Annotated in this window: 51 protein-coding genes (1 of these 51 cut by a window edge); 26 read left to right on the top strand and 25 right to left on the bottom strand. The window is 63.9% G+C overall.

The window, feature by feature from the left end; genetic code table 11:
• Positions 1-235 precede the first annotated feature (235 nt).
• Positions 236-739 carry a type II toxin-antitoxin system antitoxin DNA ADP-ribosyl glycohydrolase DarG gene (gene darG, locus ACOOHB_RS12675; RefSeq protein ID WP_420445204.1) on the top strand — a complete coding sequence of 168 codons (504 nt, stop codon included), beginning with the start codon at positions 236-238 and terminating at the stop codon, positions 737-739.
• A gap of 533 nt (positions 740-1,272) precedes the next feature.
• On the opposite strand, the gene ACOOHB_RS12670 is transcribed toward darG, so the two are convergent.
• The 4 genes from ACOOHB_RS12670 to ACOOHB_RS12655 form a co-directional block, all read right to left on the bottom strand.
• Positions 1,273-2,622 carry an IS1380 family transposase gene (locus ACOOHB_RS12670; RefSeq protein ID WP_420445203.1) on the bottom strand — a complete coding sequence of 450 codons (1,350 nt, stop codon included), beginning with the start codon at positions 2,620-2,622 and terminating at the stop codon, positions 1,273-1,275.
• Positions 2,623-2,742: 120 nt separating this feature from the next.
• Positions 2,743-2,946, bottom strand: coding sequence for a hypothetical protein (locus ACOOHB_RS12665; protein WP_420445202.1), 204 nt, complete (start codon positions 2,944-2,946; stop codon positions 2,743-2,745).
• Positions 2,947-3,113: 167 nt separating this feature from the next.
• On the bottom strand, positions 3,114-3,341 hold the full coding sequence (locus ACOOHB_RS12660; protein WP_420445201.1) for a hypothetical protein: 228 nt from the start codon (positions 3,339-3,341) through the stop codon (positions 3,114-3,116).
• A 209-nt stretch (positions 3,342-3,550) separates the two neighbouring features.
• Positions 3,551-4,765 carry an IS110 family transposase gene (locus ACOOHB_RS12655; protein WP_420445200.1) on the bottom strand — a complete coding sequence of 405 codons (1,215 nt, stop codon included), beginning with the start codon at positions 4,763-4,765 and terminating at the stop codon, positions 3,551-3,553.
• Between the two features lie 289 nt (positions 4,766-5,054).
• Between ACOOHB_RS12655 and ACOOHB_RS12650 the strand changes: the two genes are divergently transcribed.
• The 8 genes from ACOOHB_RS12650 to ACOOHB_RS12615 all read left to right on the top strand — a co-directional run bounded on the left by ACOOHB_RS12650 (position 5,055) and on the right by ACOOHB_RS12615 (position 19,110).
• Positions 5,055-6,260, top strand: a complete 1,206-nt coding sequence (locus ACOOHB_RS12650) for a helix-turn-helix domain-containing protein (protein WP_420445199.1) — start codon at positions 5,055-5,057, stop codon at positions 6,258-6,260.
• A 267-nt stretch (positions 6,261-6,527) separates the two neighbouring features.
• Positions 6,528-7,619 carry a DNA cytosine methyltransferase gene (locus tag ACOOHB_RS12645; RefSeq protein ID WP_420445198.1) on the top strand — a complete coding sequence of 364 codons (1,092 nt, stop codon included), beginning with the start codon at positions 6,528-6,530 and terminating at the stop codon, positions 7,617-7,619.
• Positions 7,616-10,546, top strand: coding sequence for an ATP-dependent helicase (locus tag ACOOHB_RS12640; protein ID WP_420445197.1), 2,931 nt, complete (start codon positions 7,616-7,618; stop codon positions 10,544-10,546). Before ACOOHB_RS12645 ends, ACOOHB_RS12640 begins: the two co-directional genes overlap by 4 nt.
• A gap of 173 nt (positions 10,547-10,719) precedes the next feature.
• A complete protein-coding gene (locus tag ACOOHB_RS12635; RefSeq protein WP_420445196.1) occupies positions 10,720-13,107 on the top strand; it encodes an N-6 DNA methylase in 2,388 nt (795 codons plus the stop codon).
• The gene (locus tag ACOOHB_RS12630; protein WP_420446906.1) at positions 13,100-14,374 is read left to right on the top strand and encodes a restriction endonuclease subunit S; all 1,275 of its coding nucleotides are present in this window, start codon (positions 13,100-13,102) and stop codon (positions 14,372-14,374) included. The genes ACOOHB_RS12635 and ACOOHB_RS12630 overlap by 8 nt, the downstream gene beginning before the upstream one ends.
• A complete protein-coding gene (locus tag ACOOHB_RS12625) occupies positions 14,371-17,619 on the top strand; it encodes a type I restriction endonuclease subunit R (protein WP_420445195.1) in 3,249 nt (1,082 codons plus the stop codon). The genes ACOOHB_RS12630 and ACOOHB_RS12625 overlap by 4 nt, the downstream gene beginning before the upstream one ends.
• A complete protein-coding gene (locus ACOOHB_RS12620; protein WP_420445194.1) occupies positions 17,616-18,368 on the top strand; it encodes a M48 family metallopeptidase in 753 nt (250 codons plus the stop codon). Before ACOOHB_RS12625 ends, ACOOHB_RS12620 begins: the two co-directional genes overlap by 4 nt.
• A 229-nt stretch (positions 18,369-18,597) precedes the next feature.
• Entirely contained in the window at positions 18,598-19,110 is a 513-nt protein-coding gene (locus ACOOHB_RS12615) for a RipA family octameric membrane protein (protein ID WP_420445193.1), read from the top strand.
• Positions 19,111-19,126: 16 nt separating this feature from the next.
• Here ACOOHB_RS12615 and ACOOHB_RS12610 read toward each other — a convergent pair whose 3' ends face one another.
• From ACOOHB_RS12610 to ACOOHB_RS12590, 5 genes are all read right to left on the bottom strand, one after another.
• Positions 19,127-19,543: a TIR domain-containing protein gene (locus ACOOHB_RS12610; RefSeq protein ID WP_420445192.1), complete on the bottom strand. Its 417-nt coding sequence runs from the start codon at positions 19,541-19,543 to the stop codon at positions 19,127-19,129.
• Positions 19,537-19,941 (bottom strand): hypothetical protein, encoded by a 405-nt coding sequence (locus ACOOHB_RS12605; RefSeq protein WP_420445191.1) that lies wholly within the window; start codon positions 19,939-19,941, stop codon positions 19,537-19,539. The genes ACOOHB_RS12610 and ACOOHB_RS12605 overlap by 7 nt, the downstream gene beginning before the upstream one ends.
• 11 nt (positions 19,942-19,952) lie before the next feature.
• Entirely contained in the window at positions 19,953-21,707 is a 1,755-nt protein-coding gene (locus ACOOHB_RS12600; protein WP_420445190.1) for an AAA family ATPase, read from the bottom strand.
• The gene (locus tag ACOOHB_RS12595; RefSeq protein WP_420445189.1) at positions 21,704-23,038 is read right to left on the bottom strand and encodes a hypothetical protein; all 1,335 of its coding nucleotides are present in this window, start codon (positions 23,036-23,038) and stop codon (positions 21,704-21,706) included. The genes ACOOHB_RS12600 and ACOOHB_RS12595 overlap by 4 nt, the downstream gene beginning before the upstream one ends.
• 634 nt (positions 23,039-23,672) lie before the next feature.
• A complete protein-coding gene (locus ACOOHB_RS12590; RefSeq protein ID WP_420445188.1) occupies positions 23,673-23,936 on the bottom strand; it encodes a hypothetical protein in 264 nt (87 codons plus the stop codon).
• A gap of 158 nt (positions 23,937-24,094) precedes the next feature.
• On the opposite strand from ACOOHB_RS12590, the gene ACOOHB_RS12585 reads away from it, so the two are divergent.
• The 11 genes from ACOOHB_RS12585 to ACOOHB_RS12535 all read left to right on the top strand — a co-directional run bounded on the left by ACOOHB_RS12585 (position 24,095) and on the right by ACOOHB_RS12535 (position 32,331).
• Positions 24,095-24,331 (top strand): hypothetical protein, encoded by a 237-nt coding sequence (locus ACOOHB_RS12585; protein ID WP_420445187.1) that lies wholly within the window; start codon positions 24,095-24,097, stop codon positions 24,329-24,331.
• A 148-nt stretch (positions 24,332-24,479) separates the two neighbouring features.
• Positions 24,480-24,719, top strand: a complete 240-nt coding sequence (locus tag ACOOHB_RS12580; protein WP_420445186.1) for a hypothetical protein — start codon at positions 24,480-24,482, stop codon at positions 24,717-24,719.
• Between the two features lie 192 nt (positions 24,720-24,911).
• Entirely contained in the window at positions 24,912-25,886 is a 975-nt protein-coding gene (locus ACOOHB_RS12575; protein ID WP_420445185.1) for an AAA family ATPase, read from the top strand.
• 29 nt (positions 25,887-25,915) lie between these two features.
• Positions 25,916-26,944 (top strand): hypothetical protein, encoded by a 1,029-nt coding sequence (locus ACOOHB_RS12570; protein WP_420445184.1) that lies wholly within the window; start codon positions 25,916-25,918, stop codon positions 26,942-26,944.
• Positions 26,865-28,433 carry a S8 family peptidase gene (locus tag ACOOHB_RS12565; protein WP_420445183.1) on the top strand — a complete coding sequence of 523 codons (1,569 nt, stop codon included), beginning with the start codon at positions 26,865-26,867 and terminating at the stop codon, positions 28,431-28,433. The genes ACOOHB_RS12570 and ACOOHB_RS12565 overlap by 80 nt, the downstream gene beginning before the upstream one ends.
• 69 nt (positions 28,434-28,502) lie before the next feature.
• Positions 28,503-29,279, top strand: a complete 777-nt coding sequence (locus tag ACOOHB_RS12560) for an SRPBCC family protein (protein ID WP_420445182.1) — start codon at positions 28,503-28,505, stop codon at positions 29,277-29,279.
• A 107-nt stretch (positions 29,280-29,386) separates the two neighbouring features.
• Positions 29,387-30,733 carry an ATP-binding protein gene (locus ACOOHB_RS12555; RefSeq protein WP_420445181.1) on the top strand — a complete coding sequence of 449 codons (1,347 nt, stop codon included), beginning with the start codon at positions 29,387-29,389 and terminating at the stop codon, positions 30,731-30,733.
• A gap of 127 nt (positions 30,734-30,860) precedes the next feature.
• Complete coding sequence (locus ACOOHB_RS12550) at positions 30,861-31,130, top strand: type II toxin-antitoxin system Phd/YefM family antitoxin (protein ID WP_420445180.1); 270 nt, start codon at positions 30,861-30,863, stop codon at positions 31,128-31,130.
• Positions 31,127-31,402: a type II toxin-antitoxin system RelE family toxin gene (locus ACOOHB_RS12545; RefSeq protein ID WP_420445179.1), complete on the top strand. Its 276-nt coding sequence runs from the start codon at positions 31,127-31,129 to the stop codon at positions 31,400-31,402. The genes ACOOHB_RS12550 and ACOOHB_RS12545 overlap by 4 nt, the downstream gene beginning before the upstream one ends.
• Positions 31,403-31,473: 71 nt before the next feature.
• A complete protein-coding gene (locus tag ACOOHB_RS12540) occupies positions 31,474-31,824 on the top strand; it encodes a hypothetical protein (protein WP_420445178.1) in 351 nt (116 codons plus the stop codon).
• Positions 31,825-32,097: 273 nt separating this feature from the next.
• On the top strand, positions 32,098-32,331 hold the full coding sequence (locus ACOOHB_RS12535) for a hypothetical protein (RefSeq protein WP_420445177.1): 234 nt from the start codon (positions 32,098-32,100) through the stop codon (positions 32,329-32,331).
• Between the two features lie 108 nt (positions 32,332-32,439).
• Here the strand turns inward: ACOOHB_RS12535 and ACOOHB_RS12530 are convergent, their stop codons facing one another.
• Positions 32,440-32,832: a nuclear transport factor 2 family protein gene (locus ACOOHB_RS12530; RefSeq protein WP_420445176.1), complete on the bottom strand. Its 393-nt coding sequence runs from the start codon at positions 32,830-32,832 to the stop codon at positions 32,440-32,442.
• A gap of 90 nt (positions 32,833-32,922) precedes the next feature.
• Complete coding sequence (locus tag ACOOHB_RS12525) at positions 32,923-33,792, bottom strand: phytanoyl-CoA dioxygenase family protein (protein WP_420445175.1); 870 nt, start codon at positions 33,790-33,792, stop codon at positions 32,923-32,925.
• 155 nt (positions 33,793-33,947) lie between these two features.
• Between ACOOHB_RS12525 and nagA the strand changes: the two genes are divergently transcribed.
• A complete protein-coding gene (gene nagA, locus ACOOHB_RS12520) occupies positions 33,948-35,168 on the top strand; it encodes an N-acetylglucosamine-6-phosphate deacetylase (protein ID WP_420445174.1) in 1,221 nt (406 codons plus the stop codon).
• Complete coding sequence (locus ACOOHB_RS12515) at positions 35,165-36,316, top strand: aminotransferase class V-fold PLP-dependent enzyme (RefSeq protein ID WP_420445173.1); 1,152 nt, start codon at positions 35,165-35,167, stop codon at positions 36,314-36,316. Before nagA ends, ACOOHB_RS12515 begins: the two co-directional genes overlap by 4 nt.
• A 1-nt stretch (position 36,317) precedes the next feature.
• On the opposite strand, the gene ACOOHB_RS12510 is transcribed toward ACOOHB_RS12515, so the two are convergent.
• Positions 36,318-37,055: an acetoacetate decarboxylase family protein gene (locus tag ACOOHB_RS12510; RefSeq protein WP_420445172.1), complete on the bottom strand. Its 738-nt coding sequence runs from the start codon at positions 37,053-37,055 to the stop codon at positions 36,318-36,320.
• A 345-nt stretch (positions 37,056-37,400) separates the two neighbouring features.
• On the opposite strand from ACOOHB_RS12510, the gene ACOOHB_RS12505 reads away from it, so the two are divergent.
• On the top strand, positions 37,401-38,489 hold the full coding sequence (locus ACOOHB_RS12505; protein ID WP_420445171.1) for a pyridoxal-phosphate dependent enzyme: 1,089 nt from the start codon (positions 37,401-37,403) through the stop codon (positions 38,487-38,489).
• Positions 38,486-39,442 carry a succinylglutamate desuccinylase/aspartoacylase family protein gene (locus ACOOHB_RS12500; protein ID WP_420445170.1) on the top strand — a complete coding sequence of 319 codons (957 nt, stop codon included), beginning with the start codon at positions 38,486-38,488 and terminating at the stop codon, positions 39,440-39,442. Before ACOOHB_RS12505 ends, ACOOHB_RS12500 begins: the two co-directional genes overlap by 4 nt.
• Positions 39,443-39,616: 174 nt before the next feature.
• Here ACOOHB_RS12500 and ACOOHB_RS12495 read toward each other — a convergent pair whose 3' ends face one another.
• Positions 39,617-40,909, bottom strand: a complete 1,293-nt coding sequence (locus ACOOHB_RS12495) for an ISL3 family transposase (protein WP_420445169.1) — start codon at positions 40,907-40,909, stop codon at positions 39,617-39,619.
• A 79-nt stretch (positions 40,910-40,988) separates the two neighbouring features.
• Positions 40,989-41,126 carry a hypothetical protein gene (locus ACOOHB_RS12490; protein WP_420445168.1) on the bottom strand — a complete coding sequence of 46 codons (138 nt, stop codon included), beginning with the start codon at positions 41,124-41,126 and terminating at the stop codon, positions 40,989-40,991.
• Between the two features lie 414 nt (positions 41,127-41,540).
• Between ACOOHB_RS12490 and ACOOHB_RS12485 the strand changes: the two genes are divergently transcribed.
• Together ACOOHB_RS12485 and ACOOHB_RS12480 are read left to right on the top strand one after the other, a co-directional pair.
• Entirely contained in the window at positions 41,541-42,182 is a 642-nt protein-coding gene (locus tag ACOOHB_RS12485) for a hypothetical protein (RefSeq protein ID WP_420445167.1), read from the top strand.
• Between the two features lie 250 nt (positions 42,183-42,432).
• Positions 42,433-45,099 (top strand): fibronectin type III domain-containing protein, encoded by a 2,667-nt coding sequence (locus ACOOHB_RS12480; protein ID WP_420445166.1) that lies wholly within the window; start codon positions 42,433-42,435, stop codon positions 45,097-45,099.
• A gap of 171 nt (positions 45,100-45,270) precedes the next feature.
• On the opposite strand, the gene ACOOHB_RS12475 is transcribed toward ACOOHB_RS12480, so the two are convergent.
• The 11 genes from ACOOHB_RS12475 to ACOOHB_RS12425 all read right to left on the bottom strand — a co-directional run.
• The gene (locus tag ACOOHB_RS12475; RefSeq protein WP_420445165.1) at positions 45,271-46,845 is read right to left on the bottom strand and encodes a fibronectin type III domain-containing protein; all 1,575 of its coding nucleotides are present in this window, start codon (positions 46,843-46,845) and stop codon (positions 45,271-45,273) included.
• Between the two features lie 466 nt (positions 46,846-47,311).
• Positions 47,312-47,737 (bottom strand): hypothetical protein, encoded by a 426-nt coding sequence (locus ACOOHB_RS12470; RefSeq protein ID WP_420445164.1) that lies wholly within the window; start codon positions 47,735-47,737, stop codon positions 47,312-47,314.
• A gap of 243 nt (positions 47,738-47,980) precedes the next feature.
• Positions 47,981-48,751: an SDR family NAD(P)-dependent oxidoreductase gene (locus ACOOHB_RS12465; RefSeq protein ID WP_420445163.1), complete on the bottom strand. Its 771-nt coding sequence runs from the start codon at positions 48,749-48,751 to the stop codon at positions 47,981-47,983.
• Between the two features lie 9 nt (positions 48,752-48,760).
• Positions 48,761-49,549 (bottom strand): ABC transporter ATP-binding protein, encoded by a 789-nt coding sequence (locus ACOOHB_RS12460; protein WP_420445162.1) that lies wholly within the window; start codon positions 49,547-49,549, stop codon positions 48,761-48,763.
• On the bottom strand, positions 49,546-50,550 hold the full coding sequence (locus ACOOHB_RS12455; protein ID WP_420445161.1) for an ABC transporter ATP-binding protein: 1,005 nt from the start codon (positions 50,548-50,550) through the stop codon (positions 49,546-49,548). The genes ACOOHB_RS12460 and ACOOHB_RS12455 overlap by 4 nt, the downstream gene beginning before the upstream one ends.
• The gene (locus ACOOHB_RS12450; RefSeq protein WP_420445160.1) at positions 50,550-51,509 is read right to left on the bottom strand and encodes an ABC transporter permease; all 960 of its coding nucleotides are present in this window, start codon (positions 51,507-51,509) and stop codon (positions 50,550-50,552) included. Before ACOOHB_RS12450 ends, ACOOHB_RS12455 begins: the two co-directional genes overlap by 1 nt.
• Positions 51,506-52,471, bottom strand: coding sequence for an ABC transporter permease (locus tag ACOOHB_RS12445; protein ID WP_420445159.1), 966 nt, complete (start codon positions 52,469-52,471; stop codon positions 51,506-51,508). Before ACOOHB_RS12445 ends, ACOOHB_RS12450 begins: the two co-directional genes overlap by 4 nt.
• 35 nt (positions 52,472-52,506) lie before the next feature.
• Positions 52,507-54,090 carry an ABC transporter substrate-binding protein gene (locus tag ACOOHB_RS12440; RefSeq protein WP_420445158.1) on the bottom strand — a complete coding sequence of 528 codons (1,584 nt, stop codon included), beginning with the start codon at positions 54,088-54,090 and terminating at the stop codon, positions 52,507-52,509.
• Between the two features lie 260 nt (positions 54,091-54,350).
• Positions 54,351-55,172 carry a phytanoyl-CoA dioxygenase family protein gene (locus ACOOHB_RS12435; protein WP_420445157.1) on the bottom strand — a complete coding sequence of 274 codons (822 nt, stop codon included), beginning with the start codon at positions 55,170-55,172 and terminating at the stop codon, positions 54,351-54,353.
• Between the two features lie 43 nt (positions 55,173-55,215).
• A complete protein-coding gene (locus tag ACOOHB_RS12430) occupies positions 55,216-56,508 on the bottom strand; it encodes an aspartate aminotransferase family protein (protein ID WP_420445156.1) in 1,293 nt (430 codons plus the stop codon).
• Positions 56,509-56,774: 266 nt separating this feature from the next.
• Positions 56,775-57,671: the 3' portion of a M81 family metallopeptidase gene (locus ACOOHB_RS12425; protein WP_420445155.1), read on the bottom strand. Its footprint extends 579 nt past the window's final position; 897 of the gene's 1,476 nt are visible here — the last part of the coding sequence; its start codon lies off the right edge, out of view; it ends in the stop codon at positions 56,775-56,777.

Below are 57,671 nucleotides of genomic sequence, written 5' to 3'. Positions count from 1 at the left end.
TCAGCGTGGTGCGCAAGGGGTGGTGACCGCAGAGCTTGGAGGACACGACGCCGGCTGCTGTGCCGGGTGTGAGCGCGTGTTGTCCTGCGGAGAGGTTCGTGGACTGCCGGCGCCGAACGCCAAAGCGCCACCTGCGCCCCTACTGGCGGAAGAGAGCAACAGGTAGCGACGCCCCAGCGCTGACTACCGTCGGGGCCATAGCGGAGTTGGCTGTCTGGCGCGGGTGGTACTTCTGATGACGCACTTCACCGAAGCAAGCGGCAATCTGCTTGATGCCGACGTAGATGCGCTCGTGAACACCGTCAACACGGTCGGCGTGATGGGCAAAGGCATTGCGCTGCAGTTCAAGAAGGCGTTCCCGGCCAACTTCAAGGCCTACGAGCAGGCTTGCAAGCGCAAGGAAGTCGTCCTCGGGAAGATGTTCGTGTTCGACAACGGCCAGCTCACCCGGCCCTGCTGGATCGTCAACTTTCCAACGAAGGGCCACTGGCGCTCCCGTTCACGCATCAGTGATCTGGAAGCCGGCCTCGACGATCTGCGGGCCGTCATCGCCGAACTCAGGATCACCTCGATTGCCCTGCCCCCGCTCGGCTGCGGCAACGGTGGGCTGGACTGGGCCGACGTGCGACCGCTGATCGAGGACAAGCTCCAAGGCCTTGAGGCAGCGGTGCACGTCTACGCCCCCGCCGACGCTCCGGCTGCTGCCGACATGAGGGTTGCCACTCCGCGGCGAGCCTGACGTCGGGCAAGGGGGCCGCGCTCGCCGCGTTCAACCGAGATCAGAACACCGGCATCGAGGATTACAGGCCGTAGCGCTTGGCCATCGCAGAGACCTCTTCCTCGGTGAGGGGTCCGTCCTCGGCTTCCCATGCCTCGAGGAATGCGCTGAGCGCCTCCTTGCGATCCTGATCGGCTGCGAGGCGCTGCAGCGCCTCGTGGACCGTTGCCGCCCGCGGCGGAAGTGTTCACCGGGTTCGCCGTGCCCGACATCGCGCAGCCCCGTCGGTCAGCCTCTCGGCAATCAGGCCGTGGGCTCCACGATCCGCCAGTGTGTTGCTCTAGCCCTGATTATTCATGAGAATTCTGCTGGTCGTCTTTTTGGCGTGTTGTGGGCCTTGTTTGGCGGTGTGGGGCTGTTTGGGTGTCGGCGGGGTTGTGGGAGGGGAGCGGTTGGGCTCGGTTTTGGTGCGCGGGCGGGACCGGGTGGGGGTGCGGGCGTGGTGGGGCTGTCCCGCTGCGGCGGGCGTGGCGCGGAACTGGTCGGCTGGGGGTTCAGCGGGGGTGGGCGATGGCGAGCAGTGCTCGGGCGCCGGGGTGCTGTTCGGGCAGCCGCAATAGGACGCGCCGTGCGCTGTGGCACACCAGGGCGGGAAGGTGCCATAGCTGCCAGCGGAGCCGTTTGGGGGCCGCTTTGGCGAGCGCGCCGGTGAGGCAGGCTGTTTGGAACCATCCCACGAGCGCGAGGCCGGTCATGCACATGGCGGCCCAGGTGCTGTTCGCGTGCCAGTCGGTGAACGGCATGCGCGCAAGGCCGCTGTCTTTGAGCCGGCGCACGGCGTCCTCGATGTCGGCGTGTGAGCGCATCAGCTTGTCCAGCTGTGCGGGGTGGCCGGTCTGGTCGGTGCAGGACCCCCAGTAGCGGAAGTTCTCGCTGGGGAACAGGCTGCGCTGCGCTCCGGGGTGCAGCGGCTCGCGGCGCACCACGAGCCGGGTGCGCTCGGGCCAGCCCGACAGGTCCGCCAGATCGGTGAGCTCCGCGACCTGAGCGCCGCGCCGTTTGCGCTGATCGGGGCGCTTTGGGGCGTTGTGCCAGCGGCCCGGCTCGCCCAAGGCGCCGCGGATCGCGGCTTGGATGGCTGGGGCGGACCGCGCCGAGATCGCATAGCCGATGCTGCGGTCCCGCAGCCCTTCGGCGAGTTTCGCTGAGCATCCCCCGGTGTCGATGCGCACCACCAGCGGACGCTCCACGAGGTCGGGGTCGTCGCCTTCGCGGTGCCCTGCGGCGTCAGGCGCGGGCAGCATCGCCACCGCGGCGTCGAGCACTTCGAGATGATCGCCGATGTGGTTCGCGGCGGCGTTGCCCGGCCGCTGCTTTAGCCACAGCGGCTCCCCCTGCGCGGTGGAGCAGATCATCGGATGGAACCCGAACCCGCCCTTGTAATGCGGCGCAGCTCCGGCCTTGTTCTCCGAGTGGACCTCCACCAATGTCGAGTCGATGTCGACCACCAGCGGCCTGCTGCGGTCGGCGGAGGCCCACAACGGCTCGCGCACCGCTGCGGCCGCGCCCAAAAGCGCCGCGGCGCCGCTCGCGCCCAGGCCCGTGAGGGTGCGGTACAGCGTCGAGTCCGACGCGACGTCGCCGAACAGCTCCCGCTGAGCACGCAGATGCTCGATGTCGGTGCACGCCTCACCGCCGCCGGCCAGCATCAACAACGCATGGACCAGCACCCGGCCCCGGTCATGAACCGGGGCGCGCTCGCCGCGTGGGGGAACCGCGGCCGACAGCGCCTCGGTCAGCCCGACACGGTCCGCGAACCCGCCCAGAGCGAACAACCCCGCGCCCCACACGACACGGTCCCCGCCGCCTGCCAGACGCGCGTTTGTGACACTGCTAAGTTTCACCTCGGAGATGCCCCCCTGAACTCGCGGATGCGTTCATTGCAGACACGTATCGTCGCAGGTCAGAGGGGCTTTTCCGCGGACCCAGACAAACCAGTCCGCCCGACTCGTGAATAATCAGGGCTAGCGGGGCCAAGGGTGAATGAGTGGGCCGGTGGCTCCGAGTGTGCTGCTGATGCCTGTGAGATCGTCGGCGTCCCCCGTCAGTACATCTTCCTTGAGGCGCACGGCCAGCACGACGAGATGTGCGTCCACGACATCGGACGTTCGAGATCGAGCCAGCAATCGGCCAACTGCTGGACCGTCGTCGAGTGCGTGAATCGTCACATGCTTGAGGAAGGCAGCTAATCGTGCTTGGGTAGCGCCGTCTCGCCAGACCTGTGCGACGACAGGGTGGCTCGTGTGCAAGGAGCGCGGAGCGTTCTCGCTGTGGAAGACAGCGCGCGTCTCGTGATCTCCACGATCTATCGAGATGAGGAAGCCGGCGTCGAGAATCACAGGCCGCAGCGCTGGGCCACGGCGGAGATCTCCTCGTTGCTGAGGGGGCCGTCCTCCTCGTCCCACGCTTTCAGGAAGGCGTCGAAGGCCACCTTGCGGTCGTGTTCGGCCCCAAGTCGCTGCAGCGCCTCGCGCACGGTCGCCGTCTTGCCACCGAATTCCGGAGCGAGCCGTTCGAGGAGTTGACGGTCTTCGTCGGTGAGCCGCACGGTCGCCTTCGCCATGCCATCGACTGTATGGGACGCCCGTCCGTCCAAGGAAGCGAATTCTCCGAAGAGCTGGGCCGCACGGGTCGTCGGCACCCGCGCAGCGTCATTGGGTGTTGACGGCTACCACGCCAGGTTTGGCCTGTACCCAGCGTTGTGGGGATCGAAGTCTCGATTGCGAAACGGGGCGCAAGCAGAGGTAGTTACGATGGATGCTCCTATGTTTGTCAACTCCCGGTCTGTGCGAGGTGTCGCTGGTAGCGTTCGGCGAGGTCGCGGTTGTGGATGATGCCTCTTTCGAGTTCGGATATCCGGTTGGGTGCGGCTCCGAGGGCTCGGGCTGTCTGGTGGATGGTGAGCCCTCGTTGGGTGCGGTGGCGGCGCAGGTCCGCTCCGTGGGCGACGTCGGGCGGGTCGATGATCAGCTTGTAGACCTCGCGTGCGATGTGGCGTTTGAGGCAGCGGAGTATCTCGCGTCGGGTCTTGCCCTCGGCGGTGAGGCGGGCGGCGTAGGCGATGCTGCGCTCGTCGACGCGCAGGCGGACCATCGCGATGCGCCACAGTGCGTTGTTGGCCTGGCGGTTGCCGCCGCGGTTGAGCCGGTGGCGCACCGTTCGGCCTGAGGACGCCTCGATGGGGCTGGTGCCGCACAGGGCGGCGAAGGACGCCTCGCTGCGCAGCCGCTCGGGGTTGTCGCCGGCGGCGACGAGCAGCGCGGCCGCGGTCTCCGCGCCGACGCCGCAAGCGCCCAGCAGCGCCGGGTTGGCTCGTTCGCACAGGCGGCGCAGCTCGGCGTCGAGGTGCTTGATCTCCGCGGTGAGAGCCTGGTGGCGGCGGGCCAGGGAGCGCAGCGCCCGCTTGGCCGCAGCGCGGACGAGATCACCGTCTGTGTCGGGCCGCATCCGGGCGCAGGCCTCGACGGTGCGGGCCGTGTTCAGTGCCCGCAGGCGGTCTTTGACGGGCTCGGGGGCGGTCACGACGACAGCGTCGATCTGGTTGGCGGCGACGGTGCGGGCCTTGACCGCGGAGCGGCGCGCCACACGCAGGGTCCTGATCGCCTCGACGCACCCGTCGGCGCTCTTGGGCACCACTGCGGCACAGCCGTTGAGCGCGGCCCGCGCCGCTGCCTCCGCGTCGACGGTGTCGGTCTTGCCGCGGCGGCGGCGCATCTGGCGGTTCGGGCGGTTCACATCGACGACGTCGACGCCGGCAGCCGCGAGGTGCCGGGCGAGGCCCGCGCCGTAGGAGCCGGTTCCCTCCACGCCGACGCGCTCGACGCTGCCGTGGCCGCCGAGCCATCCCAGCAGCGCCGTGTAGCCGGCGGTGTCCGCGTCGAACGCGGCGCTGCCCAAGACCCGTCCGGCGCCGTCGAGGACGGCGGCGACATGGGTGTGCTTGTGGGTGTCGACCCCGCCGAATACGCCGGGGTGGTCCTGTGTCATGATGGTGATGCCTCCTTGTGGTCATCTCACTGTCGGGGGCGCCACCGGCCGCGACGGCGGACAGAACACTCACGGTGTGGCTTACAAGGCTCCTATCGGGTCACATCCGTCGGGCCGGTCGGTGCGCGCCCCGCCGACCAGAGAAAGCCGACAGATCCACCGCAGGGCACCACGAGGGGCCGGTTGCAACTCGGGTCAGACCCGCTCCTGCCGACAAGGCCCAACCATTATGAGTATTGCAACTCTATGGAGAATTGCGTAACACATTCGGCTGGAGGGGGACGATGAGGTGAGCCTGCTCCACGAGGTTCTCACACGCTCTCGCAGACGAACGCGGTACTCCCAAGACGATGTGGGAGCCGCTTTGGGTGTCAGCCGCGTGATGGTGTCGTACTGGGAAACCGGTGCGCGCGTCCCCAACGACCGCCAGCTGAGCGCGCTGGCGCGGCTCTACGGCATCGAACCCGTCGATCTCCTGGAGGGTTGCGACGTCGAACCGGCAACTGACGGCTTGGTCGGCATGCTGCTGCGCGCCGACGATGCGGTCGATCCTGTCGCTGCTCTGGGTGTCGGCGAGTTCGTCCAATTCCTGGACCGATTCGCTGAGTTGGTCGGAATCCTGAACGAACCCATCCGGAGCCTCACCCAGAGCCCGTTCGTGCATCGGCAGAAGTATTCCCAGAAGGACGACATCCGCCGCAAGGCGGAGGAGGTTCGCGCCCACCTCGGCCTGGGCTCTGCCCCGATCTTGGATCTTGACCCGATATGCGGGTCGCTGGGCATTGCGATTTATCGCGCGCCACTCGGTGCCGATCTGCGTCGAGCACCCTCAGGGGCGTTCCTCAAGCACCCCGAGATGGGCTTCGGAATCTTGGTCAATCTCGACATGACGCCGGGTCGGCAGCGATTTGCGGTCGCCCATGAGCTGGCGCATGCGCTGTTCCACAGCGTCGAGACGAACCGGGTCCTGTGCCATGGTGCCGGTCCGCGCGAGAGCTTCGCTGATGGGTTCGCCGGCGAGTTTCTGATGCCCAGCGCGGGTGTTCGACGGTTTGCGGAGGAGCTCGGTTTGCCGCCTCGCATCGTCGAATCCGTCGACGTCATCGAAATCCAGCGGTACTTCAACGTGTCATGGCCGACGGCGCTGGTGAGGCTGCGCCAGATGAATGCGATCACGCAAGACACCTACGCCGAGTTCAGGGCGACGGTTCGTCCGGGGTCGCTTGCGCGAGCGCTCGGGTACGCGATCCATCCCGAAGAGGATGTGCGTAACGCCAAGCTGGGGAGGATTCAGCGCTTCCCCAGGTCGTTCTTGCGGATGCTGCGCCGAGCGGTCGTGACCGAAGTCATGTCACCGCCGACCGCGGCTGCGTTCGCCGGCCTCGCACTACCCGACATCGTGCAGATCCTCGGCCAGCCGTTGTGCGACGATCAGCAAGAGTCGCCACAGCTCGAGACGGAGTTCCGTGAATTCGAGGTAACCGGCGTCATCTGACCCGTCGACGTTCCGGGCGGCTTGGCCGTTCCCGCCGGGTCAGTGGCGCTTGTGACACGGGGGATATACCCTGCGGCCATATCCCCCCAGCCGCTTCGGTGGCTGGGGGGAGGGCCCGCTTCGGCGGGTCCTTGCGGCTTACCAGCGTCTCTCGCAGCGCCCTCAGCGTCGGTCGCGAGGTACTCCAGCCCCGGCCGTCTCTAATCCCCGCAGAATCGGTAACACTGTGACTATGCGAACGGCTCAGTTGGCAATGAGGAAAATGTCATGACGGCTCACAAGCGGCCAAGCGACAGCTCTGGCCCCCGTTGGCCTACGGCGATCGACGTCTTTTGCGGTGCCGGCGGTCTCAGTCTCGGCTTGAGGAAGGCTCGATTCCGCGTCGTGGCGGCCCTCGATGTCTCTGCCCTAGCAATTGAGAGCTACCGCATGAACTTTCCCCGCGTGCCCCTCATCTGCGGCGATGTCCGTGAAGCCAGCGGGGCGGAACTGATGCGTCGCGCCGGATTGGGTGACGGTGAGTTGGACCTGCTTGCAGGTTGCCCGCCGTGCCAAGGGTTCTCGGAGCTCCGCACCAAGAGACGGCAATCCGCCGTCGATGATCACCGCAACGACTTGGCCTTCGAGTTCTTGCGACTGGTGGGTGAAGTTCAACCGAGGTTCGTGTTGATGGAAAACGTTCCCGGCCTTATCCGCGACGACCGCTTTCGGCAAATCGTCAGCGGCCTTGAGACAAAGGGGTATGGCGTGACCAGCGGCGTATTGAATAGCGTCGACTTTGGAACACCGCAGCGGCGCCGACGCCTGGTGCTCGCAGCGGCGCGCGGGGACCAACCCCAACTGAGATCCGGGGACACGACACGACTAACTGTGCGCGACGCCATCGGCAGCCTCGCCTGTACCGCGGGGCGTTCGGGCGATCCTTTGCACGACCATGGCGAGCGGCGGGCGGATCGGGTCCAGTCCGTCATCGCCAAGATTCCGCACGACGGCGGCAGTCGCGCCGATCTCGGCTCGAGCGCGCAACTCGAATGCCACCGCAAGGCAGCGGCCCGGGGAGACGGATGGGGCCGCGACTCGTATGGACGGATGGCGTGGGACAAGCCTGCCCCGACGATCACCGGCGGTTGCGTCAACCCTGCCAAAGGCCGATTTCTGCACCCTGACGAAGATCGAGCGATCACTCTCCGCGAAGCGTTGACGCTGCAGGGGTTTCCGCTCAACTATCGGCTCTCGCTACGACGCGGCAAGTACGCAGCGGCTGAACTTGTGGGCAATGCAATTCCCCCGCCCTTCGTAACGGCGCAGGCGCTAACGCTTCGTCAACTGTTCGCCCGCGCCGAAGGGTCGGTCGCGTGAACGGACCCACAGCCAGTATTGCTGACATTCTGGAGCGAGAACTCACCGCCGAGCAGCGGGCGGCAGCGATGGATGATGGTGCAGATGTTCTCGTGATCGCCTGCGCTGGATCAGGCAAGTCACGGACGCTCGCCTATCGAATCGCCTGGTTGATTTCGCAGGGTGCTGGCCCAGGGTCGATCGTCGCGTTTACCTTCACGAGGAACGCCGCAGAATCAATTCAACGGCGTGTGGCGACTGCGCTCAGCAAAATCGGCCGGCCACCCACCGAAGTAGGCAAGATCCGTATCGGCACTATTCACAGCTTCTGCGAAGAGTTGCTGACTCAGATTGACGCTCGGTATCGCCAGTTCGACATACTCGACCAGAACGGCCTAAACCTCTTCCTGATGTCGCGCTATCCCCAATTGGGCATCAACGAACTTGGGGATAGAGCGAAGAAGTATTTTGACCGGATCAAAGGCCTCGCCGAAGCTTGGACGATCCTTCACGATGAAGTGCTAGAGCTAGAAGACGTAATCGATCTTGATCCGGAACTGGGTCAAAAGTTAGAGCAACTCAAGCGTCTACTTGATGAGTCGAACTACATTGATTTCTCACTGATGATCCGATTGATCGTGGACCGACTCAGTGCCGATGAACCTCATACACTACAGGTCACCAATTCAATCCAGCACCTCTTGGTGGATGAATATCAAGACACCAACCCACTTCAGGAGCGACTGATCCAGTTACTCCGGCGCGGATGCCAGACTCTCACAGTGGTGGGCGACGATGACCAGAGCATCTATGGATGGCGCGGCGCGGACGTGCAAAATATCCTCGATTTCAAAGCCCGTAATCCGAGTGCTCGAGAACACACGTTGGCGCACAATTTCCGCAGCACTCCTGTCATAGTTGACAGTGCGGACACTTTCGTCCGCGCTGAACTTGGTGCGAACCGCCTTCCAAAACAGCCCACAGCCAATCAAGGTGACGGTCCCGATCAGGTCGGCGCCTTCGGATTCGCTGACCGTCAGTCGGAAGCCGAATGGGTGGCAGCGCGGATTACAGCGTTGCTGGGCAACTCTTATGAGGACGAAGGCGGGACGCGCGGCCTAACTCCAGCGGATTTTGCCATCCTGATGCGGTCAACTGGCAGCGACGAGCAAGATGGCTCCGCTAGATCTTCGGCCTTCACTGAGGAACTTGAGAAACGCAACATTCCGTATACGTTGGAGGCTGGTGGGAGTGTCTTCAGCCGGCCGCGCGTCGCGGCGCTGCGCGATGCAATGGAACTTCTGCGCTCGGAATCACCGGATCGTGCCACCGTGCTTGGTTTTGTCAATGCGACAATTCGGCCTCTGTACCCGAATGTGCATGAGCGTGCAGTGACGGATGTTTACGCGCGGTGGGGCAGGCAGATCCACACACCGATCGAGGTCGAGCGGCGGCGCGTCTACCCCCAGCAACTGCTTCACGATCTGCTCGCAGCGTTTGGTGTCCGCGAGTCAGAGCTCGACGATGGCGCGATGGCGGACATCGGAGTGCTGAGCCGGATGCTCCAAGATGTCGAGACAGTGTATGTGAGCATCGATACGTTTCAACGATTCCAACAGATCCTGAACTTCATGCAAAATATTGCCGAGAGCGGATATCAGTCAGCATCGGATGCAGCGGTGCGCAGACCCGACGCGGTAACGGTCTCGACCGTTCATAAGGCCAAGGGTTTGGAGTACCCCGTTGTGTTCATCGTTGATGCAGAGGGTCAACGCTTCCCGGGCCGAAATAGTGTGTATTCGGGATGGCTACCAACCGAGATCATGGATGATGCGACGAATCCACCGCGCGGTGCGTATGGCAATGATCGAGAGCAAGAAGCGCGACTCTTCTATACCGCGTTAACCAGAGCGGAGCGATTCCTCTATACGACGCACGCAACTCAGTTACCGGGAGGAAAACGTGCGCGCAAGGAATCTCCATTTTCGGCAAGGCTCACAAATGATGCTGTGCTCCGAGATGCTCCGCCAGCAGACGTGCTGCCCACAAACGAGTTGCCCATCGCGCCTCAGCGTCGCCGTGTCGACGAGACAGTCTTGCCGACGACGTACTCAGAGATCCGCTACTTCCTCCGTTGTCCACGCGACTACAAGTACCGACATATCTGGGGTTTCAGCCCACCCATCCCTGAACTGTTCGGATTTGGTCGAACCGTGCATGCAGCAGTTGGCAAGGTTCATGAGCGCCACCCGGAGTGTGCACCGACAGCCGATGAGGCCGAGGCGGTCGCCCGCGAGATCTTCCACCTAAAACATGTACCGCCGAGCAATGATCCAGAGCAGCGGCCGGGCGCCTATGAACGTGCTGCCGATGCATCGGCGAGAATACTCCGCAGGTATGCCGATGACTATGGCCAAGACTTCGAGCATCGTCGCCAACTCGAGGTTCCATTCGAGATTCCCTTGCGCGATTCTGTGCTCGGCGGCTCAATTGATCTGCTGCTGCGTCTCAATGATGAGGGGAGAATTCTCGAGGCAAACGTAGTCGACTTCAAGGCGATGGAGGGTGGCCCAGACCCTAGCGGCAATGCCGAACTCGACTGGGCTGAACTCGCCTTGCAGGTGCAGCTCTATGCCAAAGCCGCAGGAGACGTGCTCGACGTCAACGCGCGTACTGGTGCCGTTCATCTCCTCAAGGATGGCCAGCGCATCGAAGTCCCTATTGGCGATGACGCGGTTAACGCAGCGGTGGACAATGTCGAATGGGCCGCACAGCGCATCATCGCAGGAGAATTCCCCATGCGTCCACACCCGGACAAGTGTGGAGAGTGCGATTGGCGCGATCTGTGCCCCAAGTCGGCTGAGCAGTTCGAGGAGGACGACCCGCCGCCTCCGTTGCATCTGCCCGATGGTCATCAACGGATGGTGAGCGCCTTCCATCAGGCGTGAGGCCTGACAAGGTAACTGTCGTCGGTGTTCCGCCGGCGACGAAGGGCAGAACCAGTAATCAACGCGCTCTGATCGGTCGAACCGACCGCGGCGGTCCTCGAGCAGGGGCGTGAGATGCTGTTGGCGGTAGCTCTGATCGCGCGTCGGCCGGTACGGCGCTGTACTTTCGCCTCGTGCTCACACTGCCTCAGCTCGAACGGCACCTGTTCGCCGCCGCGGACATCTTGCGGGGGAAGATGGATGCGTCGGAGTTCAAGGAGTACATCTTCGGCGCGCTGTTCCTGAAGCGGGCGAGCGATGTGTTCGACGAGGAGCGCCGGCTTGTCCTTGAGGGCCAGATCGCGCAGGGCCGCTCGCAGGAGGAGGCCGAGCAGCGGGCCGACGACGCCGACTACTACAACGATGCGTTCTTCGTGCCGCCTCAGGCTCGCTGGTCGACGCTGCGCGACGAGCTCCACCACCATGTCGGCGACGGGCTGAACAAGGCACTCGCCGCTCTCGAAGAGCACAACCGGTCGCTGGAAGGCGTCCTGCAGCACATCGACTTCAACCGGCGGGTCGGCACCACCACGGTCTCGGACAAGAAGTGGCGCGACCTCATCGACCACTTCACGAAGTACCGGCTGCGCAACGAGGACTTCGAATTCCCCGACCTGCTCGGCGCGGCCTACGAGTACCTGATCCGCGACTTCGCCGACTCTGCGGGCAAGAAGGGCGGCGAGTTCTACACACCCCGCCCGGTGGTGCAGCTGATGGTGCGCCTGGTCGACCCGAAGGCGGCCATGAGCGTCTACGACCCGTGCTCGGGATCGGGCGGCATGTTGATCTACGCCCGCAATCATGTGGTCGACAACGGCGGCGATCCCGCCAACCTCGCGCTCGCCGGCCAGGAGAACAACGGCACCACCTGGTCGATCTCGAAGATGAACATGCTGCTGCACGGCATCCGAGACGCCGACCTCGAAAACGACGACACGCTCACCAATCCAAAGCACACCAGCGGCGGCGAGCTGAAGCGGTTCGACCGTGTCATCACCAACCCGCCGTTCAGCCAGAACTACGACACGGACTCGCTCACCCACACCGAGCGATTCCGCTACGGCTATACCCCCGAGGGAGGCAAGAAGGCCGACCTCATGTTCCTGCAGCACATGCTGGCCGTCCTCAAGGACGACGGCATCGTCGCCACGGTCATGCCACACGGGGTGCTGTTCCGGGGCGGTGCCGAGCGCTCTATCCGTCAGAAGTTCATCGAGGACGACCTGCTGGACACGGTCATCGGCCTCGGCCCGAACCTGTTCTACGGAACCGGCATTCCCGCCGCGATCCTGATCCTGCGGGCCAAGCGCTCCAAGCCGCCCGAGCGACGTGGCAAGGTGCTGTTCATCAACGCCGATCGGGACTTCGGCGAGGGTCGTGCCCAGAATCACCTTCGCCCCCGCGATGAAGAGAAGATCACCGCGACCTGCAGGGACTTCGCCGACGTGGACGGCTTCGCCAAGATCGTCACCATCGACGAACTGGCCGACAACGACTTCAACTGCAACATCCGCCGTTATGCCGACAACTCCCCGCCGCCCGAGCCCCACGACGTACGAGCCCACCTCCACGGCGGCGTGCCCATGGCGGAGATCGACGCCGCCGCGGACCTGGTGGAGCGGGCCGGACTGAATGCGCTAGGGATCCTGTTCGCCGACCGGGCCGACGGCTACGCCGACTGGCGCCACAACATCGCCTCCCCCGAAGGACGAGAGGCCGCGCACGGCGCTATCGGCTACGCCGTGGCGCAGCGGGCCGCCGCCAGCCCGTGGCCCCAATGGTGGGCCGACACTGTCGAACCGATGCTGTTCGCGCTACCCGACCGGGCCAGCCTCGCCGGCTTGCGCCAAGAGCTCGTCGAGGACTTCACCGCCCACATGGCTCCAGCCGGGATGGAGCACTTCGACGCAGCGGGCGCGGCAGCCACATGGTGGGAGGAAAGCGTCCACGAGCTCCAGACCGCGGTTAGCCGGGACTGGAAGGCGGTGATCGAGGCCTGGCTCACCACCGCCGAAGCCAGCCAAGACGACGAGAACGCCCCCGACCTGGCCGATCAGATTGCCATCAAGCTCCTCGCCGGGCCGCAGTTGGCCTCCCGGGCCGAGCTCGCAGCCGCGCTTGCCAGCCTGGGTTCCGAGATCAAAGCTGCTGAAGCCACCGGCGCCGAAAACGACGAGCCCGAACACGACGCTCCAACCCCGGCCAAGATCAAGATGATGAAGTCGGAGCGCACCAAGGCCAAGAAGACGCTCAAGGCCATCGACGCCTCACTGCTCGCCACGGCCCACCAGACCCTCGACGCCATGCCTCTGGAAGACGCTCCCGCTGAGGCCATCGGCGTGCTCCGCAGCCGGATCGAGACGCTCGTGGCAGACCAATTTGCTGGCATCGAGCGCCGGACTCTCCTCTGGTACGACAATCTCGTCAACAAGTACGGCGCCACCCTCCACCAACTCGACGCCGCACGATTCGCGTCCGCCGCTGGTCTTCGAACACACTTGATCCAACTTGGCTATGAGTAGCGAACGCGTCAAGAGCGGTCTTCTCGGAGTATTGCCAGACGGATGGTCGGCCGAGCGGCTGGGACACATTGGCCTGTTCCTCAGGGGTGGCGGCGATTCCAAGCAAGACGAGGTTGATGACGGTCTTCCGTGTGTTCGATATGGGGATCTATACACCCATCACGACTGCCGAATCACGGACACCCGTTCGCGGATTAGCCCTGATCGCGTCAATTCCTACACGCCACTTCGCTACGGTGACGTCCTTTTCGCCAGCTCGGGGGAGACTGTCGATGACATTGGTAGGTCCGCCGTGAATCTCATGCGTGGGCGCGCCTACTGCGGCGGCGATGTGATCATTCTCCGACCAGCAATCGAAATCAATTCGAGTTTCTTGGGGCATGTTGCTGATTGCACATCATCGCGCATCCAGAAGTCGCGCCTGGGACGTGGCTCAACGGTCATTCACATCTACGACGAAGAGCTCCGCGACTTGGTGATCCCGGTGCCGCCTCCGGAGGAGCAGAGGCAGATCGCGAAGATTCTCGACACGGTCGATGACACCATCAAAGCCACCGATCGCGTTATCGCCAAGCTCGTCGCTGCTCGAGTAGGGCTTCTGCGCGAGCAACTTGCCCCTGGAATGACAGATTCGCCTCCGCCGGATTGGGAGGTCGTCCGGGTCGAGGAGTTGTTGGGTCACCGAAGTCCCGCCATGAGAAGCGGCCCCTTCGGAAGCTTTTTGCTCGCTTCCGAACTCGTCAATGAGGGCGTGCCGCTGCTTGGGATTGACAATGTTCAGCGTGAACACTTCGTCGCCGACTACCGCCGGTTCGTAACCCCTGACAAGTCCTATGAACTGCGCCGCTATCGCGTTCGTCCACGAGACATCATGATCACCATCATGGGCACGGTCGGCCGATGCTGTGTTGTGCCCGATTCGATTGGCGAAGCTGTGTCCAGCAAGCACGTGTGGACCTTGACACTCGACCAGGAGCGCTACCTGCCTGAGTTGGCCTGCCTGCAGATGAACTACGCGCCTTGGGTGCTTGCCCACTTTTGCCGTGATGAGCAGGGAGGGATCATGTCTGCGATTCGCTCCGAGACTCTCCGATCACTTCGTCTGCCAACCCCTCCAATGGCTGAGCAACGGAGAATGTGGGCCATGCTGCGCGCGCTGGCGCGCAGGATTGAGGCAGAAGCAGAGTCCCTCTCCAAGCTACGCGAGCTTCGTTCCGGTCTCGCGGCCGATCTGCTGTCAGGGCGTGTCCGGACGGTCGCGGCGTGAGCTCTGGTGCGGAGTGGGCAAGGGTCGAACGGCCGCTGCTGGACCATCTGTCCTTGTTGGGTTGGGAAACGCTGATCTGGTCCGAGCGACGAGCGGACGGCGTTGACGCTCGGGTGTCGGATCGCGACGCGCTTCTTGGGCGACGGCTTGATTCGACGCTGAAGAAGATCAACCGTGGCCCCGACGGCGCACTGTGGCTGGACGAGGCCCGCGTCGGAGCAGCAGTCGCGGAGCTGAAGTCGATGCCGGCCGGGGCCAAGGTGCTGGAAGCGAACCGGTTGTCGACCGATTTGCTGATGGGCGGAACGACAGTCGCGGGGCTCGACGGCTGGGACAGGGGCCGAGACCAGGTTGTCAACTACATCGACTGGGACGACTGGTCGGCCAACGAATTCCTTGCCGTATCGCAGTTCTCGGTGGCGACACCGGGGCAGGCGCCGAACATTCGGCCCGACGTGACGCTGTTCGTCAACGGCATCCCGTTGGTGGTGATCGAAGCCAAGTCGCCCGGCCACGACAGTGGCATCACCGACGCGATCGATCAGCTACGCCGTTATGCCAACCAGCGCGACGGCGAAGCCAACGAGGGCGCGGAGCAACTGTTCTGGACGAACCAGCTCACCGTCGCCACCACTGGCGAGCGGGCCCAGACGGCGACATTCTCCGCCGAGCCCGAGCACTATCTGGCGTGGAAGGACCCGAGCCCAGCGACCGTCGACGAGGTCGCCGCATCGCTCGGCAAACCCGCCGACGCCGTCACGCAACAAGAGTTGCTAACAGCCGGGATGCTGGCCCCGGAGCGGCTGCTGGACATCATCCGTCATTTCACGCTGTTCATGGACCTCGGCGCGGGTCGCACAATCAAGCTCGTCGGCCGCTATCAGCAATACCGCGGCGTCCAGAAGGCGCTGCGACGGCTGCTCACCGGCGACACCCGCGTCGTCGATGGCCATGTCGATCGCCGGGGCGGGATCATCTGGCACACCCAGGGGTCGGGCAAGAGCCTGACCATGGTGTTCCTGATCCGAGCGATGCGCAGCCACCCGCAGCTCCGACGCTTCAAGATTGTCCTGGTCACCGATCGCACCGATCTTCAAGCGCAGCTCAGTGACACCGCAGCGCTGGTCGGCGAGACCATCAAGGTCGCCCGAAGCGCAGCCGAGGTCCGAGCCCTGCTGCGCCAGCCCGGTCCGGGTGTGGTGATGGCGATGATCCAGAAGTACCGCGATACCGCTGCCGATGGCGCCGACGGGCTGGGCGAAGGGGAGACGTTCGAGACGCTGAACGAGTCGGAATCGATCCTGGTGATGGTCGATGAGGCGCACCGCTCTCAGGCGTCAACGCTGCATGCCAACTTGATGAACGCGGTGCCCAACGCCGCCCGCATCGGCTTCACCGGCACGCCTATCATCCTGGGCAAGCGGAAGAAGACGCTGGAGATCTTCGGCGGCTACCTCGATCGGTACACGCTGTCCGAATCCGAGGCCGACGGCTCGACGGTGCCGATCCTGTACGAGGGCCGTACCACCGATGCTGCGGTCAAGGGCGCCTCGAAGATGGACGACGTCTTCTTCCAGTGGTTCGCCGAGCTCACCGAAGAGCAGCGTGAGACGCTCCAGCGCAAGTACGCCACGACCGCACAGGTGCTCGAAGCGCCCGAACTGATCGCGGCGAAAGCCAAAGACATCCTCCGGCACTACATCGGCACGGTGATGCCCGACGGGTTCAAGGGGATCATCGTCGCCACCAGCCGAGAGGCATGCGTGCGGTACCACGAGGCGTTGCGCGGTGCGCGCGACGAGCTGGTGGCTGAGCTGGAACAACGGCTGCCGGACCTGCTCGATGGTCCCGACGACACGCTCGACTCCGACGAGTTGTTCATGCGCACCGCCGCCGGGCAGGTCGGCCTGATCCGAGAGCTCGACTTCGCGCCGGTCATCTCGGGGGACCACAACGACCCGCCGCACTACGCCCACTGGACCGACAAGGCCCGCCAGCAGGCACGCATCCAGAGCTTCAAGCTGCCGCTGGGGCCGGGCAGCGAGAAGGACGATCCGCTTGCGCTGCTGATCGTGAAGTCGATGCTGCTGACCGGGTTCGACGTGCCGCAGGCCCAGGTGCTCTACCTCGACCGGATGATCCAAGAGGCCGAGCTGCTGCAGGCGGTTGCGCGTGTCAATCGGACGGCGGCGAAGAAGAGCTACGGGCTGGTCGTCGACTACTACGGCGTGTCCGCTCAGCTCACGACGGCGCTCGCTGCGTACACCAACACCGACGGCGAACTGGACCCCGACGTGGACGGGGCGCTGCGCCCGCTGACCGCCGAGATCGAGAAGCTGGAGCCACAACGCCAACGGGTGCGCCAGATCTTCGTGCAGCGCGGTGTCGAGCCGGCGGCGACTGTCGATGCAATCGAAGCCTGCTTGCAGGTGTTGGCCGATGAACGGGTGCGGGCCGGGTTTGACGTTGCGCTGCGAACGTTCCTGACGACGTTCGACACGGTGCTGCCCAGGCCTGAGGCGCTGCCGTTCGTCGAGGACGTCAACCTGTTCGGCGAAATCCAGATGCTGGCCCGGCGTCGCTATCGCGACACGCCCGACGGCGACTTCGATCCGCACAAGTACAAGGAGAAGGTCCGCCGACTGATCGACCGGCACATCACCGTGCTGGACCTCAGCCAGAAGATTCGCCCGGTGAGGATCACCGATCCGGCGTTCAGCGCCCACATCAACGGGATCGGCTCGGATCGGGCTAAAGCGTCCGAGATGGAACACGCCGTGCGTCACCACATCCGCGAGCACATCGACGAGGACCCCGTCTACTACGAGCGGCTCTCGCAGCGAATCGACGAGATCCTCGAACGGCTCGAAGAACGGTGGGACCAGATGGCGCTCGAGTTCGAAGAGCTGGTCGCCGACATCAACGCCGGCCGAACCGACGAGGAAGACACGGGGCTGGACCCGACGACCGAGCTGCCCTTCCACAACCAGATGGCCGAGAAGGTCGCCAACTCGGAGCCCGACGCGAGCGAGCGGCTGATTGCGCTGACGAACGGGCTCGTGGCCGAGGTGCGCCGGATCATCGGCGTGGTCGGCTTCTGGGACAACGCAACCAAGCAGGACGAACTACGCAAGGCGATCAAGCAGACGCTCGACCGCAGCAACCTGTTCGCCTACGCCAGCCTCGACGAGCTGGCCGTGGAGTTGGTTGCCCTCGCCAAGGCCAACCAGTACCGACTGTCATGACTGCCGCCGCGTTGCATGATCTCCCGTCGCTGGTCGTCGGCGACCTCGTGCTCCAAGTGGAACCGCCCAGCGATCGCACGACCATCGAGATCGTGGTCGATCGCGATGCGTCACTGCGGCTCAAGGCGCCGCCGACGGCGACGGTCGAACGCGCCACGCAATTCGTGGCCGCCAAACGCTCGTGGGTGTACCGCAAGCTGGCCGAGAAGGACGCACTCACCGGCCCCGCTGTCGTGAAACAGTTCGTCGAAGGCGAAGGCTTCGCCTATCTCGGCCGCAGCTACCGCCTGACCCTGACAACCGAGAGCGAAAGCCGCAACGGCGTTCGTCTCGACCGTGGCCGATTCCACCTGAGCTCGGATGAAGTCGGCAACGGCGCTGCCGCAATGCGCCGCTGGTACATCGACGTCGGCGGCCGGTGGCTCCGCCGAAGGATCCGGCCCTGGGTTGCTCGCATAGGCGAAGACGAAGTGACCGTCGAGGTCCGAGACCTCGGCTATCGGTGGGGCTCAGCCCGTCCCTCCGACGGCCCTCAACGCATCAACGTCCATTGGGCCACCCTGCAACTCCCACCCAGCCTGATCGACTACGTCCTCGTCCACGAACTGGCCCACCTCCGCGAGACCAACCACACCCCCGAGTTCTGGTCCACAGTCACCCGCCTCATGCCCGGCTACGAAACCCACAAGACCACTCTCTCCGCGATAGGCAAGAACGTCTGGCTCGGTTCGAACGCAGAGAACGCATAGCGGTGGGTGCCGTTGCTGCTCTCGGTCGTCCATCAGGACTTCCTCTCACGAGAAACCCCGAGTGTCAACTTCCGTCAGTCTTAGAACTAAGGCTGCGCCGACGACGGAGAACCTCTTAGGCTCGCCCCAATCATTCGGTCTGCGACGGGATGCGGTGGACCTGGCCTGTCATCCGAGGGTTGTCATGTCGAGATTTTGGAAGCGATCGCGAGCGTCCGATGAAGCTCGGATGGCCGCCGAGATCGAGCGAGAGCAAGTGATCCGATCGGTGCTTTGGAGTCTTGAGCACGAGCCCGATGACGACAGCACGAGCACGCTGCTCACGCAGTATGGGCTGTATGTCGAGTCCGCCGAGAAGGTCAGCCACCGACGGGGCATCGCGAACAACTTCTTCCTCCTGGTCAACTCTGCGGCATCGGTCGCGTTGGCCGCATTCGGCCTCTCCAGCGAGGAAGCTGCCCTATGGCCGCTGCTGTTCTCTGCTGTCATCATGATCAGCGTCTGCGCTCTGTGGGGCTTCACCGTCCACAGTTACCGCCAGCTGAATTCGGCCAAGTGGGCGATCGTCAACGCCATCGAAGAGCGCCTGCCCGCCGCGCCGTGGGCAGCGGAGTGGCAATTGCTCGAGCGAGGCCAGTCTCGACGGAGCTATCGGCGTCTCACAGCCATCGAAAAGTGGGTTCCGGGCTTGTTCGCGTTGGTCTACGCAGCCGGCTTCGTCGCGCTCGCGTTCTTCAGCTAACAGCGCGCGTTGCAGGTCACGGCGACAGGGTGCGAATCCCCTGAACGATCGAGTTCGTGTTCCAGCCGACGACACGGTCGGCAGCTTCGCGCACGACCGTTGATGTCCGTTCCGATGCCCAAGGTTCCACCGCAAGAATGGGTTTGGCGTAGAGGAATCCGCGCTTGGCCAGATTGATCTCCTCGATGATCCACTTGCTGTAGGTCGCGTACACGCCGGCGATGATGACAACCACATGGCACGGAGTCATCTGCCGCTTGATTGCGGCGCGGAGCAGTTGCTGGTTCGGGGCATTGTGAATCGGATCATCTCGTGGAACCGAATAGTTGTTGTAACTGAAGTACGGGTCGTTGTCCATGAGCCTGCAGAGGCGCTCGTAGTTGTCTCCGGAGCTCCAGGAGTGGCTGATGAAGAGGTTGCGTGTCTTTACCACGGATGAGTCTCCTCGTTGGTCGCGGGCGGAGCCGCTCGGTGGCGGTTAGGCATGCGGTTCGCGTCGTTCATGCCGTCGGTGACTCGGATGGCGGGCATGCCGTCGTAGGCGGTGCCGCCGTCGACGATCTTGATAGCGGGGGTGCCGTCGATGGCGAACAGAGGGGGCACCACCTTTTCGTCGGCTGTCGTCACGAATGGCGCGTCATTGCCGTGGTCGCCTTTGAGTCGGCATGGCGCGTAACGGTTGTTGGCGGTGCGCTGGACTTTGCTGAACGCGATGATTCCGGCATCGAGGCAGCGGTCGGCGTTTGCAGCGTGGAGAACCATGTCGTAGATGAACGCGATGAGCGAGTCGCCGTTCTCGCCGAGAGCTATTGGCTGCCGCGGGCAGCTCACGCTGCTGTCAGCTAGGCGGGGGCGCGGACTCGGGCTATGTGGGTCTCTTCATTGTCATCGGCAAGCAGTTGGGCGAGGTCTTCCTCGTAAGTCGTTACGACAAGCTGGCGGAGTCGCATTGCTTTGCGTCCATCGGAGAGCATGCGTGCTACGAGTCGGCGGGCTCTGGGATCGAGATGTTCGAGCGGTTCGTCGACCCAGCAGAACTGCGCACGAGTCGTGGTCGTGAGAATGGCGAGACGCATCAGGAGCCGGGCGGCAATTCGTTCTCCTGCGCTGAAGGCGTCGATGTTGAGTTGGTGGCCGCGCAGGTCGCGCCACATATCTCCTGCGATGTCGAAGTGCAGATCCGGTCGATCCGCAAACAAAGCGTTCCACTTCTCGCCGACGGCCTCGGCGGTCGGCCGCAGCTGGGCAGCGAGCGCATCATCCAAGGTGGAGCGGGTTGCAGTTGACGCTGCTGAGGTGAGCGCCCAGCGACGCCAGGAGCGGACGCTTTGAGCGGCACGTTCGTCGAGGTCCTTCGCTTCTCCTAGAGCGGCGGCAAGCTGCTCGACTCGATGCTGGACGGCTTCGTGTTCGGCGACTGCATCTTCGAGTTCATTGCGCGCAGCTTCGTGAAGTTCTCCGAATTCTTGGGGCGAATCGCCGTGAGGCACTGCGGGCACCGATGGTGGTTCGCCGAGGGCGTCGACACGGCGCATGAGCTGCTTGGCGGCGTCGGAGTCCGTGGCCGCTTGTGCAAGTTGAAGGCTTCTGCGTTCATCGCGTAATTGATCGAGAGATGCCTGATGCCTCGCACGCGCTGAGACGCGTTCGGGTTCACCGAGCTGGCGCAGGCAGACTGGACACTCAGCGGTTGCCGACATGAGATCACTGAGCGCTGCTTCGATGAGTTCTATTCGTGCTTGCAGGTGTGCCGCTTGTGCCTCGAGATCGGCACGCCGGGACTCAGCGTCTGAGAGCATCTGGGCTGCGCTGGCGTGGATGTCCTCGACTGTGACCTGAGGGGACCGTGCTGCCAAGGAGTCGGCGATCTCGACCGATGCGGCTTGCCACGCCGCGTGCCGCGCCACAGCCGCGCTGTGCTCGTTGGCACGTTGGTGCGAGTCGGATATCTCGTCGAAGCGTGTTCGCGTCGCTTCCAGTCGCCGGTGGGCAGCCGCTGCTGCCTCGCGTGCTGCGGCGTGGTCCAGTTCGAGTTTCTTGATTTCCCCTCGTTGGGCTCTAATGGCTCTGGACTGCTTACCGGCTTCTTTTTCGCGCTCGTCTGCGAGCTGTCTCAGTAGGTCGGCTGTCGACTCGGTCTCGGACAGTCCGAATGCGATCGTGAGTTGGCTGCGCAGGTCCAAGGTCGGACCGTGCTGCAGGCTGTCGAGCATGAATGCGTTCCTGCCGAGGAACGCTGGGTCGGCCCCGAAGGCGCCTCGGAGTTCGGCGCGTATGCGTTCTTCGCTGAGTTCGTCGTCGGCTATCCGGGCTCGAAACGACGACGGCTGACCAGATTGGGCCGTCAGTGTCCTCTCGACGACGAGCACTCGTGAGTTGGGCAGCTGAATCGAGAGACTGATCTCGGCTTCCTTTTCGCCCATTCGAACTGGCGATGTCAAGTCGTCGCATTTGCCGGTCAGCGCGAACCGGGCAGCTTCGAGAAGCGAGGTCTTGCCGATCCCGTTGGGAGAGACGATGAACGTCGTTCCGGGTTCAAAGGGAACCTCAGCGACTTCATAGCTTCGCCAGTTCCTGAGTTTCAGTCGGCGGATCATCGTTCCGCGATCGCATCGAGGAGTGCGATCAGTTCCTCTGATGTGGTCGATGACGCGAGAGCTTCGGCGATGGCCGTCGCATCTGCGCTGCTGAGCGCCCTGAGCGCTTCCCGCTTGGTGAGTTGGGCACCCGTTGTGCTCAGCCGCTCGATCGCGTCGGCTGCATGCTCTCGCAAGGGCGGCGCAAGCTCGAATCCGGTGCCTGCTGGCGACGGCATGGGCGATTCGGCCACGGCGAAGGTGCTCTGATCCAAGAGGTTGACAAGCGCCTTGATGAGCGGCTGGGTTTCGCGGTCGACCCGCGGTTCCAGCATCGAGTCGGCTTGGGGCGGCTCGTAGGCGTAGTGCAGGTCTTGCTTCTCGAAGACGGCGGCATCGAATGGGAACTTGGAGTTGGCGATTGCAAGCGCGTCTGCGGAGACCGCTGAGAGGAACTTGGCTGCGTGCGCGACCGAGTCCATTGCTGGAGGCCACGCCGACGCGTCTTCGGCCGCCATCACGATCGCGGTGCAGCCGAATTCCTCGACACAAGCGACAGGCAGGCAGCCCATCGGCATTGTCAGCAGATGTGCGAACGACTGGGGCCGATGAATGCGGAGCGAATCGCCACGAAGGGAGGGAAGCTCATTGACGAGGGTGTCCATGATGGCAGCGGCGGCTGAGATCGGGTCAAAATCTTCGTCACCATCGTCGTCGTCTTCAATCGGATCCAAGGACGCGAGTTCGTCGGCGAGGATCTGGCGGAGCACGATCCTCTCGTCAGCTTGGCTCGTGATGGGAGCACCGGTTCTGAGCCCATGATCTTGGCCGGTCGACGCCGATCCGGAGATCCGTTCGAGTTCGGGTTGAATGTCGAGGTCGCCGAGGTAGACGCTGAGCTGTTCGTTCGGAACGGTGCCGATGACTGAGGACATGATCGTGACCGGGTGCCCGATGGCCTCGAACTCGTCGACGATAAGCGACTTTTCGTCGGCGGCGTCGATGTCGAGGGTCACGGCATAGACGCTCACTGCATTCGCGAGCACTGCTCGGATCCATACGAGCATGCGCGGGTCGCTGCCTGCGAGCCAGACCTGGCCCGGCGAGAACGAGTTGGGATGCTGCGCTGAGTTGATCGCTGCGAGAATCCTGGGCCAGGTTTTGGGATGCGCTATCTCAAGTGGTGAAGCTGTGTGGCCGAGGTCGTTGCGGCGGATTCGAGCGACGCGAATGCGGCATAGCAAGCACGCTCGGAGGTGTTCGAGGATTTCGGCGGCCTGCGGGCCGGCAGAAGCGTCGCGGGTGTATTCCTGCAGATCGCTGTCGAGCGGATGATCGGTTCGGGCTTCCATCACACGCGCACAGACGTTGAGTCGTCAGCTCTTGTCAACTCGGCAAGCCTAGTCTTGCTTGCCTCCAGACCTTCTTCGGGGGCATCATCGATGCTGTCGGCATGGCGATCGTCAAACGGGGTCACAGGTTGAACTCGACTCTCACGTCGTAGAGCTCGTCCCAGTCAACCGCGCCGCTATACGAGACATTCGAGGGTGTCCACAGCGATGCGTCAGCAGTTCGCTTGTATCCCCACGTACCCGGCCGGTTGAGACCGAGACTTACGTTGGCCTCCGAGTGTACGCCTGGGCTTCGATCGCGGGACGAGGTCCGCGTCACAACGGTGATTCGTCCGAGTGATGAGTGAGGTAGTTCAACCACGAGAACCGGTCGGCGTGGCTTCTTGTCATAACCACTGAGAATCGCGGTGTCCACCCAGTAGACCTCTCCTGGCATCGGCAAGTACGGGCCACTGGCGAATGCGGCGATGTTGATCATCGGTCTGCTTGCTGTCGACCGTCATCGGCCCGTCTGAACCGGATGCCGAGCTGCGGCTTCTGACCGGCCAGTCGGAGGCCTGCCTCGGGGTCGATCTTGTCAGGGACGAGCAATGACGAAGTCTTTGTGGAATCGGCAGCAGGACTGTCGCCGCCTTCAGACGAGACATCGAACGGTACAAGCCATTCGGGCGCCTATTGCACATGGATGCCTCGGGAGGAACCCGGCCTCAGTCGCGGCCAAGGGATTCGGAAGAGCCGCAGAGCGCAGCCGTGCGGCCATGCCGCCATAGTCGCTGCCGATTTCGACCGAGCCAGGCATCGCAGGATTCGTCGCCACGTACACGTATCCCACATAGGAGGATGCATCGGCTTCGTCACCCTGTTCTCCGGTCATGTCGGAGTCACTGCCAATGGCCATGGCGAGAAGCTAGCTGTGCAACTGACGCAGTCGGTTGACGTCAGCTGCACACCTCGGCGACCCCCAGACCTAGGGGCGACCTCGGTCGTTCGGGGCATCGTTGCGTCTCGGGCTGCGCTCGCAGCTGCAAGTCTCAGCGCGCCGTTACCGTGTGCGGCATGGATGCTCAGCGCTTATGTCGGATCGGGCTCACCCAACTTGAAGCGGCCGTGCTGGACGCGCTCGGCGACGAGGAGCTGACCCTGTATTGGCTGCGGGATCGGCTCGGGATGACCGAGACCGGATCGGCCGAGATCGTCAATGGCGTGCTGTCGCGACTGATCGACTCGGGCGAGCTGGACGGCGACCAGAGCGGCGAGGGCGAGCACTATCGCTACTGGCGCACGCGGAGCTGACTTCCGAAGCAACAGGTGGGGGTCTTGGCGAGACGCATCGCCACCCCATCCTCCGGATCTGTTTCCCTCTCGCCTCGACTGCTGTTGGTTCTTCGAGTGTCACCTGACACATTCGGAGCCGCTGGCAGGCTGGCTGGCAGAGCGCACAATGACCGATGGGCACATAGCGGCGATCACCGTGGGCCACATCGAAGCTGGCGCGGTGAGGGATAATCTCGACGCGCTGCAGACCAACAAGCCTAAATCCGGCGGAGACCCGCTTGGCCTCGCGTTAACGGCTGGAGGCGTAGCTACGGGTCTCGTGCCCGGCAAGTCTGCAGCAGCCTCCGCATACTGCTACGTGTTCTCCGTGAACCGTCAGCTCGGCGGCCATCTGGGAAACGGCTGAGTTGGTGAACTTCGGACTCTTTCCCATACTGCTGCGGGAGTGATGGACGGATAGAAATGGTTCAAGTTGCCCTGATCGCTCCGCTTCGAGGGCTTTCGAGCACCGCTCCAAGACGGGAACCGGCGCTTGGCGCTTGGTCTGCTGCGGGGTGGTGGACCGGGGTACCTTCAGGGGCGCAGGGAGGCTGGCGGCATGGCTACGGCGGACCAGGTCAAGGCGCTCATCAAGAGCCATGCGTCTGGTGACGACGAGCGGTTCTACGCGGTCGCGCTCCAGCTTGCTGCTACTGAGGCTCGCAGCGGCCACGCGAGCTACGCACAGGACCTCAAGGCACTCATCGACGCGGGGAGGGGTCAGCCGCGTGCTGCGGTGCCCACCCCTGTCGCTGCACCCCGCGGAGAGCTTGCATCGCTGCTCACGGCCGCGTACCCCGATGAGCGCCTGGCCGACTTGGCCTTGGCAGCACCGTTGCGCCGCGAACTGAAGCGGGTACTCCATGAGCAGCGCCAGCGGGACCGGTTGCGTTCTCGCGGATTCGCGCCTGCTCGACGGCTGCTGCTTGTGGGGCCTCCCGGTACCGGCAAGACGATGACAGCGCGGGCGTTGGCGGGCGAGCTCTCGCTGCCGCTGTTTGCGGTGCGTCTTGACGGGCTCATCACAAAGTTCATGGGCGAGACGGCTTCGAAGCTTCGGTTGATCTTCGATGCCATGGTCGCCACCACGGGCGTCTACCTCTTTGATGAGGTCGACGCGCTAGCGGGTGCAAGGGCCGCTCCCAACGATGTCGGTGAGATCAGGCGTGTGCTGAATTCGTTCTTACAGTTTCTGGAAGACGACGATTCCGACAGCGTTCTGATAGCGACGTCCAATCTGCCCGAAGTTCTGGATCGGGCGTTGTTTCGGAGATTCGACACGCGCCTGGAGTACTGCCTGCCAGATGTGCGGATCGGGAACATGGTCATCCGTAATCGCCTCGCAGCGCTCGATCTCGCTGACATCGATTGGCGCAAGATCGGTTCCGCTGCAAGGGGGTTGAGCCACAGCGAGATCACCATTGCAGCGGAGCAAGCCGCCAAGGCGAGCATCCTGACCGACAGGCGCACCGTGGACACCGAGACCCTCTGGGATGCGCTCCGAGCACGTCATCGTGACGACCCCAGTTCGTAGTGGCGGAACGAAATCGTCCTCACGTTTTCGTGGCTGCACCGGCCACCGCAGAGAGCTATCAGCCAGCCACGCAGGGTCGCGGCGGAAAGTCACCCCCGTCGCCGGGCCATCGCCAAGCTCATGGAGCGCACCTGAGCGAGCGACTTGAGTCGGCATTTGATACCGCCCATGGCCAGCGCACGTCGGCGCGCGATATCGATGTGGAAGGAACTATTGACGGCATCTACGTCGAATTCGAGTCATTCCCCGGCTATGAGCTCGCGCTTCAGTCTCTCGAACCTCGCAATTCCAAGGTCCACCCGGAGCTTCGGGCGGTACGGAGCATCACCGTAGAAGATCACGTCGTTCAGCTCGCAACCGTGTTTGTGCCCGATCAACAGGTCGACGGCTTCCTGCGTAAGTTTGAGGAGTACGCCACCGAGGACACGCCCGGCGGCAATCCGCGCCATCAAAACCTCGTTGAGCGCATTGCAGACCTACGCCTCGCGACACTCGAGGCCTTCTGGACTGAACCGGCGGAGTTGTTTCCGCCACCCGAGGAGCGCACATGGTGGGAGCTGTGGCTACGCGAGAGAAACGGTGTCGAGTCGCGGGTCGCTTCATTCGCCGAACAGACTGACGTGACCGTCGGGATGTCCCGATTGATCTTCAGCGAGCGTCGCGTCATGCTCGTAAGGGCGACGGCGCGGCAGTTGTCGTCGGCGGTGGGTGTGCTGGATGATCTGGCGGAGATTCGTCACCCATCGGTCGCAGCTCAGCCGCTCGCGGATTGGTCTCTCGCCGACCAGCGGGAGTTCGTCCACAACTTGGCTGACCGCGTCAGACCGCCCGCACCAGACTCGCCAGCAATCTGTCTGCTCGACACCGGCATTGAAGCAGGCCACCCTCTCATCTCCCCTGCCTTCGCGCCGTTGGATGCGCATGCCTGCAATCCCCGGTGGGGGGGGGCTAGACGATCGTCAAGGCCATGGAACGCAGATGGCCGGAATCGCTCTCTACGGCGATCTCGGGAGAGCGCTGCTCTCGCACCAACCGATGACGCTTTCCGGGTGGCTTGAATCAGTGAAGATTCTGCCCAACCAAGGTCTGAACGATGAGCGGCTGTATGCGTCGCTGACGGCGCAGGCCGTTTCGCTGCCAGAAATTGCGCGCCCTGCGCGAGACCGCACATTCGTTATGGCTGTGTCTGCCGCGAGTCCTCAGGATGCGCCTGGCGCGGAACTCGGTCAGCCCACCGGATGGTCGGCCGCACTTGACGCGCTCGCGGCTGGGCAGGCGATTGACGTATCCGACGACGGCATCGTGGCGATTCTTGAGGATGAGCATGTGAGTCAACGGCTCTTCTTCGTATCCGCCGGGAACGTGCGCCGCCCGTACGAACTTGACCATCTCACGCGATCTGATCTTGAGCCGGTCGAAGATCCCGGTCAAGCGTGGAATGTCATCACCGTCGGCGCGTCGACTGAATTGCACGACCTGTCCTCTCAGACCGATTTCAACAGCTGGACCCCGCTGGCCCCACTCGGCGAGCTATCCCCCTTCAGCCGAACTTCAGTCGGTTTCAAGCCTCAGTGGGCCCATAAGCCGGACGTCGTGTTTGAGGGCGGAAATGCCGCCGCATCGCCCGAGCGAATGACCATTGACACACCAGGAGCGCTGGGTGTGCTGACCACTCGTTCCACACTGTTGGGTGGCCGCTTGCTCACGACGATGACGGGAACCAGTCCGGCCACGGCCGCTGTTGGCGGTATGGCGACCGACCTGCAGACGGGCTATCCAGGCTTCTGGCCGGAGACTCTTCGAGGTCTCATTGTGCAGTCTGCCCGCTGGTCGAATCAGATGTTGAAGAGCACACCCGGCAACAGAAAACAGGATCATGCAAATCGAGTGCGCCGCTACGGGTGGGGAGTGCCGGATAGGGAACGGGCGCTGCGCAGTGCTGACGACGCGGTGACATTGATCGTTCAGGACACAATTCACCCGTACCGCAACGGGAAGATGCGGGAAATGCACCTCCACGATCTTCCGTGGCCCAACGAAGTGCTGGCCGAACTCGGAGACAATGAAGTCCAACTGAGAATCGCATTGTCCTACTTCGTGTTGCCGAACCCGTCGCGTCGTGGATGGACCCGGCGGTTTCGTTACGCATCGCACGGACTGAGGTTCGACATCCGGCGACCGACTGAGACTCGCGACGAGCTGCGCGAGCGTCTCAATCTGCTGGCCCGCGCAGAAGACGAAGAACGAGGCCCTGCGGCCGATGATTCCGGCGAGTGGTTCTTGGGACCGAACGAACGCGTGCGCGGCTCGCTACACGTCGACATCTGGACAGGATCTGCGGCCGATCTTGCCGAGCGCGCGACGATCGCGGTCTATCCGGTCACCGGCTGGTGGAAAGAAATTCCAGGCCGCGACCGAAGCGATCTCGGCGCTCGGTACTCACTGATCGTCACCATTGAGAGCCCCGAAGTCGAGGTGGATCTCTGGACACCGGTCGCTGTCGCTGCGGGCACGGCGATCCCGATCGAAGTCCGCACCGGTCCCTGATGCCTCAGTTGCAGCTTGCCTTGCTGCGGGGCATTCGCTAACGCTGCCGCGATGCGGCAGGCTGTGGGCATGGCGGACACAGGACGGGTGATTGATCTTTCGGTCGAGGTGATCGGCGACGTTGAGACGGTGTGGCGGGCAGTGGCGACGGGGCCGGGGATCTCGTCGTGGTATGTGCCGCACACCATCGAAGAGAAGGCCGGGGGAGCGGCGACGGCGTCGTTCGGGCCCGAGCCCGAGATGCAGATTGCCGGCCGGGTTGCGGCGTGGGAGCCGCCGCACCGGGTGCTCTTCGACGGGGGCGAAGGCGTCGATGGGCTGACGTTCGAGTGGACCATCGAACCGCATGACGACAACACGTGCACCGTGAGCTTGCACAACGCTGGCTTCGGCAACGACGACCCGCAGTACGAGGCCATGATCGACGGTTGGAAGCTGTTCATGGCCAACCTGCAGCTCCACTTGGAGCACTTTGCCGGTCAGACCGCAACGTCCGCATTGCCGATGGTGATGTGGCCGGTGAGCCCTGACGAGGGTTGGGCGATCCTCACCGGAGGGTTGGGCATCGACGAGATGCCCGAGGTCGGCGATCGCCTCGAAGTGGCAGCCGACGACGTGGCGAAGCTGGCCGGCACGGTGATCGACACTGCCCCCCGCCGGATCACCCTGCTGGTCGACGAACCGGCGCCCGGCACCGCATTCCTGACTTCCGAGGACGGCGGCGGGTTCACGATGGTCTCGGTGTGGCTGTACCTCTACGGATCCGACGCTGCCGCCGCCGAACGTGACGATCCCCGCTGGCGCGCCTGGCTCGCTGAACAGGCCCCGCCTGCACAGTCGCCGTAGGGCCTGGCTAATTCATCATAACGGTGGAGTTGATTTAGACATTGACAAGATGTTGATTTATACATCAACTATCTGTCGAAGTGGTGATTTGGCGGTAGGCTTCGTGTATGGAGATGGTCCCGCGTGACCTGAAGCCGCAGATCGGCGCCGCGCTCGACACGTTCCGGGTTGTGGTGCTGCACGGAGCCCGGCAGTGCGGCAAGACGACGCTGGCACAAGCTGTCGCTGCAGAACGGGGAGGCACCTACACCACACTCGACGATCCGCTGGTGCGGGCGGCTGCTCTCGACGACCCTCAGACGTTCTTGCACAACCAGCCGCATCCGCTGGTGATCGACGAGATTCAGCTCGGAGGTGATCGTTTGGTCCGTGCTGTGAAAATGGCAGTCGACGACCAGGGCGGGCCGGGACGCTTCCTGCTGACAGGGTCGACAAACTTTCTCACCGTTCCGACCATCAGTGAATCGCTGGCTGGCCGTGCGGCGATCCTGCAGCTGCGGCCGCTGTCGCAAAGGGAAATCGCTGCCCATGCCGACGTTGTCGACGATCCGGCGGCACCCGGCCGTGCCGGCATTGTCGCAGCCAATTTCGAATCAGCCATCACAGCTTGGTTCAGGGACGAAGTGCGGCTGGGAACCTCCGCGGGCACGGCACGGGACGCCTACCTGCGGTTCCTGTGTCGTGGCGGCTATCCCGAACCGTTCGAGCTGACGGGGACATCGAGACGGCGCTGGTTCGACAGCTACGTGACGACGGTGCTGAACCGAGACGTCGTCGACTTGGGCGACCTGCGAGCAGGTCCAGCGCTCGCCCGGCTGATCCGGCTTGCGGCGGCCAGCACAGCCACCGAGGTAAACCTCTCAGACTGGGCTCGGCGCATCGGCCTCGATCGTCGCACCGTCGAGGGCTACCTCGGGTGGATGCAAACGGTCTTTCTGATCCATGAGCTGCCGGCCTGGACGCGGAACCGTGCTCGCCGAGCGATCAAACGCCCGAAACTGCACATGGCTGACACCGGATTGGCGGCAGCGTTGCTGCGCTTCGATGCGAGCGGATTGCGCACGCCGACCGCCACGATGACCGGCCCGCTTGTCGAGACATTCGTCGTCAACGAGATCGCTCAACAGATCTCCGCTGCTGATGAAGCCATCGACATGTACCACTTCCGCGACAACACCGGCCGCGAAGTCGACATCGTGCTTGAACGAACCGATGGCAGCGTCGTCGCCGTCGAGGTAAAGGCGTCCGCTTCGCCGGCCCCGAGCCAGCTGCGCGATGTCGCTTGGCTGCGCGACCGTTCGGATCAAACCGAGCCCGGCACATTCGCCGCAGGCGTACTGCTGCACACCGGCACTCATGCCCTCAAGCTCGGCGATCGTCTGTACGTGCTTCCCATCGACCGACTCTGGACATCATCGGGACCGAGCGTGCCGCCGAAGATGCTGACGAGCTGACCCTCGCCGTCGAGAGCGCCGACCCTCCATTCGACTGCTTCCATCCCCCAACAGGCGATCCGCGCTGGCGCGCCTGGCTCGTCGACCTCGCTCCGAAGACGGGCTGACGTGTGGCACAATTGTGGCCATGTCCACTGAATCGTTGAGAACAGTGAGGGACCGCTTCTCTGACTTCGTCGAGCGAGTTCACAGCCACCACGAACGGATCGTCATCACTCGCAACGGAACGCCTGCGGCCGTCCTCATGAGTCCCGAGGATCTTGGGTCGATGGAGGAGACGCTGGCGATCCTGTCCGACCCGGATGCGATGGCCGAGATTGCCGAGGGTCTGCGAGCCATGGACGAAGGCGATGTCGTGCGCGGAGTGGAAGCTGTCAGGGCGCTTCGGCCCCAATGATGGGCGAGTCGTACGACCTCGTGGTCGCGCGGCCAGCAGCAGTGGAACTTGCGGAACGGCTTCCGGAGCCAGTTGCCGCCGCTGCCATTGAGTTGATCACGGGGCCGTTGACCGATGCCATTCGGCGTATCGGTGTGCCGCTGCGGGACGAACTTGATGGGCTATGGGGCGCTCGCTTGGGGACGTACCGCGTGATCTACCGCATCGATGAAGCGAATCGGCAGGTTGAGGTGGTCCGCATCTCTCATCGACGGGATGCTTGCCGATCTTGACGCTCCGCAGGTCCGGAACGGACAATCGATCCGCGCATCTGATGAGCGGCTCGCAGCAGGAAGAGTGCATCATGAACCACCTGTCTCGCTTGCACCGAACCGGCGAATGGCGTGTCGACGACCGCCGAAATCCGAAACGAGCCAGCATTGGGTTCCGCCCCTGGCCGCTCGGCCTTGTCGTTGCGATGCTGCTTGGATTGGGCCTCGCCGGATGCGGGGACGACCCAGGCGGCGACGAGCTGAACGTTGCCGGCGATGTCTATGCCGTCATCATCGACGAGATTGCAAGACAGGGATACATCGGCGAGAACGCCGTCTCCGCCAAGGCGAACAGTCTCACGACGTACACCCAAGTCGGTCAACTCGAACACCGTGTCGACGCGGCTGTGTGGTGCAGCAGAAGTCTTGCCCCAAAACCATGAGTGATTGTCAGTGTGTTTTGTATAGTTTCAATCTGTGTCGCAAGGCAAACATCCGGACAAGGATGTGCGCAAGGCGATCGAGGCACTCGTGGCTGCTGGCTGGACCATCAAGCGACCCAAGGGCCGCGCCGGTCACGCCTGGGGGATAGCGCGCTGCCCGCGAGGGCACAGGGAGTGCAGCAAGTCGATATCGAGCACGCCGGCCAGCGCTGGCAACGAGGCGCGTAGGCTGCTGTCGCTGATCGGCAAGTGCGGGCGGAGGCAAGACGGTTGATGGCCACACACCATTTTGAGATCGTCACCGACGGGACGGACTTGCTGAGGTGGGAGACACTCGAAGCTCTCTACGAGGCTGGTTGCACCGATGCGACTATCGGCCACAACACCGTCGAGTTCGACCGCGAGGCACCGTCGCTCGATGAAGCGCTGTGCTCAGCGCGCCAGGCCGTCGAGTCGGTTCCAGGCGTACGAGTGTGCAGCATCCGGCTCGAGCCTGCGCTGACGTAACCATCTCGCCTGCAAGAGTTCCGACTCGAGATGAGCCCCGCTGGCGACAGTGGCTCGCCGACCGCGCTCCAGCCACCGACTGACCCCGTCCCCGAGGACCGAACCGTCTCAGTCCGGGTACACCTGGGTGCGGCGGCGCTTGAGCATGCGGTCCTTGACGCGCCAGCCGTCGGGCGTGCGCACCACCAGGTCGTGATACGAGGCGGTCCCGACCTTGCCGCCGCCGATCAGGGCCAGGATCCGGAACTTCAGTTCCACACCGTCCGCCGTCTCGTTCACGTAGATGTTGGTCATCGTGTGGGTGCGGGGATGCTCGGCCTCGTCGGCCATGAAATCCCGAATCGCCGTCAGGCCCTCCAGCCGCGGCGCACCCAGATCGGTCAGGTCGAACACCGCATCGTCGGTGAAGATCGTTCCCAGCCGATCCCAGTCACGGTCGTCGATGATGTCGCCGTAGCGGCCCGGCAGCTCGTGCAGTTCGAGGCGGTCAGCAGTATCCATGGCGTGACCCTACGGCACCTGCCTGCATCCCGGCCGCTGTCCGAGGTGTCCCTCAGCCGAGCGTTTCCGGCAAGCCGGCGACGCGAACCTTCAAACGAAGAACCGGTTTGCCATTGCCCGCTGGATCTCGTATATCGAGCCTTCTAGGGGTGCGGGCGGAAGCGGCATCCGAACCGGCACTGACGTCACTCGTGGCTCGATCGTGGGCTCACCGGCAACAATCATCCGATCGAAGCTGGCGATATCGCCGATCGGATGCACCAGCGGAAACGCGTCGACCGCTGCGAACTGGAACAGCAACAGATTCCGTGGGCGCGCCGACCGGTTCGGGGCCGAGCCGTGCACGGCTCGCACGTGGTGAAACGTCATCGAACCCGCGGTGCCAACCAACGGGACGGCCGTCGAGAAATCGATCGGGTTCTGGACCGGGTCGATGGCTCCGCTGAAGTAACCATTCGCATGGTGGTCGAAGATCTCACCGCGGTGACTTCCTGGCAGCACACACAGCGGCCCATTGGTCTCGTCAACGTCATCGAGCAGGACCCCGACGGCGAGCAGATCGTCATTGGTGTGCGGGTAGAACGCCCAGTCCTGATGCCACTCGACCGCTGAGCCGCCGAGGGCAGCCTTCATGTTGAGCTTGCTGGTCTGGAAACGAACTCCCGGTCCGAGCAGTTGGGTCAGCACGTCCAGCAACACAGGATGGCGAAGCAGCGCCGCCACACTCGGCATGACCGCGTCAGGGTTCTTGATCCGCCTGACCTTCGGGGCCGCCGGGGTGTGGTCGTCCTCGAGGTCGTACACGTCGTCGTTCTCGGTTACGTCCGACGCCTTGTCGACTAGTTGTTCGAGCTCACGGCGGATCGGTTCGAGTTCCGATTCGGCCAGGACGTCCGGTACGACCAGATAGCCCTGTTCTTCGTACAACGCCACGTCCACACGAGTCATGACGGTCGTCATCCCCAAACCATAGGGCCGATGCCGCAGCCAAGCCTGTCGTTTAGCGTGAGGGCCGGCGCCAAGCAAAGTGAGTTCCGGGGGGATGCGTGATGGGCAAGTCCAACGTGTCGCAGCCGCCCGATGAGGTGTACGGCTCTCCCATGGGCGGCCAGTAGATGTCGGCAGACGATGTGCGCCCGCTGGCGATCGCAGGCCGAGTTCTGATCGATCGAACCGTCACCGACGAGGGCGTCGTCCTGCTGGCAGGCGACAAGATTCTGGCCGCAGGCCCGCGCGGCGGGATCGAGATTCCGGCGAACGCACGTCGCGTTGACGTGCCCGATCGGATCATCTCGCCTGGCTTCATCGACGTGCACATCCATGGGTCGGGTGGGTGTTACGCCGAGGACGACCCGGTCGGCATGGCCCGTCATGTGGCGAGCGGCGGGTGCACCTATTTCTTGCCGACGCTGATGACGAACGAGTTGTCCGCAATGGTCGATTCGGCCGCCAAGATCCAAGCCGCCTCCGGGCCCGTCAGCGATGGCGCCACCATTGGAGGCGTCCACCTCGAGGGACCATTCCTCAATCCCCGATACGGCGCCCAGCGTCCCGATTTCGTTGTGGAGGCAACCCCCGATGCCGTCGAGGTGCTGCTCGAAGCGTCGGGTGGAGCGCTGGCAATGGTCACGATCGCCCCGGAACAAAGCGGAGCCATCGAGGCAATCAGGCGGTTTGCTGCCGCAGGCGCCGTCGTGTCACTCGGCCATTCGGACGCGACACAGGCTGACTATGCAGCGGCCCGAAGCGCCGGCGCCACTCATGTCACTCACCTCTTCAACGCCATGGTACCCAGGCAACTGCAGGAATCGAACAGCTACGACGGAACCAGGCGAGTCGGTCTGGAGGAACTCGCCCTCGTCGACGACGACCTCACCGCTGACATCTTGTGCGATTCGGCTTGCGCCCACGTGAACGAAGCACTGGTCAAGCTCGCATTGCGGTGCAAAGGCGCAGCCAACCTGGCGTTGATCACCGACGCGATGTACGCAGCCGGTCTGGAACCCGGCGTCCATCAGATGAGCGACGGCCAGGAGCTGGTGACGAGCGCGGATGAGGATGTGGCGCGGCTTGCGGGCGGTTGGCTCTGCGGGAGCGTGATGTCGATGTCGAGCGCTGTCCGGAATCTCGCAACTGTGGCCTCTGTCCCCGTGGATGTCGCGCTAGTGATGGCGACCGAGGCGCCCGCGAGCACACTCGGGATATTCGACCGCAAAGGCAGCCTCGCTGCGGGCAAAGACGCTGACATCACGGTGCTCGATCCCGAAGGCAACGTCCAGCACACGCTTGTCGGGGGTCAGCTCGTGTTCTCGACCGAACCAGAGGCGTTCCGATGACCGACGAGCAGACGATCGCAGACCTGCGCGACCTGTTCCCCGTCGTGGATCACTGGACGTATCTCTACAACGGCAGCATCCATCCGATCGCCCGGCCGGTGGCCGCGGCGATGAACAACGTGGTCGACGAATGCGCACGAGGAGGCGAAGATGCCTTCCACCTCGGGTACGAACGATTCGTCTTGCTGAAGGAGCGGCTGGCAGGGTTACTCCACACCACCTCGGACAACATCGTGATCACCGAATCCACGACTGCCGGCCTCAATCTCGCCGCACAGATTCTCGCCCCGACGCCCGAGCAGAACGTGGTGCTCACCGATCTGGCGTTCATGTCGAGCACGTATCAGTGGCTCGCGAGCAAATCTGCGATACCCGATATCCGGTTCGTCGAGCAACGAGCCGGACGTGTCGCTTTCGAGGACATCGAAGCGACGATCGACACCGAGACCGCATGCGTGTCCATCTGTGCTGTCACCGTCGGGAGCGGTTTCCGATACGACTTGGCACGGCTGACGAACCTGACTCAGGCAGCCGCGGCTCCGCTGGTCGTCGACGCGGCGCAAGCGCTGGGCGTGATCGACGTCGACGTCGGTGCGACACCCGTGGATTTCCTGGCCGGCACCACGAGCAAGTGGTTGATGGGACCCACAGGTGTCGGATACCTCTACGTGGCCGATCAGCATCTTGGTGCGACGCCGCCCACCGTCGGCTGGATGTCAGCTGCGAACGTCGACGATTGGGACGTGCGCAATTGCGAACTGCACGACAACGCGAGCCGATTCCAAGGGGGCATCCCCAATCTTGTCGGCGTCGCAGGAGCCTTGGCCGGCGTCGATCTGTTGAACGAGATCGGACGAACCTTCATCGAACGGCGAATCAGGGACCTGACGCAGTATCTGTTGGACGAGCTGAGCCGGCTGGGCCTTGAGATCTGGACGCCGCTACCCGCCGCCGATCGGGCGGGCATCGTGTTCTTCCGAATCCCCAATGCCGCCGAAGTTCACCTCGAACTGAAGGCCGAGCGCATCTATTGCGGCACCTTCCTCGGCGGCATTCGTTGCGACCCGACCTTCTACAACACCCAAGAAGAACTCGACCGGTTCCTCGCCGTCATCGAACGATCTGCCCGACGAGCCCCGGGAACGTAAATCAATCCGCCAAGAAATCCTTGACGATCTCGCCCCAGTTCTCGGTCATATCCAGCTCGATGTAGTAAGCGCCGAAGTACTCGAGCGGCGTGAAGTCCGACAGGTCGTAGACGGGCGAAGGGTTGAACTGCACCACGCCGTCGCCCGCCCTGCAAACATGCACCACCACGTCGGTGGTCGCACCTGTGACGTCGATCAGTTGCATCACGTCGACGCCGTTGCCGTCGGCGCGAGGGATCACCTTGAGCCGCCACGCGGGTTCGCCGGGCGGCATCTCGTCGGGTGTCGCCTCGCGATGCATTGTCGAGCGGACGCTCATCAGTGTCGTCCCGCCGACGAACGTGTTCGTGTACATGACGCGCTCATCGAACGCGATCTCGAAGTCTGCGTACACCTTTGGCGTGCCGTAGATCTCGCGGCCCGCGGGAATGCTGGACTTGGAGTTGAGGAACACGACAGGCGCGAACCAGCCCTCGGCGCCCTCATAGGTGCACTTCACCGACAGGACGCTCTCGTCGAATGCGCCGTAGTTGGCAGACCACGGCACGGTCAGGCCGATGGCGTCACACATGCCGTCGGGGCTCGGCTCAAAGCACTCCGGCAGGACCCTGTCGATCGCGTCGAGACTCGCCCGAAAGTAGACGTGCTGGAACTTGGCGCCTCGATAGCGCGCCGGTGGTGCCGGGAAGTACGGCGAGAACGCCGGCATCGACGTGATCTGGTCGAGAGGAATGGCCATGGGACCGGCTGTCTCTGGCGTGTCGAAAGTGAGCAACCGTAGCCCACACCTGCGCCTAGGTTTCCAACTGATGGACGTCTACGGTCAACCGCCCGATCGCTCTGGACTGCTGGCCCATGTCGGTCAGATGTCGCAGGTGGGAATCGGGGCCCGTGGTTTCGGGAGCGGGTCGGACGCAGTAGCGGAGCATCTTCGACGCCACAGCTGACCGGTGGACCCGACCCGTGGGCTCCCGCATACGTCGAGCCCACGGATGCCCAGGAACGGGGCGCTCAGGCACCGATGCTCGCCGCTCCTTCGATCCTCCCGATCCTTCGATCATTGCCCCGCGGTTACCATCCCGCGATGTGGCGTTTTGCCGAGCTTCTCGGGATTGATCCGTCAGTCGCGGTCAGCCTCGGAGAGGGCGACACGCCGCTGCTGCACGCCACCGGTTCGCAGCTGAGCGGGCCCGGTGGTCCCACGGTTTCCTTCAAGGCCGAGTATCAGAACCCCACCGGCTCGTTCAAGGACCGAATCGCGGCCATGTCGAGCGCGATCATTGTCCGGGACGGGCTCGTCGGTGCCATCGGTACCTCGTCTGGCAATGGTGGGGCTGCGATCGCGGCCTACGGCGCCCGAGCCGGATACCCCGTCATCTTGTTCACCATCTCGGGAATCGTCGATGGCAAATTGGGCCAGATCGTGGCCCACGGAGCTACGGCGAACATCGTCGCCGAGTTGGGCTCCGCTACCGGCGGGGCACTAGACGCGGCGGAGAGCATCGCCGCAATGGCCGCCGAGCAAGGTTGGCTCGCGTTCCTCACCGGTGCGCGCTACGCCCCCGAAGCCATGCGCGGCGCTGAGACGATTGCGTTCGAACTGATCGAACAACGTGCCACGGCAACTGCGATCTATGTTCCGATCGGCGGCGGCGGCCTGCTCGCATCCATTTGGCGGGGCTACCGGCGCATGGGCGTGGGAGTGGGCGCGGGCCAGGAGATTCCGCGCTTGATCGGCGTGCAACCCGCCGGCTGCCCGACCCTCAATCGAGCGCTCGCAGGCACGCTCGATCCGTTCGACGAGGCGCTCACCACCACCATCTCGGGACTCCAGGTACCGGTCCTGTTCGACTTCGACGCCACCACCGCGATCACCGACACAGGGGGGCACGTGGTCGAGGTGACCGATGAACAAGCCTGGGATGCCCAGCGGATCCTCGCCCGCCAAGAGGGGCTGTTCGTCGAGCCGGCGGGCGCCACCGCACTCGCCGGGGTTCTGTCCGATCTGGAAGCGCACCGGATTGCGGCCGACGACGACGTGATCGTCATCCTGTCCGGTGCAGGGCACAAAGATGCGGTGTCGGCCGCACGACTTGGTGACGACAACCCCCCGCGCCACATCACGGCCGCCGACATTGGGTCCGTGCTCGCAGAATTCGAGGACTCGCCATGATCGATCACACGCGGCGAAGGGTCTCGGCAGGAACTGCTGGCGGATTCGATGTGTGGACTGCTTCGGCCGTCGAAGACGGTCCCAACGTCGTGGTGCTCGGCGGAATCCACGGCGACGAGACCCAAGGCGTCTTGGCAGCGGGTCGGCTGGCGATCGACGACACCCGTTTGACCCGCGGCAGTATCGCGATCGTGCCGATCTGCCACGAGGCGGCATTCGAAGCCGACAGTCGCATCAGCTCCATCGACGGCGGCAACCTGGCACGGGTCTTTCCGGGAGATTCCAGCGGCAGTGCGACCGCCCAGATTGCGCACCACCTCTTCACCGAGGTTCTCTCCGGAGCGGACTTGTTGATCGATCTGCACACGTCGGGTCAGGACTACGACATGCCGTTCCTGGCTGGCTACCAAGCAGACACGATCACGGCTGACTCCTTGGCCAAACAGGCAGCCTCGGCGTTCGGCGCAGAGTTCTTGTGGCGTCACCCGGGCCGCACAGAAGGCCGTTCGGTCAGCGTGGTCGATCAGGCCATCTACGTCGAATGCCCAGGCGGCGGGCCGGTGAGTTCCGCTTCGGTCGACGCCTACGTCACCGGCGTTCGACGCGTCCTCGCCATGATGGACATGGTCACCGGCGCACCGCCCGATCCGGCCAGCGCACCGATCGGCGTCACCGGCGGAGGCGATCTGGATCGCGACATGATCTCGGTTCGCCACGAGGGCCAGTTCCTGACCGATCTGGCGGGTGGAGCGAAGGTGGAAGCTGGTCAGCTCCTGGGAACGGTCGTCACCTCCGGCGGGCAGGTACTCGAAGAGGTGCGTGCCCCGGAAGACGCCTGGGTGATGGCCGTCAAGCGACGCCCACCCGTGGTCCGCGACGATCTCGTCGTCTGCCTGGCTGCCAGCGACAGCAATGTCGATTATCGCGGCCGGGCCGGGATTGACCTCAAATGAAATGGTCTCGCCCACATATTCGTCAATGTTGATTTTCAGGGAGCGTACACACATCGACAACAAGCTATGTATCGTCCACAGCAATGCTCACTTGGAGTCCCAATTCGAGTCCATTTGCTCGATAGTCAACTCCTTCAGTAACCCTAATATCGTCGAATAGGGGCTCTTCGCGTTTTAGCGTGGAGTGAGTGTGTCGAGCAGGCTCCAGTCGGGCTTTCCGGCGTAGAGCAGGACGCGGATGCGGTAGTGCTCGAAGTTGGTGATCCCGAACGACACGCGCTTGATGAGCTTCGCCAGATTGTTGGCGGCCTCGGTCGGTCCGTTGGACACGTGTGATCGGTGCCAGTTGGTGATCTGGGTCCGCCAGCGGCGCAGAGTGCGGCCGAGGCGGTTCAGCTCGGGGCTGAACGCTTCGTCTTGGAGATCGCGGGCGAGCTCGTCGAGCGCTTCGACGGCGAGCTTGCGGCTGGGGACCCGGTAGACGAGCCGCAGGGTCTCCTTCGCGTGCCACGCGTCGCGGACCTCGCCTCGTGGGTCCCCGGCGGCGAGCAGGCCGCGCAGCTTCGCATGGCCGGTGTCGGTGACGCGCTCGGCTGCGGTGAGCAGCAGCCGCCGTATCCGGTACAGCGGGTCGCCTTTGGTGCCGCGCCCGCCGGTGGTCTCGTTCTGCACGCGGCGGCGCACATCGTCGACGGTCGTGTTTGCGAGCTTGACCGCATGGAACGGGTCCGCGACCTGTTTGGCGTGCGGCAGTGCCGTGCTGAACGCCTTGCGATACGGGCCCGACAGGTCCATGACCGCCCAGCGCACTCGCTTGGGCCATCGCACCGTGCGGGCACGGATCCATCTGGTCGCCCCCGCAGCGCTGCGACCAGGCACGATGTCGGCCAGCACGCCCCTTCGGGCGTCCACAACAGTGGTTCCCCAGTGCTTTCGGCGGTATCGGCCGCGTCGGAACATCAAGATCTCGTCCAGGCCCAACGCGGTGACCCCGTCGATGCGTTCTGTGTCCGCTTCGAGCAATGCCCGGCCCCACCGATGCACCGCTCTCATCACGGTGTGCCAGCCGATGCCCAGCTCGGCGGCGATCTCGCTGACGGCTCGCCCAGCACCCGTTCGGCGGGTCGCGTGCCGCGCAGCCCGAGCAGTCACCCGCGCCCTGGGCGGAGCGATCCGCGGCTCTTGGTCGGTGAACGTGCACACCGCGCACGATCCGTCGGGGCAGCGCCAGCGGCGCTTGTTCCACACCAGCCGCACCGACCGGCCGAACGCCGGCAGGCCCGCCAGGCTCACCGAGCTCTCGCCGTGAGCCCACACCGGTCCCCCGCAGCCTCCACAGCACGGACGACCCGTCAGAGCCACCTCGATCTCCAGCGGGCCGCCCCGGCGGCCCCCGACCCCCAACACCGCCACACCAGGACCCAGACCGACGATCAACCACAACGCACGCGTAAGGTCAACAGCCACAGGGATCCTCCCGAATCGGGGCATCGAACACCACCGATTCTGGGGGATCCCTCCCTATCCGGCCGGGACCCTCACCCAACTACTCCACGCGCAAAGACGAAGCGCCCGAATAGGTCACCCCGATATCGGTTGTGCTTGCCTGGGACAGGCTCAGGGCAAATTCGACGGCTTGGCCTTCGACTTCAGCATCGCTCGGGCCGAATGCATCGAACGACATCACCGGCAGGGGTGATTGTGCGCACGACACGGTGGCGCTGCCGAGCCACAGCGCCCCAGCCGTCGCGAAGGCGACGACAGCGAGCAGAGCGGCCCGAACTTGCTTCCTCCCGAATCGGGGAACCGGAGAATCTGCAGCCGTGCCGCGACCACCCACCCGCGTCCGGCACAGGATCTGCCGGTGCCGCAGTGGACCAACGCGCCGGCCGCGGCAGCCACACCACCGCTGTCCTGCCGACCACGAAATCGCCTACTGCCGTCAACAGAGCACGGCCACCCCGGCCGTGACTCAACAATCCGAGTCTCTACATCACTGTGAAGATGCGCGCGCGGTGCTTCATGGCGCTTGCGTTCTAATAGTTGCCATTATGCTTATGCAAATTCTCCCATGCCGGCATGACCTTCAGGAGCATCGATGAAGCCTTCAGCAGGCAAGAAGCGTGCGAGCCGGCTCGTGGCCGCGGTAACCGTGTCGCTGCTGCTCGCTGCGCTGATTCCGCAAGCACCAGCTGGAGCCACGCACGATGCGGGCCGGCTTCAATACTGGTCGCAGTCCTTGTCGATGAGTCCTCATGACCGGGTAACCACTGCCGCGCCCAGCAGCCCGGATCACTATTGTGATGTGACTTTGAAGGCTAAATGGCGCGCTTCTGGTCAAACTCACTACCAAGTGCAGCACAGTATCCGCGAAGGCTCAGAGACCCACACGGCCCCGTCGGGGGACGAGGTATCGAACAAGCCATATCCAACCGGCGACCCCAACCACTCGGGCCTGTCTGAAGGATGGTCCCTATGGGAGACATTCGGTGGTTCGGCGATGATGGAGATGTCTAATCAGTCGCACCGACGTACCTATGCTTTTGACGATCCCGGCGACGGGGTGAGGATGCGAGTCCGCGTGAAATTTGGAGGCAGCAATGCTTGGAGCGGTTGGTCGGACCGCCTCATGTGGACTCGCGGCTACCAAGTTTATCTCGCCGACAATGGCCACATTGCATTGGACAATACGCTGCACAAGAACGAATTGTCGAGGCAAGGGTGCTTGGGTCGGCTGTAGCACCGTTGCTGCCAATGGCGCAAGCGTTTTACCGGTGACTACGCACGTCTGAGCCGGTCAAGCTTCGGTGCCGAAGCAGCGCCAGACCTTCCTCCTCAGCCTAAGTGTCCTCTCACACGCACCGCCTCTTGCCCATCAATGGCGCGCGTCTGAAGGTTGTGATCTAGGCGTTTGCATTCGAATGCGGGGTTAGTTGTCGCGAGCCGCGGGATAGTAATCATTATTATATTTACTTGTAGCATTGGCGTGTATGTGGCGTCGTGTGTTTGTCTCGTTGGCGGTGGTGTGTCTGGCGGGTGTGGCGCCGGTGGCTGCGGTGGGTGCGTCTGAGCATTTGGGCGCGGTGGAGGTGGTGCGTTTGGGGGGTGCGGATCGGTATGGCACGTCGTTGTTGGTGGCCGAGGCGGTGGCTGCTGATGCGGGGGGTTCGTTGGAGTGGGTGGTGGTGGTTTCGGGCGAGAGCTGGCCTGATGCGGTGGTGGCGTCGGCGGCGGCGGGCGAGCTGGGCGCCGCGGTGGTGCTGACGCCTTCTGGCGGTGTGCGCGCGGACGCGTTGGAATTCTTGGCGCGCACGGGTGTGTCGCGTGCGTTGGTGATCTCGACGGGGGCTGCGGTGTCGTCGGGGGTGGACGCGCAGTTGGCGGCTGCGGGTGTGTCGGTGGAGCGTGTGGGGGGCGCGGACCGCTATGAGACGTCGGTGGCGGTGGCTCGCCGTTTGGGGGCGCCCGGTGTGTTGGGGACCCAGGGCCGCACGGTGCTGGTGGCCAGCGGCGAGGTGTTCGCCGATGCGCTGGTGGCAGGGCCGCTGTCGGCTCATGGGGGCCATCCGGTGCTGTTGAGCCCCCAGGACGCGTTGCATCCGTCGGTGAGCTCGTATCTGGGCCGGTCGGGGGCTGATCACGCGGTGGTGCTGGGCGGCACCGCGGCGTTGGCCGCGCAGGTGTCCGACGCGGTGGCGGCGTTGGGGATCGGTGTGCAGCGCGTGGCGGGCGCGACGCGTGTGGGCACCGCGACGCGCACGGCTGCGTTGACCGCCGCCCAGATGGTCGATGGCTGCCCGCGGCGTGCGCAGCTGGGCCTGGCGCGTGCCGATGTGCCCTTCGACGCGTTCGCGGCGGGACCGCTGCTGGCGGGGCGCTGCGCGGCGCTGGTGCTCTCGGGGACCCACGAGGTGCCCAACCTGACCGCGAGCTACATCAACCGGGTCCGCTCAAAGAACCTCGACGGCGTCACCGTGTACGTGTTCGGCGGCAACGCCGCCATCGCACAGACCGCCGTCGACGACTACCTCGAAACCACCGAACAACCCGACAACGGAGGCGGCGGCGGCGGCAGCAGCAGCAGCGGAGGCGGAGGCGGAGGCGGAGGCGGAGGCGGCGGAACCGTCGTCAACACCGATTTGCCCGGGGTGCCCTCGGCACCGACAGAGTCCACGGCGACGGCGACGTCGCTGACGATGATCTGGGCCGAGCCCACCAACACCGGCCCGCCGATCACTGGGTACAACGTGCGATACCGCCTCTTGGGCGCCACAACCTGGACCGAGAACGACTTGGGTACGACGAGCATCGAGGTCACAAGCCTCAGCCAGGACACCTGGTATGAGTTCCAGGTAAGAGCAATCAACGCAGAGGGGCAAAGCGGCTGGTCCAGCAGCGGCACGGCCAAGACACTGGAAACATCGGGACCGGGCAACAGCTTGCCGACGTTCACCAGCTCATCGGAGGTGAGCGTCGCTGAGAACTCCGCATTGTTGCACCAGGTCACAGCGGTCGATCACGACGTCAGCGACACGATCGTGGCCTACACGGTGAGCGGAGGCAACGACGCAAGAAGCTTCCAGTTCGGCACGCGCGGCGACTTCGACAAATTGAGCATGCGCGTACCGTTGAACTTCGAAGTCCAGCGTTCCTACGAGGTCGTGGTCGAAGCGATCAGCGGAACCGGAACGCGCGAGCGCACGAACACCCAGACCATCACCGTCACCGTCACCGATGTCGACGAGCCACCCGCAACACCGCAGGCACCGCGAGCGCCTCAGGTGACCACGTCATCGGTGACCATCAAGTGGGACGAACCCGCCAACACCGGCCCGCCGATCACCGGCTACGAGGTGCGATACAAGACATCGAGCGCGACCGTGTGGCACACCCAGCAGTCCAACGGCACTGACCGCACTGCCACCATCTCAGACCTGTCCGAAGGCAACTCCTACGAGTTCCAAGTGCGTGCCCGCAATGACGACGGCCTGGGTCCCTGGTCACCGTCGGTGACCCGAGTCCCCAACGCCGTGGCTCGCATCACCAGCGCCGCCAACGTCACCGTGGACGAAGGCGAGATGCTGGCATACCAGATCACAGCAGTCGACGACGACTCCCAGGACAGCATCACCGGATATGAGCCAATCGACCATGACTCTGACCTCGTAGATCACGAGAACGAGGATTGGTTCGTCCTGGGCATCGACAGCTCAGGTGCGCTGTGGTTCCGTGGTTGGGATGGCCACAACGCAATTGTCGATTACGAGCGTGTGCTGCCGCCTCGAGTGCTCGAAGTGAGCGTCCGGGTGTTCTCCGGCACCGGTATCCGCGAAACCTCAGCGGTGCACACGGTCAGCATCACTATCAACGACACCTCAGAGCCAGTCGTCGAGAACCTCCGGGTGACCGACCAAGGCACCTCGTGGATCGAATTGGCATGGGACGAACTTGCAGACCCTGACGTAAGCGCCGAGCAATACGGGGTGGCGGTGTTCACGTCTCCGCCGACTCCCTCTAGCTTCTACGCCCAGTTCGAGGCGGTGTGCTGCACCCATCTGGTGACAGGCCTGGTGGCCGACACCACCTACTACATCATGATTCTGTCGGCGGCTGACGGCACGCGCCTTGATGTCTTGACGCTGACGGTCAGTATCTGATGCGTCATGAGCGCGTCGGCGAGATGACCGGGTGGGCGGTCAGGGGTTTGCGAGGGTGCGGCGGGCGGCGCGGGCGGCGGTGTCGGTTCGGGTGCTGCCGGTGATGCGTCGAATGTCGGCGCTGGGGTGGGGGTCCCTGACTTTGGTGGAGGCGTGATGTTCGATTCATGCTCAAAAGGTGGTGAGTGTTGTGGTGTAGGTGCCTGTCTGGTCGGTTCGGCTGATGATGTCGATGTAGTAGGTGCCAGGCGTTATGACGGTGAGCGTGAGGCTGGCGTTGTTGTCGACGCCGCCGTCGTCGCTGCCGATGCTGTTGGCGAGGTCGTGGCCTGAGGTCGGGTCGAGCATGGCGGTGTCGGCGAGGACGTCCCCGTTGTGGTCCCGCACCCTGAACAGCGGGTCGGGCTGTGTGCCGCCGTAGTCGGCTGCGGCGGCGCCTTTGACGTCGATGCGGTAGGAGTTGCCGGCTTCGAGCTCGAGCCTGAGCCAGTCGCCGTCGCTGGCAGAACCGATGCTGCCGGTGGCGGGGTCGCCGTCGGCTTGGAGGTATCCCGCTGTGCGCGTGGAGTCGGAGAAGTCGTAGGCGCTGTGGTTGACATCCGAATGGTTCTCCGACACCGATGTCTTGGGAACGTTGCGGTGGCCTGCGGTCACCACGGTGTAGCCGCTGTGGGTGCTGGCGTCGTCGAAGTGCGCGGTGACCCGCAGCAGCCGGATCGTCATCTCGAACGCGATCGTCTCGACGGTGTCTGCGACTTCGGCCGCGGTCAGCCGGTCGTTGTGTCCCGACGGATCCCGGCTCGGCACCGTCATCAGCGTCATCTGTGTGTCGCCTTCACCCGATGGAGCACGATTGACCAGGAAGGTGGCACCATCGTCGGCGTTGAGCAGCGACACAGGCCCGGAGTCACGCACAGGGCTCGTGCACTGCCACGCCCAGGTCATCCCGTTGTCTGTGCTCCGCGGAAGGCAGCTTTTCGCCCCCGGAACCGCGCGTATCTGACCTTGTCCCTCGGTCCAGGGCGGGACGCTTTCCTTGGTGTGGGCGTCCCTGAAGTTCGACCGCTGGGTCATGTCGACTTGCTGGATCGAATAGCGGACCACAACAGCGGCCTGGTCGGCCTCCCACGCCGACCAGTCGAACCAAACCTCGCCGCGCTCGGTGTAGGCGGCGACGCCGAACGGGTTCACCGCGCACTCCAGCACGTCGCCTTGCGGGCTGCCCTCGGCCATGAAATGGCGGCAGTCCTCCATCGTGGCCGGCGGGAACTCCGGCGCAGCCAACTGAGGCTGGGCCAGCAACGGCGGCGCGTCTGGCGCCTCGATGGTCGGCGCCGGCGCGGCCTCAGCGGCGGCGGTGCCGGTCGCGGTGTCGCTCCACGGCGAGTTGTCCCCGGGCCCGAACCTGGCGCGCACCTGCACGCTGTAGGAACCCCCGGGCGTCAGACCCGACACCACCAGCGACGGCTCAGACGGGAACGCATTCCAATCGGAATCGCTCCTGATCCGGAACGACTCGCCCTCAGGCGCCCAGCGAACCCGATACTCCGCCGGCGCCGGCGACGGCGCATCCCACACGACCGACAGATCGCCCGCGCTGTCGCCAGCCGCCACGGTCACCCCCGACACCGCAACGCGGACCTCCTCCGCGCCGGCGAACGCCCCAGACGGCACCAACAACACCCCGGCAACCACTGCGAACCCAACAGCAGCACGAAATCCTCGAGGCCAACAGCGAACCTTCATGGCTAACTCCAGTTATAAGACGAACTATGACCAGAACAGTATTCGCCTCGGCCAGCGGGCCAAAAGTGTCTGGCACACCAGACACCAAGCGTCGGGGCGGCCCGAATGTGCCCGTGGAGCGACACCACCAAACCCGTCACAGACAGCTCGAAAACAACCGCGCAAAATGACGTTGGACAACAAATCGTCTGACACCATGCTGCGCGGCCGCCGTCACGAACAGGCCCCGACGGGCGTGCCCGACCGCCTCGCCGACAAAACGACCGCCGCGACCGACGGCAACCCGCACATCCACCCAACAACGCGCGATCTACGCGCGAATTCGCCTGCAAAGGGCCTGTCACCACGACCACCAGCGCGGCGCTGACTCGAACGCTGAGTCGGGTTCAACGCTGGCGGCTGCGATGGAGCCGAGGCCTTCAGAACCGCTGTACTCGGGTGGCGGGGCCTGTCGGACGCTCCCTTGTCAAGCGGCGAGTGTGTGGGTGTGTTGTCGGGCGGTTTCGTCGCGCCACATGCGGCGGGCGGCGCGGGCGGCGGTGTGGACACGATCGGCGCCGGTGAGCCGCGAGACACTGGCGTGGGTCACCGCGGCGATCATGTCCTGCGTGCTTTGGCTGATCGCTGCTGTGCCCCCGATGAGGATCACTCGGGCGACCTGATAGTCGCGCAGCAGCGCCGCTGAGGCTTCGGGCCAGCTGCGACCGGTCCGGAACGAGCGACGTGACCTCATAGGAACCTGCAGCCTGTGGGGCAAGGTGTAGATCACCGCGGAGCGGCCGCTGCGCGCGGCCAGCGCGGCTGCCGCGCCGATGTCGGGCGGCGACCAGCCGTTGGCCACCACCAGCGTGACCCCGCCGACGCGTCGTCGGCTTCCCAGGCGACATCTCATGTGGCATGACTCCATCCTCGTATCCAAGATCAGGAGCCTCCAACCAACCCGGGGTGATTCAGGGCGATTCAAACGGCCTCATCGGAGTTTTGGGAGATCTGCGATGAGAACACAAATAACCATTATTGCAAGCTCAAATTGAACCACTTCGGGTTTCGCGCGCGCTCCACTGAGGCGACGATCAACCCCGGCTTGGCTTGCTCACTCGTCGCCTACGGCCACCAACCTCTGGGAATCACTCATCTAGTGGTGAATCCAACCACCGTCCACGGCAACGACTTGGCCGGTCACGAAGGCGCTGTCGTCGGAGGCCAGATAGACGAATGTGCCCGCGAGGTCTTCCGCATAACCCCGTTGCGGGAGGGACTGGAGTTCGGCCAGACGCTTGGCAAGTTCATCCTCTGTCTCTGTTTCGATTTCGACTTCGTACTCTGTTCTGATTGCGCCGGGCATCACGCTGTTCACCCGGATCCCATCTCTGCCGACTTCGCGAGCCAAGGCCCGAGTGAGGCCGATGACCCCTGCCTTCGACGCCACGTAGTCGAGGCTCCCCGCCATGCCCAGATCGACCGTGACGCTCGTCACCGTGATGATGCTCCCTCGCCCCTTCCGGAGCATTCCCGGATGCACCGCCTTGGCGCACAGAAAGGTTCCGCGAACATTGACCGCCATCGTGCGGTCCCATTGCTCGACGGAAATCTCGTTCCACGCCGAGCGTTTCGCATACGCAGCGTTGGCAACGAGCACATCAACATCGCCGAAGGCACTCTGGGCGTCGGCGACCATCGCCTCGACTTGCGCTGGGACTGTGATGTCGGCCACCACCTTGATGGCGGCACCCCCCGCGTCGGTGATACGAGACACGACGTCGGACGCCATGGCGTCCATGCGTTCGTCGGGGATCGTGTTGATCACCACACTGGCGCCTTCACGGGCGAACGCCTCTGCGGCCGCGGCCCCGATGCCACGCGATGCTCCGGTCACCAGTGCGACGCGATTGTCAAGTCTTCCCACTGTGCCCCCTTAGGACCTCACCAAGCTGGTGGCTCGAGAGGCCTCCACCAGCGTGCGGGTGTAGTCGGTCTTGGGATCGGTCATCACCGCAGCGGTCCCGCCGGCCTCGACGACCTGCCCGTCCTTTAGCACGACGATCTGTTCGCACACGCGTGCGACCACGGCGAGATCATGAGAAACGAGCACCAGCGTCAACCCGTGGCGCTGCTTCAACCCCATCAACAGATTCAGCACCTGGGCCTGGACAGACACGTCAAGGGCACTGGTGGGCTCGTCTGCATAGAGAACATCGGGTCTCACCGAGAGCGCCCGGGCCACGGCGATCCGTTGCAATTGTCCACCTGAGAGCTGATGCGGATAGCGAGAGAGAACTTCGCCGCTGAGTCCCACATCCTGGAGCCAGTTGCGGAGTTCCGCTGCCTCGGGCTTGCGCTGTTCCAGCGCCTTCGTCGGCTCGGACAGCGAGGTCTTGATTCGCAGCCGAGGGTCGAGCGAGCTGGCAGGACTCTGAAAGACGATCTGGTTGCGGCGGTGGAATTCGCGACGATCCTGCGACAACCAGTCCCTCACTGATCGGCCGTCGAAGGTGATGCGGCCCCTCGAGGGAACGAGCAAGCCGCACAAGAGCCGCACGAGGGTCGACTTGCCGGACCCGGACTCGCCGACGATGCCGACGGTCGAGCCTGCAGGCATCGTGACGGCAATGTCGCGCAGCGTCCAATCCGCGTTGGGGTCGCGCCGCCGCAGATGGGCGTGATAGTCGAAGTAGAGCTGGTTGGCCTCGAGCAGAAGGGTCATTGGCGCTCGCTCGCCAGTGCAGCGTCGCCCGAACCGATGGCCATCGCTGCAGAAACCGGGTTCCAGCATTTGAACGAGTGCTCGGCCGTCATCTCGGTAATCGGCGGTTCGACTGCACACTGCTCGATCTCGTGTGGGCAACGGCCTCGAAACCGACAGCCCGGCAAGAATGCACCCAACGGGGGCACGGAGCCCTTGATCGTGACGAGCGGTTTGCCGAGGGAGGCGTTGATGTCTTCGGGGTGGCCGGGGTTGACGCTGATGAGCGCCTCGGTATAGCGATGGCACGGTGAGGCAACAATGTCGTCGGCTGGACCCGTTTCGACGAGGCTCCCGCCGTAGAGAACTGCGACGTGATCCGAGATTGCCTCGATCACACCAAGGTCATGGCTGACGAACAGAACCGCCATGCCTCTTTCAGCGCTCAGGCGCTCCAGCAGTTCCAGGATTTCCTTCTGAACCGTCACATCCAGGGCAGTCGTGGGTTCGTCGGCAATCAGCAGCTTGGGGTCGCAGGCGATGGCCATGGAAATGAGAACTCGCTGCTGTTGGCCCCCTGACAGCTGATGGGGATACCTGCGGGCCAAGACTGCAGGATTCGGCAGCTGGACTTGCTCGAAGAGTTCCACAGTTCGCTTCTTCACGTCCCTGGAAGGCACCGTGTTGTGGAGTCGCAGAGCCTCTCCGACCTGCTTGCCGACCCGCATCGTCGGGTTCAGCGCCCGCAGCGGGTCCTGGAAGATGACGCCAATCTCGGAACCTCGAATATTGGACAGATCACGCTCGGACCGGTCGACCATCTCGACGCCCAAGAACTTGATGGAGCCGGTCACCACTGCGTCGCGGGGCAAAAGGCCGATGATGCTCATCGCGGTCATCGTCTTGCCCGACCCAGACTCGCCGACAAGCCCGAGGCGCCGACCGGCCGGAATCGACAAGTGCTCGATCGAAACGATCTGGTGTGCCCCGATCGAGATGGACAGATCGTTGATTTCGAGCATCACACACCAGCACCCTTGGCGGTCTGCTGCGGATCGAGATAGGTGCGCAGGCCATCGCCGAGGAGGTTGAAGCCGATCACGGCGACCATGATCGAGACCCCGGGGATGATCATGAGATAGGGGGCCTGATCAAGGAGTGGCTGGGCTTCCTTCAGCAGACGGCCCCACGATGGGGTCGGTCGTTGCGCACCGATGCCGAGATACGACAACGCGGCCTCGACGAGGATCGCGATCGCGAACATGACGGATGCCTGGACGATGATGAGCGGGCCGATGTTGGGCAGGACGTGTCGGAAGAGGATGAATTTTCGAGTCCGGCCGTACGCCTGAGAGGCCTCGACGAAGTCGCGTGAGAGGATCTGGCGCGCTGGCCCGATGGTGACTCGGGCAACCGTCGGGATCAACCAGAACATGATGGCGATGATCGCCGTCGTGTTACCCGGTCCGAGCGACGTGGCCAGAACGAGTGCCACCAAGATTCCGGGGAGGGCGATGCCGATGTCGGTCACGCGGCTCATGATCCGCTGCTGGAACGGGCGGGCTCCGGCGGCAACCAAACCGAACAGCACGCCAGGAATAATCGACGCGATCGTCGAGACAACGCTGACCAGCAACGAATTTCGTGCGCCCGCCATGATCTGGCTCGTCATATCGCGACCGAGCTTGTCGGTGCCCAGGAGATAGCCGTCTGATCCTGGGGGCAAGAACTGGTTCGGGACATCGACTTTGTCGAGGTCGTACGGCGTCCAGAACAGCGACACGAGACCGACGACGACGATGACGGCAACGATGACGCCACCGATCACAAGCTGTGGCGGCATCCACCGTTTCGAAGCGCTACCGGCACTCTCGAACACTTCGAGCTCATCGGCGTGCGGCGCGGACATCTCGGGCGCCGAATCCTCGGACGCCGAATCCTCAGGTGCCGACTCCTCAGGCGATGGCGGTTGGTCGGTCATGCCATCGGGGCCGATCGACCGCTATCGCGGATACGTGGATCCAAGAGTCCGTAGGCGATGTCCATCAGGAAGTTCAGCGTGAGGATCATGAGCATCAGCACCAGCGCCAGCGACTGGACGGACAATGGCTCGCGCCCCCCGACGGCCACGACCAGCATGCGACCGAGCCCCGGCAATGTGAACACGTTTTCGATGACCACCGCACCGGCCAGCAACGAGCCCAGTTGAAGGATGGTGATGGTCACGAGCGGAATCGATGCGTTCCGAATCCCGTGGCGCCACGCAGCTCGCCTCAGCGTCAGACCCTTGGCCTGAGCAGTTCTGATGAAGTCTTCATCCAAGACTTCAAGCATGCCTGAGCGCACGTAGCGAACGAGCACCGCGCTCAGCGGTATTGCGAGAGCGAACACCGGCAGCGTCAACGATTTGGCGCCTCTCACGAAGTCTTCTGTGAGCGGGACATACCCGCCTGCGGGCAGCCATCCCAAGTGCACGGCGAACAAGGTGACCATCAAGAGGCCCAACCAGAACGACGGAATCGCAATGCCGATCTGGGACAGGATGTCCACCCAGGTGCCACGCCAGTCTTTGACATGAATGGCCGAGAAGGTCCCGAGCACGAGAGCGACGATCACCGAGATGATCAACGACGAGAACGCCAGCGTGAAGGTCAAGGGCACGCGAACCCAGATTTCGTGTGCGATGTCGAACTCTGCGGCATAGGACGTGCCCATATCGCCTTGGAGTACGCCGCCTATCCACTCCAGGTATTGCTGCAACAGGGGTGCGCCCAACCCCATCTCGGCGCGTAGCGCCTCCAGCGCCTCACGGGTTGCGGTCTGCCCAAGGATGACGGTTGCGACGTCACCCTTGAGCATCCGCAACAGGAGAAAGACGATGATTGAGCCCATGAAGGCGGACGCCAACAACGAGATGATGGCGCGAACCAGAACTCGAACCATTCATCGTCCTATTCCGTGGTTCCTGGTTCCTCGTTCTACTCGAGGGACAGGTAACCGAGGTCGAATTCACTACCAGCGGTGAACAGCTTGACACCCTGGAGATCGGCACGCACAGCGACAGCTTGGAGCTTGGCAACAATCGGGATCAGGAAGCCGGCGTCGGCGTGCATCTCCACCGCCTGTCGCCGCAGCTCGGTCGTGACCGCCGAGTCGACAGCTGCGTCCCCGTCGTTCAGCAGTTGATCGAACACCGGATCGCAGTGCAGGGTGAAGAAGCCAGGACACTTCCAGGCATCGATCGTGCTTGGACCGCTCAACGATGTGAACGTGTAGTCGGCGGTCTCGCCGAGTATCTCATCGATGTAGGTGGTGAGCTCACGGCCTTCGAGCTCGACGGTGAAGCCGGCCTCGCTCAGCTGTGCAGTCACGACTTCCTGAATCGGCGGGAACTCGGCGATCGTCAGGTACTTGAACGGGATCACCAAGCCCGGGACCCCGGCCTCTTCAAGCAGTGCGCGGGATTTCGCCGGATCGTATTCATAGGGGCAGTAGTCGCTTGCCCACGGCTCGTTCGGCGGATTGACGAAGGTGCACGTCAGTTTCCCGAGCCCGGCGAATGCGGCATCGACGATCGGCTGGCGATCGACGGCGTGGTTGACCGCTTGGACGACCAACGGGTCTTGGAAGATCTCCGCCGTCGCGTTCAGGCTGAGGTACGAGATCTCGAATCCTGAGACAGTCAGGATCTTGAAGTCGTCCTCTGCGTCGATTTCGTCGACGCGATCGATGCCCTCGCCAAGGATTCCTGCTACGCCGTCAATATCACCAGCGAGCAATGCGTTCAGGCTTGCGGTCTCGTCGGTGATGAAGCGCCACGTGACGTCGGAGAAGTACGGCTGGTCGCCCCAGTAGTCGGCAAACCGATCCATATCAACGGAGACGTCAGGCTTCCACTCGATGAAGATGTAGGGGCCAGTACCGATTGGGCCTTGGGCGATGTCGTCGCCGGTACCTTCGGGCACGACTGCCGAGCTGATCCTGGCCATGCCATTGAGGAACGCTTGGCTGGGCTGAGTGAGCGTGACGACGACCGTTCGGTCGTCAGCCGCCTCGATCGTGTCAACGGCGTCGAACGGCGTGGTGATGTCCCCCTCGCCCCCTCGGTTGTACTCGAGCGAATAGGCCACATCACCGGCGTCGAGATCGCTGCCGTCATGGAACTTGGCCTCGCGGATCGTGAACGTGTAAACGGTCCCGTCCGTGTTGACGGTCCATTTCTCGGCGAGCATCGGAGCGACGCTGCCGTCCGCTTGCTTCTCGACAAGCGTCTCGACGACGTTGTAGAGAAGCGGCGTCTTGATGGCCGTCGCTCCGTTCGTGACGTAATCCCAGTTCGCCGGCTCCTGCGCGACAGCGAGAGTCAACTCCCGGACTTCGGCCGGTTCGTCAGCGGGTTCGTCAGCGGGTTCGTCAGCGGGTTCGTCAGCGGGTTCATCGGCGGCGGCGGCGGCCGTATCCGCGGTCGAACCTCCGTCGTCGTCTGATCCGCAAGCCGCTGCGAACAGTGCGAACGCCATGAGCAGACTGAGAATCAGCCAACTCCGTTTGTTGGTCCTCATGAGGTGATCCTTTCTGGATCGTGTATTCACGCTGCCTCACAATCCGTTCAGGATCGCAGCGGCCAGCTTGTTGAATTGGGTCTTCACGCCAGATTGGTCACGTCGTTGCCAGTGACTGTTCGAACAGTGTTGGCCCATGATGGATACCGCTCTCAGCGGCATTGCTGCCACCTTGAGAGGTGCCATCACTGAAACCTGAGTTTCACTGATTAGAACCGTAGTTCTATCACCACCCCCGGTCAAACGCCGTGGGCCGACAGTCAGGTGATGCGCTTGCCCCGGTCGATGGCTCCCTCGTAACCGATCCGTTCCTGCAATGCGATCGCCGTCACAGCGCTCTCGACGTCGCGGGGCGCCATCACCTCGCTGGGCGGCTCCAAGAGCCGAAAATGTCCGTATCTGTCCTCGCCCGCAACGAGATGTGCCGACGTCGTCACGCCTGACACCTGTCGCATCGATGGGGCGACGTACCGAATGGCCAACCCGATGCGTCGGTCAGCTGACGCATTTGGATTCGACGAATGGAACAAACGGCCGTCGTGCACAGACATCTCGCCGGGCGCAAGCGTCACATCGACCGCGTCCGCCTCATCCACCTCAACTGCCAACTCCTGGCCTCGTGAGAGCATGTTCGACTCTTCGAAGGTGTCGCGATGCTCGACGATCTCACACCGATGACTCCCGGGTACAAACCGCATGCAGCCGCTCTGGGTTGTCGACGGGCTGAACGCGACCCACGCGGTCGCCTCGTGTGCGTCGTCGTATCCCCAATACGTCAGATCCTGGTGCCAGCTCACGAACGCGGGCGTCGCGGGCTCTTTGATGAAGAAGTTGGCACTGATGACCAGGAGGTCGTCGCCCAGAATCGCCTTGACCGGCTCGAGCACCGACGCCAGGCGCGTGATCTCGTCGATGAACGGGAGCACGGTATTCGGGTTTCCCCGCAAGATCCTGCTCATGACGGCGTCGTCAGCGTGCGCGGCCTCGACCGATTCGAACATCGCCCGGTATTCGGCCGCGCGATCTGGGGTCATCGCCTCCACCGGGAAGACGTAGCCGTCTGCGTCGTACGACTGTCTCATCTGCCGTGTCTGCCTTGCGTTCTCGAACCCTCGACGGTCGAAGCTACAATCGGCTCAGGGCTTGACGGGCAGCTGCGAGGGTCTGGTCAATCAGGGCGTCGTCATGTGCGGCCGACACGAACCACAAGCCCCGACTCGTCGGTCTCACTCCGAGGTCCTGGAGGCACGCGAGGAAGCGCGCCCCAAGCGCATCGTCGGAGTTGGCCGCGAAGTCCGCGCGCGACGCCACAGCCCCAGCTTTCCCGAAACGGGTCTGGCACAGAGAACCACCGATGTGATCGACGGCGAGCCCGACACCGAGTTCGCGATCGAGCTGGCGCAGGCCATCGACAAGACGACAAGTGAGGCGATCCATCTCTGGGTACGGGTCGCTGTCGATCAGAAACCGGAGCGTGGCGATGCCGGCCGCCACCGAGGAGACACCCGTGTTGTAGGTGCCCGAGTGATTGATCTTTCCACGACCGACACCGGCCAGCAGGTCGGTGCTGGTGCCGAGCACGGCGAGCGGGAACCCAGACGCGATCGCTTTGGCATAGATCGAGATGTCTCCGTGAATTCCGTAGAAGCCTTGGGCACCGCAGAGTCCCAGGCGGAATCCGGTGATCACCTCGTCGACGATGAACAGCGCTCCGTGCTGTCGGCACAACGTCTTGACACCTTCGAGATAGCCCGGCGTCGGTGGGATCAGCCCGGTGTTGCACATCACCGGCTCCATCAGGACACAAGCGACATGGCCGGACTCGAGGGCCTGCGCCACCTGTGCGATGTCGTTCCACTCACACAAGATCACGTCGGTCGCAGCCGAGACCGACTGACCCGCTGTGAGCGGCACGGCCTCCATCGGCGGAGCGGTGACGGTCATGTCGACGAAGAGCGGATCGAGCCAACCGTGGTAGTGGCCGGTGAAGCGCACAACTTTGTGACGGCCGGTCGCTGCCCTGGCGATTCGGACGGCCAACAGATCCATCTCTGTCCCGCTCATGCCCATCCGGATGCTCTCGATCCAAGGCAGCACGCCGACGAGGGTCTCGCCGAATTCGGCTTCGAGCGGGTGTTGCCCAGCGAAGAGCTGGCCAGTCGAGAGTGACTGCTGCACAGCGGCGGTCACCGCCGGGTGGTTGTGGCCGAGGATCATGGGTCCCATTCCGGCCGCATAGTCGATATAGACGTTGTCATCGACATCCCACAGCAGCGCTCCGTCGCCGCAGACCATCGTGAGCGGCACGGGCGCACCGTGCAGACGAACATTCGAGTTGACGCCCCCAGCGATCACCTTCTGGCGCCGAGCGTGCTCTTGTCGGCTCTGGTCGTAGCAGGGAATGGCCTCGGTTGTCATCTTCCACCTTTGTTGCGATGAGCGATTCAGGTCTCGCCCGAGATGGGGATCGTCGACTCACACGCGACGCTGTCGAGTCGGTAGCAAAGCGAGCGCGCGACTGAGCGTGTCGAGATACACCATATCAATCACTGCAACACAGATTCCACACTCTGAAACCAGCGTCCCTCGTGGGCGAGTAGCAAGCGGGCGCTGCAGGCTGGTGGTCGCGCCGGGATCCGTCGACGCCCACACCCATGACCACATGCAGTTGCGACGCGATCGGCTCAGCCGCGCCAGGACGTCAGTGCTTCCATCGGAAAGATCGGTCGTGGAACTCGCTGCCACGGCAGAGCTGCGATGTCGGACTGCGTCGGGCCGGGTGTGGCAACGCGAATGATCGTCGTTGTGAGCGGGGCCATGTGCTGGAAGTTGGACGCGGTCTTCATGACGACCATCTGATATTCCGCCGGTTCCACACCCAGGTGGCGATACACCGCCGGATCGATGCCCGCGACACCGGCAAATTCGCTCACCAACAGTGTCACCGGGCCGACTTCGAAGGCCACCGTGTGTCCCATGTCGATCCGACTCTGCGCATGGCCGCTCAATTCGACGATGCCGTCGGAGACGGCCCGTACGACACCGGTCACCTCGAGCGGCGTGAAGAAGGGGGTCGAGCGACCGCCCAACGCAACCGTCACCGTTGCATTGACGCCAGCCCGTGACAGTCGACGGGCCGAGACAGGGTCGATCATCGGAACGAGTGCGCGTCCCCGAATGCCGAGCCGCAAGATCGCCTCGAGAATGACCGTGCTGTCGCCCCCAGAACCGCCCAACACCGAGTCGCCGGTGTCGCTGAGGATGACTGGCCCCCCCTCCGCTGCGTCGGCATCGACGACGGCTTGGTCGACCGGCCGGCTCTCCGTGCGTTGAAATTCGGTCCTCATCGACCAAGCCAGCTCGGCCAGCTCATCGGCGAGCGACTCGGCCAGCGGCTGATCGTCGTCGGTCACGACAATGATCGCCCACCCGCCTTCGTCGGCATCGAGCCAGCACTGCATGGGGAACGGCGACACGGCCAACACCCGCGGGTCACGCTCCATCTCCCTGGCTCGGTCGAACAGGATCTTCATCGGGCCGCGCGAGGTGAGGTATTGCTCTTGGTGGGTGAGCATGCGCAG

It is taken from the genome of Candidatus Poriferisodalis sp., assembly GCF_965215815.1.
GTDB lineage: Bacteria > Actinomycetota > Acidimicrobiia > Acidimicrobiales > Poriferisodalaceae > Poriferisodalis.
This window is presented reverse-complemented; position numbering and strand designations above follow the sequence as displayed.

Coding starts and splice junctions, on each gene's coding strand:
- ACOOHB_RS12460 (WP_420445162.1), bottom strand. CDS start 49,549: ATGACCCTTCTGCTCGAGGCCAACCAGCTCTACTTCGACTATCACGCC.
- ACOOHB_RS12515 (WP_420445173.1), top strand. CDS start 35,165: ATGACCGACGAGCAGACGATCGCAGACCTGCGCGACCTGTTCCCCGTC.
- ACOOHB_RS12660 (WP_420445201.1), bottom strand. CDS start 3,341: ATGGCGAAGGCGACCGTGCGGCTCACCGACGAAGACCGTCAACTCCTC.
- ACOOHB_RS12470 (WP_420445164.1), bottom strand. CDS start 47,737: ATGAGATGTCGCCTGGGAAGCCGACGACGCGTCGGCGGGGTCACGCTG.
- ACOOHB_RS12480 (WP_420445166.1), top strand. CDS start 42,433: ATGTGGCGTCGTGTGTTTGTCTCGTTGGCGGTGGTGTGTCTGGCGGGT.
- ACOOHB_RS12585 (WP_420445187.1), top strand. CDS start 24,095: ATGGATGCTCAGCGCTTATGTCGGATCGGGCTCACCCAACTTGAAGCG.
- ACOOHB_RS12455 (WP_420445161.1), bottom strand. CDS start 50,550: ATGCTCGAAATCAACGATCTGTCCATCTCGATCGGGGCACACCAGATC.
- ACOOHB_RS12580 (WP_420445186.1), top strand. CDS start 24,480: ATGACCGATGGGCACATAGCGGCGATCACCGTGGGCCACATCGAAGCT.
- ACOOHB_RS12550 (WP_420445180.1), top strand. CDS start 30,861: ATGTCCACTGAATCGTTGAGAACAGTGAGGGACCGCTTCTCTGACTTC.
- ACOOHB_RS12595 (WP_420445189.1), bottom strand. CDS start 23,038: ATGGAAGCCCGAACCGATCATCCGCTCGACAGCGATCTGCAGGAATAC.
- ACOOHB_RS12475 (WP_420445165.1), bottom strand. CDS start 46,845: ATGAAGGTTCGCTGTTGGCCTCGAGGATTTCGTGCTGCTGTTGGGTTC.
- ACOOHB_RS12655 (WP_420445200.1), bottom strand. CDS start 4,765: ATGACACAGGACCACCCCGGCGTATTCGGCGGGGTCGACACCCACAAG.
- ACOOHB_RS12525 (WP_420445175.1), bottom strand. CDS start 33,792: ATGACGACCGTCATGACTCGTGTGGACGTGGCGTTGTACGAAGAACAG.
- ACOOHB_RS12560 (WP_420445182.1), top strand. CDS start 28,503: ATGGCGGACACAGGACGGGTGATTGATCTTTCGGTCGAGGTGATCGGC.
- ACOOHB_RS12600 (WP_420445190.1), bottom strand. CDS start 21,707: ATGATCCGCCGACTGAAACTCAGGAACTGGCGAAGCTATGAAGTCGCT.
- ACOOHB_RS12510 (WP_420445172.1), bottom strand. CDS start 37,055: ATGGCCATTCCTCTCGACCAGATCACGTCGATGCCGGCGTTCTCGCCG.
- ACOOHB_RS12590 (WP_420445188.1), bottom strand. CDS start 23,936: ATGGCCATTGGCAGTGACTCCGACATGACCGGAGAACAGGGTGACGAA.
- ACOOHB_RS12565 (WP_420445183.1), top strand. CDS start 26,865: ATGGCCGGAATCGCTCTCTACGGCGATCTCGGGAGAGCGCTGCTCTCG.
- ACOOHB_RS12555 (WP_420445181.1), top strand. CDS start 29,387: ATGGAGATGGTCCCGCGTGACCTGAAGCCGCAGATCGGCGCCGCGCTC.
- ACOOHB_RS12440 (WP_420445158.1), bottom strand. CDS start 54,090: ATGAGGACCAACAAACGGAGTTGGCTGATTCTCAGTCTGCTCATGGCG.
- ACOOHB_RS12620 (WP_420445194.1), top strand. CDS start 17,616: ATGACTGCCGCCGCGTTGCATGATCTCCCGTCGCTGGTCGTCGGCGAC.
- ACOOHB_RS12450 (WP_420445160.1), bottom strand. CDS start 51,509: ATGACCGACCAACCGCCATCGCCTGAGGAGTCGGCACCTGAGGATTCG.
- ACOOHB_RS12435 (WP_420445157.1), bottom strand. CDS start 55,172: ATGAGACAGTCGTACGACGCAGACGGCTACGTCTTCCCGGTGGAGGCG.
- ACOOHB_RS12430 (WP_420445156.1), bottom strand. CDS start 56,508: ATGACAACCGAGGCCATTCCCTGCTACGACCAGAGCCGACAAGAGCAC.
- ACOOHB_RS12535 (WP_420445177.1), top strand. CDS start 32,098: ATGGCCACACACCATTTTGAGATCGTCACCGACGGGACGGACTTGCTG.
- ACOOHB_RS12500 (WP_420445170.1), top strand. CDS start 38,486: ATGATCGATCACACGCGGCGAAGGGTCTCGGCAGGAACTGCTGGCGGA.
- ACOOHB_RS12530 (WP_420445176.1), bottom strand. CDS start 32,832: ATGGATACTGCTGACCGCCTCGAACTGCACGAGCTGCCGGGCCGCTAC.
- ACOOHB_RS12490 (WP_420445168.1), bottom strand. CDS start 41,126: ATGTCGTTCGATGCATTCGGCCCGAGCGATGCTGAAGTCGAAGGCCAA.
- ACOOHB_RS12485 (WP_420445167.1), top strand. CDS start 41,541: ATGAAGCCTTCAGCAGGCAAGAAGCGTGCGAGCCGGCTCGTGGCCGCG.
- ACOOHB_RS12630 (WP_420446906.1), top strand. CDS start 13,100: ATGAGTAGCGAACGCGTCAAGAGCGGTCTTCTCGGAGTATTGCCAGAC.
- ACOOHB_RS12445 (WP_420445159.1), bottom strand. CDS start 52,471: ATGGTTCGAGTTCTGGTTCGCGCCATCATCTCGTTGTTGGCGTCCGCC.
- darG (WP_420445204.1), top strand. CDS start 236: ATGACGCACTTCACCGAAGCAAGCGGCAATCTGCTTGATGCCGACGTA.
- ACOOHB_RS12575 (WP_420445185.1), top strand. CDS start 24,912: ATGGCTACGGCGGACCAGGTCAAGGCGCTCATCAAGAGCCATGCGTCT.
- ACOOHB_RS12615 (WP_420445193.1), top strand. CDS start 18,598: ATGGCCGCCGAGATCGAGCGAGAGCAAGTGATCCGATCGGTGCTTTGG.
- ACOOHB_RS12505 (WP_420445171.1), top strand. CDS start 37,401: ATGTGGCGTTTTGCCGAGCTTCTCGGGATTGATCCGTCAGTCGCGGTC.
- nagA (WP_420445174.1), top strand. CDS start 33,948: ATGTCGGCAGACGATGTGCGCCCGCTGGCGATCGCAGGCCGAGTTCTG.
- ACOOHB_RS12540 (WP_420445178.1), top strand. CDS start 31,474: ATGAACCACCTGTCTCGCTTGCACCGAACCGGCGAATGGCGTGTCGAC.
- ACOOHB_RS12645 (WP_420445198.1), top strand. CDS start 6,528: ATGACGGCTCACAAGCGGCCAAGCGACAGCTCTGGCCCCCGTTGGCCT.
- ACOOHB_RS12545 (WP_420445179.1), top strand. CDS start 31,127: ATGATGGGCGAGTCGTACGACCTCGTGGTCGCGCGGCCAGCAGCAGTG.